A 56,476-nucleotide genomic window follows, 5' to 3' on the forward strand; every position below is an offset into this window, starting at 1 on the left:
GCAGGCTGGCCGGGTCTACTTGTCGGCGATATCGCGCAGCCGCGCGGCGGACCGATGTTCAATGGGCACGCCTCTCATCAGGTCGGCCTCGATGCCGATATCTGGCTCACCCCGATGCCATCGCAGCGCATGAGCGCGCAGCAGCGTGAAGATCTGCCGTTCACGACGATGCTGCAGAAGGGCAAGTTCCTGACCGTCGATCCGAAGATCTGGACGCAGTCGCACGCCGAACTTCTGATGCTTGCCGCCAGCTATCCGCAGGTCGAGCGGATTTTCGTCAATCCCGCGATCAAGAAGAAGATGTGCGACACCTGGACTGGCGACCGCGCCAATCTCGGCAAGCTGCGCCCGGAATATGGCCACGACTCGCATTTCCATATCCGTATCAAGTGCCCGCCGGGCGCCACCGCCTGCAAGCCGCAGGCGCCTGTTGCTGCCGGAGACGGCTGCGACAAGTCGCTCGCCTGGTGGTTTACCAAGGAACCGTGGGCAAAACCCGCACCGCCGAAGCCTGGTACTCCGCCACCGAAGCCGCCGCGCGAGGGCCAAGTTTCGGATCTACCGAAGGCCTGTGCGGCCGTGCTCGATACACCTTCCGTAGCCTCGGTGGCGGCAGCGACCTATGGCGGCCCTTCGGCGGCAAGCGCGCTGACGGCGACTCCAGCTGCGGCGCCTTCCGTTTCGGATCAGGGTCTGCCGCCCACCGGTCCGGTTCCCGCCGACAAGCCGATGCAATGATCGCAGCGCAGGCTTGTGTTTCAAATCGCACGCTTGGTATAGAAACGGCCAAATCGATTGAAACCCGTGATGGAGGTCCTTCTTGATGGCCGGCGGCAAATGCCTCGCATTGATTGCGCATGACCAGAAGAAAGACGACATGGCGGAATTTGCCCGCCGCAACCGCGACCTTCTCGCAAAATGGAAGATCGTCGCGACGGGCACCACCGGCGGCCGCGTTCTCGATGCCGTCCCCGATCTCGACGTGACGCGCCTGAAGAGCGGCCCGCTCGGCGGCGACCAGCAGATCGGCGCGCTGATATCGACGGGCGAGATCGGTGCGCTGATCTTCTTCGTCGATCCGCTGACGCCGATGCCGCATGATGTCGATGTGAAAGCGCTGATGCGGCTTGCGATTGTCTACGATATTCCGATGGCGCTGAACGAAGCGACCGCCGATAAACTCATTCCGACCCTTAAAGCTTGAGCGGAAAAGGCCATGTCCATGCTTGATGCCAGCGATGCCCAGATGCCCTTCCCGATCCTGATCGGCGACATTGGCGGTACCAATGCCCGCTTCTCGATCCTCGCCGACGCATCGGCCGAAGCGATCAATTTTCCGAATGTCCGGACGGCCGATTTCGAGACGATCGACGACGCTATCAAGGCTGGCGTTTTTGCAAAGACGGACCTGCGGCCGCGTTCGGCCATTCTTGCCGTTGCCGGTCCTATCAATGGCGACGAGATTCCGCTGACCAACTGTGACTGGGTCGTGCGGCCGCATACGATGATATCGGGCCTCGGCATCGAGGATGTTCTCGTCGTCAACGACTTCGAGGCACAGGCGCTGGCAATTTCGGCGCTCGCGCCGGATGAACGCGAACAGATCGGTCCAGCCTCGGGCGACCTGATCGCTTCACGTGCCGTTCTCGGGCCGGGTACGGGTCTTGGCGTTGGCGGCCTGGTTCATGCGCGCGGCTTGTGGATCCCGGTTCCTGGCGAAGGCGGCCATGTCGATCTCGGTCCGCGCTCGGAGCGCGACCTGCAGATTTTCCCCTATATCGAGCAGATCGAAGGGCGTGTTTCGGCAGAGCAGATTCTTTGCGGCCGCGGGATCGTGCATCTCTACCGCGCCATCTGCATTGCCGATGGCATCGAGCCGAAATACAGCGATCCGGCCGATGTGACGTCTCACGCGCTCGCTGGAACGGATCCCGTTGCCGCCGAAACCATTTCGCTGTTTTCGACCTATCTCGGCCGACTGGCCGGCGATATCGCGATGCTTTTCATGGCGAAAGGCGGCGTATATCTCTCCGGCGGTATTTCGCAGAAGATCCTGCCGGCGCTCCGCAAACCGGAATTCCGCGCCGCCTTCGAGGACAAAGCGCCGCACTCGCACTGGCTGCGCGACATCCCAACCTTCGTCGTCACGCACCCGCTGGCGGCACTGGCCGGACTTTCCTTCTACGCCCGTGCACCGGAGACCTTCGGCGTTTCGACGGATGGGCGGCGCTGGCGGAGCTAGCGCCAGTCTAGCCAAGCCGCTGGCAAATCTTTATAGAGCCCCGCGAGTGCGCGGGCTTGCCACGCACACGATCTGAAACGGGAAGCGCAATTTTTGGAATCGCCCGCAAACAAGAGCGTGAATAGCGATACGGTCGCGAGCGTACTGAAGCGCATCATCGCCGAGAACGGCCGTGAGCACGTCATGGGCTACGTCTTCGCGATCGTCTGCCTGATCATCGTCGCGCTCTCGACGGCCTATACCGCCTGGATCATGCGCGCGATCATCGACGAGGCTTTTGCCAACAGGCGGGCCGACATCGTGTGGGTCATCTGTCTGTCAATCTTCATCGCCTTCGTGGCGCGTGGTTTCGCCAGTTATGGCCAGGCGGTGGCGTTGTCGAAGGTTGGCAATAATATCGTCGCGCGTTACCAGCGGCGGATCTATGCGCACCTGATGACGCTGTCAGTCGGCTACTACAACGACACGCGCTCGGCGCAGATCGCCGCCCAGGTCAGCCAGAATGTCAGCGGTATCCGCGATGTAATGAACCTGACAATCACCTCGACGGCACGCGACCTGCTCTCCTTCGTCTCGCTGGTCGCGGTCATGGTCTATCAGGATCCAATCCTGAGCGTCATCATTTTCGTGATGGCGCCGCCGTTGCTTCTAGGACTTCGCTATCTTTCCAAGCGCCTTCGGGATGTCACAAAAGAATCGATCCACCTGAACAGCCGTGCTTTCGGGGCAATGCAGGAATCGATCCAGGGCATAGCGATCGTCAAGGCGTTCACCATGGAACGCGAGCTTGAGAAGCGGGTCAATCAGATCATCGGGGTCGCCGAGCAGCGCGCCAACAAGATCGCCCGCCTCTCCGAACGCAATGCGCCGATGACCGAGAGCTTTGCGGGTCTGGCCGTGGCCGGTGTCCTGGCCTACGCCGCTTACCGCTCGATCTATTACAACGTTCCTCCGGGCGCGTTCTTCTCGTTTATCACCGCGTTGCTGCTTGCCTACGATCCGCTGCGCCGCCTCGCCAAGCTTCAGGTGCAGATGGAGCGCGCCGCCGTCAACGCGCGGATGATCTATGAACTGCTCGACATGGAGCCGCGGCAGCGCGATCTGCCGGATGCGAAACCGCTGACGGCGACCGAGGCCCGCATCGAATTCCGCAATGTTTCCTTTGCCTATGGCAACGACCCGGTGCTGAGCGATGTGAGCTTTGTCGCAGAAGGCGGCAAGACCACGGCTCTTGTGGGGCCATCGGGTGCCGGCAAATCGACGATCATCAATCTGATCCCGCGCTTCTACGATCCGAAAAGCGGTGAGATCATCGTCGATGGGCAGGACATCGCCCATGTGACCAAGCAGTCGCTGCGCGAGCAGCTCGCCTATGTCTCGCAGCAGCCCTACCTGTTCGAAGGCTCGATCCGCGACAATATCCGCTATGGCCGCCCTGATGCCACGGATGCCGAAATCGAGGAAGCAGCCCGCCTCGCCTATGCCCACGACTTCATCATGGCCCAGCCCGACGGATACGACACAGCGGTCGGCGAGAATGGCGTGACGCTTTCCGGTGGTCAGCGGCAGCGCCTTTCGATCGCGCGTGCGCTGGTGCGCAATGCACCGATCCTGCTGCTCGACGAGGCGACTTCAGCGCTCGATACGGAATCGGAAGCGGCCGTGCAGAAGGCACTCGACGAGGCAATGACCGGCCGTACCGTCGTCGTCATCGCGCACCGGCTATCGACCGTGGTGCGCGCCGACAAGATCGTCGTCATGCAGCAGGGCCGTGTCGTCGAGGAAGGCAATCACGAGACGCTTGCGAAGCTCGAAGACGGACTTTACGCTCGCCTCAACAATCTCCAGAGGCCGGCGGCCTCGAATTCCATCTGATACGGGAATACGACTGATATGAGCGACGCTGCTATGAAACTGGTTGTGGTTGGAGCAGCAGGGCGCATGGGCCAGACGCTGATCCGGCTGATCGATTCCATCGACGGCGTGACATTGCATGCAGCGATCGAGCGCGCTGGATCGCCTTTCGTCGGCCGCGATGCCGGCGAACTGGCCGGGCTTGGACCGAACGGCGTGATCATCGGCGATGATCCGCTTTCCGCCTTCCTGCATGCCGAGGGCGTGCTCGATTTCACCTCGCCGGCCGCGAGCGTCGAATTTGCCGGACTGGCCGCACAGGCGCGCATCGTCCATGTCGTCGGCACGACGGGATGCTCGGATGCCGACGATGCCAAGATCCAGGCGGCCGGGCGCCATGCGCGCATCGTCAAGTCGGGCAATATGAGCCTCGGCGTCAATCTTCTCAGCGTTTTCATCGAACAGGCAGCGCGGGCACTTTCGCCAGAAGACTGGGATATCGAAGTTCTCGAAATGCATCACAAGCGCAAGGTCGATGCGCCCTCCGGCACTGCGCTGTTGCTCGGGGAAGCCGCTGCAAATGGCCGCGCTGTCGACCTGAAGACCCAGTCTGTTCGCGTTCGTGACGGTCATACCGGCGCCCGCGGAGCGGGTACGATCGGCTTTGCGACGTTGCGCGGCGGGTCCGTGATCGGCGAGCATTCGGTTCTCTTTGCCGGCGAAGGCGAGATCGTTTCGATGTCGCATAGCGCAGCGGACCGTTCGATCTTCGGACGCGGTGCCATCAAGGCGGCGCTCTGGGCGCGCGACAAGAAGCCGGGTTTCTATTCCATGCTCGATGTCCTCGGGCTCTCTTCACAATAATCCCCACGGAGGCAGACTTTTATGAGCGGCACACTCGTTCTCGTTCGGCATGGCCAGAGCGACTGGAACCTGAAGAACCTCTTCACCGGCTGGAAGGATCCCGACCTGACCGAGCTCGGCATTCAGGAAGCCACGACCGGCGGCCAGGCGCTGGCAGACTACGGCATCAAGTTCGACGTCGCCTACACCTCTGCGCTGACCCGCGCGCAGCACACGCTGAAGCTCATCCTCGACAAGGTTGGCCAGCCCGGCCTGCAGACGATCAAGGATCAGGCTCTCAACGAGCGTGACTACGGCGATCTGTCCGGCCTCAACAAGGACGATGCCCGCGCCAAGTGGGGCGAGGAGCAGGTTCATATATGGCGCCGCTCCTACGACGTCCCGCCTCCGGGCGGCGAAAGCCTGCGCGACACGGGCGCCCGCGTCTGGCCTTACTACCTGACGGAAATCCTGCCGCGCGTTCTTCGTGGCGAGAAGGTTCTCGTTGCGGCTCACGGCAACTCGCTGCGTTCGCTGGTCATGGTGCTCGACCACCTGACCCGTGAGCAGGTCCTCGACCTCAATCTCGCGACCGGCGTTCCGATGGTCTACAAACTGAAGGCCGATTCCACCGTCGCTTCCAAGGAAGTGCTGGGCGACATGTCCGCCGCACACTGAGCCGGATTCGCAATCAGTTGGAAAGCCGGGCCAAGCGCCCGGCTTTTGTTAGTTTTCGATGGTGAACTGCACCCGGTCGGCAGCAAAGCGGGTGATAGAATATTGAACGGGAGTGCCGTCGAGATCGGTATTCATCGCCTTGGTGATCAGCAGGATCGCGCCCGGTGTGAGCTCAAGATCGGCGATATCCCCGGCGTCGGCATGCGCGGCGGTAATCTCCGTCGTTGCGCGCACATAGTCCTGCAAGCCAAGCAGCGCGAAGGCCTTGGTGATCGATTCCGTCTTGCGATAGGTTTCTGCGATATCGCCGAAGCGCGTCGCCGGAAACCAGCTCGTCGCCCGTGACACCGGGCGCTTGTCGGCCTCCCTCGTCGTCTCCAGCCTGATGACAGCGTCGCCCACGCGCATCTTCAGCCACCGAGCGACCTCTGCATCAGCGGGTTCTGCGGCAGCCGCCAGCAGGAAACCGCGCGTTTCTCTTGCCTGACCGCTGATACCCGTCGTGAAACGGGTGCGCTTGCTGATCGGGAAGTTCAGGCGTTCCCGGCGCTCGATCAGCGTGCCACGACCCTGCACGGCGCGGACGATGCCTTCCTGCGCCAGCGCGGCAAGGGCACTTCGAACCGTATGCCGGTTGACGCCGAACTGCTCGGCGAGCATCGTTTCCGGTGGCACCATGCCCGTTTCATCATAGGCACCGCGGGTGATTGCCTCGCGGATTCGATCCGCTATCTGACGCCATAGCGCCACCCCCGTCTGCCTTTGCACCTGCTTCAGCCCAGCCATTTCACCCCTGCCGTGTCACACGCTTGTCACGTCCCCGATTTAAGCGTAACCATATCTTGTATGGTTGTCTATATCAATAGACCTTTCGAAGGATGTGGCGATGAGAGCAGCAGAGAAAATCGAGGCAGCCGACAGCAGGAAAAGAGTGGTCGATCTCCTCGCCCGCTCCGACCTTGCCGAATTGAATGACGCCTGGGAGGCGCTTGCGGACAAACCGGAAGTGCAGGCGGTGCGCGGCCCCGAGACAGGGCTGGTGATGGTTCGTGGCCGTATTGGCGGCGGCGGCTCGCCCTTCAATCTCGGCGAAGTGACGGTCACGCGTGCAACGATCCGGCTGGGAAGCGGGACCGTCGGCCACGGCCAGTCGCTCGGCACCGATCGGAAGAAGGCACGGCTTGCCGCTATCTTCGATGCTCTCTGGCAGGAAGAGGCAAGCAGGGCTTTCGTCGAGGAAAAGCTGCTTCAGCCGATCGCCCGCCACGTTGCCGCCGCAGCGCAGCAGAAGGCCGACGAGACGGCCGCGACCCGCGTCGATTTCTTCACCATGGTGCGGGGAGAAGACTGATGGAACTCAAGACCGATACGTTGACCGGCGGCTTTGCCGGGCCGGTTTTCCAGGCCCAGAGCGTCTTCAAGGCGATGATGGATGCGATGGCCCGCCCGGGCTCAGTCCAGACGCTGGCGCCCGATGCTGCGCCGCCGGCTCCCCTTGGCGTCGCGGCCGGTGCAATCGCACTGACGCTCTGCGATCACGACACGCCCGTCTGGCTTTCGCCTGCGCTCAACAAATCTGCGGTGCCGGGCTGGCTGAGCTTTCATACCGGTGCGACCGTCACGACCGAGAAGGCCGAGGCGCGCTTCGCGTTCGTCGACAGCGGCATGGCAGTTTCGTCTTTCGGACTCTTCGCGCCGGGCACGCAGGAATATCCCGACCGCTCGACGACTGTTGTTATCGAGATCGCTTCGCTCGAAGGCGGCAAGACGCTGGCGCTGATGGGACCGGGGATCAAGACCGTGACGGAAATCGCGCCGTCGGGATTGCCGGAGACGTTCATCCGCCTCTGGAACGAGAACCGCACCCTGTTCCCGCGTGGCATCGACATCGTTCTGACGGCGGGCAGCAGTTTCCTCTGCCTGCCGCGCACCACCAAAATTACCGCAACGGAGATGTGAGCCATGTATGTTGCAGTCAAAGGTGGCGAAGCCGCCATCGCCAATGCTCACCGCCTGCTCGCCGACCGGCGCCGCGGCGACCGCTCGCTTCCGGCCATCGGCATCGAGCAGATCGTTGCCCAGCTGGCTCTCGCGGTCGATCGCGTCATGGCCGAGGCCTCGCTCTACGACCGAACGCTGGCGGCTCTTGCGGTGCGCCAGTCGCGTGGTGACATGATCGAAGCGATCTTCCTGCTGCGCGCCTACCGTACGACGCTGCCGCGCTTCGGTTATTCACAGCCGCTCGACACGAGCCGCATGACTATCGAGCGCCGTATCTCGGCAACCTACAAGGACCTGCCAGGCGGCCAGCTGCTCGGCCCGACCTTCGACTACACGCACCGCCTGCTCGACCCATCGCTTTTGACCGACGAAGCCGTCGAGGAGCCGGCTCAGCGCCAGGCCGAAACCGGCCGTGTCATCCGCGTTTCCGAGATCCTCGGCCAGGAAGGCCTGATCGAGGGTGACGGCGATATGCCCGAGGATCACGAGATCGGTGACCTGACGCGCGAGCCGATGGAATTCCCGATGAGCCGGGATCTGCGGCTGCAGGCGCTGGCCCGCGGCGATGAAGGCTTCCTCTTGGCCCTCGGTTATTCGACGCAGCGCGGCTATGGCCGCAACCATCCCTTCACCGGCGAAATCCGCATCGGCGAGGTGGAAGTCGAATTCGATGTTCCGGAACTGGGCTTCGCCGTCTCGCTCGGCACCATCCAGGTGACAGAATGCCAGATGGTCAATCAGTTCAAGGGCTCGGCCAAGGCGCCGCCGCAGTTTACCCGCGGCTACGGTCTGGTCTTCGGCCAGAGCGAGCGCAAGGCGATGTCGATGTCGCTGGTCGATCGCGCGCTGCGCGCCGGCGAACTCGGTGAAGACGTCACTGCACCGGCGCAGGACGAGGAATTCGTCATCTCGCATGCTGACAACGTGCAATCGACCGGCTTCGTCGAGCATCTGAAACTGCCGCATTACGTCGACTTCCAGGCCGAACTCGATCTCGTACGCCGCATGCGTCGCGACTTCGAGGCAAGCCGCCGCAACGGCGAAGCAATGAAGGAAGCAGCCGAATGACTGATCTCGCCACCTACAACTTCGCCTATCTCGACGAACAGACGAAGCGGATGATCCGCCGCGCCATCCTGAAGGCGATCGCCATCCCAGGCTACCAGGTGCCCTTCGCCAGCCGCGAAATGCCGATGCCCTATGGCTGGGGCACCGGCGGCGTGCAGGTCACGGCTTCGATCATCGGCCCCGACGATGTACTCAAGGTCATCGACCAGGGCGCCGACGACACGACCAATGCCGTCTCGATCCGCGCCTTCTTCCAGAAGGTCGCCAATGTGGCGGTCACCACGCATACCAAGGACGCGACGATCATCCAGACGCGTCACCGCATTCCGGAAGAGAAACTCGCCGCCAACCAGGTGCTGGTCTATCAGGTGCCGATTCCTGAGCCTCTGCGTTTCCTCGAACCGCGCGAGACCGAGACGCGCAAGATGCATGCGCTTGAGGAATACGGCCTCATGCATGTGAAGCTCTACGAGGACATCGCCCATAACGGCCGGATCTCGAAGACCTACGCCTATCCGGTGAAGGTTGCCGGGCGCTATGTCATGGACCCGTCGCCGACGCCGAAATTCGACAATCCGAAGATGCACATGTCCGATGCGCTGCAGCTCTTCGGCGCCGGTCGCGAAAAGCGCATCTACGCCGTGCCGCCCTATACCGACGTCGTCAGCCTCGACTTTGAGGACTATCCCTTCGAGATCCAGCGCTTCGGCAAGCCTTGCGCGCTCTGCGGCGCCGAGGAAGTCTATCTCGACGAGGTCATCCTCGACGACAAGGGCGGGCGGATGTTCGTCTGCTCCGATACCGACCATTGCGAAGACCGCCGCGAGCACGGCCATGCCGGCGAAATGCTTGCGCCCAAGGAGGCTGCGGAATGACCGACACACCGCTTCTCAAAGTCAACGACGTCTCGAAATTCTACGGCAACCGCATCGGCTGCCGGAACGTGTCCTTCGATCTCTGGCCCGGTGAAGTGCTGGCCATCGTCGGCGAATCCGGTTCGGGCAAGACGACGCTGCTCAACTGCATCTCGACCCGCCTGATGCCGACCACCGGCAGCGTCGAATATCACATGCGCGACGGCAGCTACCGTGATCTCTACCGCATGAACGAGGCCGAGCGCCGCTTCCTGATGCGCACCGACTGGGGCTTCGTGCACCAAAACCCTGCCGATGGCCTGCGCATGACGGTTTCGGCCGGCGCCAATGTCGGCGAGCGGCTGATGGCGATCGGCGACCGGCACTACGGCAAGATCCGCTCGACGGCCATCGACTGGCTGGAGCGTGTCGAGATCAATGCAGAGCGCATCGACGATCAGCCCCGTGCCTTCTCCGGCGGCATGCGACAGCGCCTGCAGATCGCCCGTAATCTTGTGACCGGCCCTCGCCTCGTCTTCATGGACGAGCCGACCGGCGGCCTTGACGTCTCGGTGCAGGCCCGCCTGCTCGATCTGGTCCGCGGCCTGGTCAACGATCTCGGCCTTGCGGCAATCGTCGTCACCCACGATCTCGCGGTCGCGCGCCTGCTGTCTCACCGGATGATGGTGATGAAGGACGGCAATGTCATCGAGCATGGTCTCACCGACCGCGTGCTCGACGATCCGCGCGAGCCCTATACCCAGCTTCTCGTTTCCTCCATCCTGCAGGTGTGACCATGGCAACGCCACTCGTCGTTTCGGAAGTCGCAAAGAGCTTCACCATGCATCTGCGCGACGGCATCAAGCTGCCCGTCGTCTCGGATGTCTCCTTCTCGGTTGCCGCAGGCGAATGCGTCGTGCTCGGCGGCCCCTCGGGCATTGGCAAGAGCTCCCTCCTGAAGATGATCTACGGCAACTATGTTGTCGATACCGGCCAGATACTCGTCAATCACCAGGGCAAGGTCGTCGATCTCGCCTCAGCCGATCCGCGCACGATCATCGAGGTGCGCAAGCAGTCGCTCGGCTATGTCAGCCAGTTTCTGCGCACCGTGCCGCGCGTTGCAGCCCTCGACGTCGTTGCCGAGCCGTTGCTTGCCCGCGGCGTAGCGGCGAGCGAGGCGCGTGAGCGGGCTGCCGTCCTGCTGACAAAGCTCAACCTGCCGGAGGCACTCTGGCAGTTGCCGCCCGCGACCTTCTCGGGCGGCGAGCAGCAGCGCGTCAACATCGCCCGCGGCTTCATCACCGATCATACCATCCTGCTGCTCGACGAGCCCACGGCCTCTCTCGACGCCACAAATCGTGCTGTCGTCGTCGGCATGATCGCGGACAAGAAGAAGGCGGGCGTTGCCCTGCTTGGCATCTTCCACGACGAGGAAGTGCGCGAAGCCGCCGCCGACCGCATTCTCGACGTCCAGAAATTTTCTCCCAGAAAGGCCATAGCGGCATGACCCGGCAGATCGGCGAAAAGCCCTATATCCACGAGACAGCATCGGTCAGCGACACCACGCTCGGCCGCTATACCGAAGTCTCGGAACGGTGCCGGATCAGCGAAGTGGAGTTCGGCGATTATTCCTACATCATGCAGGACGGTTCGATCTGGTGCGCGACGATCGGCAAGTTCGTCAATATCGCCGCCGCGGTGCGCATCAACGCCACCAACCATCCGACATGGCGCGCGACGCTGCACCACTTCACCTATCGCGCCACCGACTACTGGCCGGATGCGGACATGGAGACCGACTTCTTCGAGTGGCGCCGGTCCAATCGCGTCACGATCGGCCATGACGTCTGGATCGGCCATGGCGCGACGATCCTTCCCGGCGTGACGGTCGGCAACGGCGCCGTGATCGGCGCGGGCGCCGTCGTCTCCAAGGATGTCGCCCCCTACACGATCGTCGGCGGCGTGCCGGCAAAGCTCATCCGCGAGCGGTTTGGCAAGGGTGTCGGCGATCGGATGGACAAGCTTGCCTGGTGGGATTGGGAGCATTCGAAGCTGCGTTCGGCACTCGACCATTTCCGCGCGCTTTCGGCGGAAGATTTCCTTAGCCGGCATGGCGCGTGAAGCGCCATCGCCTGGGCCGTTTGTGACAGTCATTACACAAAACTGACATTGGAGGTTCATCAAGCGGGACTAATGCACTGCGAGACGAAGGTCCCGGATTGCAAGGAAGAGCATGATGTTCGAGCTGAAGAATGTCACCCGCCGTTTTGGCAAAAAGCTGGCAGTGGATTCTGTAACGCTCGATATTCCGCAAGGACAGATGGTCGGCATCATTGGCCGTTCGGGCGCCGGCAAATCCACTCTTCTTCGGATGATCAACCGCCTGCAAGAGCCGACCTCCGGCTCCATCCGTTTCGGCGGCGTGGAAGTCTCGTCGCTTCGTGGCGAGGCGCTTCGCAACTGGCAGCGCGACTGCGCGATGATCTTCCAGCAGTTCAATCTGGTGCCGCGTCTCGATGTGCTGACCAACGTGATGCTCGGCCGCCTGAACCATCGTCCGACGATGCTCTCGCTGCTCAGCATCTTCAGCCGCGAAGAGCGCATCCATGCGATTGCCGCTCTGGAACGCCTTGGTATCGAGCAGACGGCGCTGCAGCTTGCGGGCACGCTTTCGGGTGGCCAGCAGCAGCGCGTGGCGATTGCCCGGGCGCTGATGCAGAAGCCGAAGATGGTTCTCGCCGATGAGCCGATTGCCTCGCTCGACCCGCTGAACGCCAAGATCGTCATGGACGCGCTGCGCGACATCAACGAGCGCGAAGGCATCACCGTCATCACCAACCTGCACACGCTCGACACCGCCCGCAGCTATTGCGAACGGATCGTCGGCATGGCCGGTGGCCGCGTGGTCTTCGACGGCAAGCCCGGCGACCTCGATGCGTCTGCTGTCAAGGAAATCTACGGCACCGACAAGGACGGCGCCGGTATCGACGAAACTATGACGTCGACATCGATCAACATTCCGGCGGCAGCTGCCGCCCATCCATCCGCCGGCCTGCAACCGCTGGCGCTGGCCGGTCTCTGAGCGAGACGGCTGCGATCGAGAGCCCGCGTCAAGGGCACAGTTCTTCGTATCAAGAGAGACCACCGGGGACACCGGTCAATCAGGAGAGTACCATGTTGAAGAAAGCACTCTTTGCCGCGACGGCGCTTTTCGCGCTTTCCGGCGTTTCGCATGCTGCAGACCTCAAGGAATTCCGCGTCGGCATTCTCGGTGGCGAAAACGAAACCGACCGCCTGCGCAACTACGCCTGCCTCGCCGACCACCTGAAGACCGAGTTCGGCTTCGAAAAGGTTTCGCTGTTCCCGGCCGCCGACTACGACGGCGTTATCCAGGGTCTCCTTGGCGGCACGCTCGACTTCGCAGAACTCGGCGCTTCCGGCTATGCAGCCGTCTACCTGAAGGACGCAAAGGCCGTTACCCCGATCCTGACCACGCAGCAGAAGGACGGCTCGACCGGCTACTACTCGATCGGTCTCGCACTGAAGTCCTCCGGCATCAAGACAATCGCCGACGCCAAGGGCAAGAAGCTCGGCTACGCCGATCCGGACTCCACCTCGGGCTACCTCGTTCCGCTGACGCAGATCCCGAAGGACACGGGCATGCCGAACGACCAGTTCTTCGCCTCCACGCAGTTCAACGGCGGTCACGAGAACAACCTTCTCGCTGCCTATGACGGCAAGGTCGACGTTGCTGTTGACGACTCCTCGGGCCTCGGCGATTTCAAGGACGGCTACACCTCCGGCACCTTCCGCAAGGAAGTCGACAAGGGCGCTGTCGACCCGAACAAGCTGGTCGAAGTCTGGCGCTCGCCGCTGATCCCGAACGGCCCGCTCGTCGTTCGCAACGAGCTCGGCGAAGAGTGGCAGAAGAAGCTGGCTGCATTCTTCACGGCTCTGCCGGAGAAGGACCACAAGTGCTTCACCGCTATCGAAGGCGGCGACTACAAGGGCTACGCGCCTGTCACGCACGAATTCTACAACGCCGTTGTAGACGTTCGTAAGGCTGCCATCGGCGGCTGATCGACTGGCATTCATTGGGGGCGGCCGTCATTGGCCGCCCTTTTTCCTGCGAAGAAGCGGACACGCCATGACCCTTGCCGATTCCCGGATCCACGCGCATGAAACCCAGCAGAGCAGCCGAGAGATTGGCGATGCCTGGGGCCGCATGGTGGCGCGCCGCCGTCTCTATACCGGCATCGGTCTGATCCTGCTTCTGATCGCCTTCGTAAGCTCGGTGCGCTTCGCCGACGAAAGCAATGCGGGTCACTTCTTCGACCGCCTTCCGCATCTCTTCGACTTCCTGAGCTGGCTGATCCCCAAGGACTGGCATGACGTCTGGCGCGCGCTGTTCGATCTGGCGAGCCCGAATGACAAGGGCGGCGAGGAGTTCAACTTCGCCAAGGGCCGGGTCTATGTTTTCGGCCACTATTACATTCCTGAATATTTCGAGCTGATGATCATCACGATCAACGTCGCGCTTGTTTCAACGATCATCGGTTTCATCTTCGCGGTGCCGCTAAGCTTCTTTGCCGCCCGCAATCTGACCAGGAACTGGCCGCTGCGGGTGTTTTCGAAGCGGGTAATGGAATTCCTGCGCGCCTTTCCGGAGATCGTCATCGCCGGCCTGTTTTCCGCGATCCTGTCGATCGGTCCGGTGGCCGCGATCATCGCCGTGTCGCTGCACACGATCGGCGCGCTCGGCAAGCTGTTCTACGAAGTCGTCGAGAATATCGACATGAAGCCGGATGAAGGCATGAAGGCGGTCGGCGCCAACTGGCTGGAGCGCGTCCGTTTCGCCGCCATGCCGCAGGTCATGCCGAACTTCGCCTCCTATGCGCTGCTGCGCCTTGAGATCAACGTGCGCGCCTCGACCATCATCGGCGCAGTCGGCGGCGGTGGCATCGGCGAGGAGCTGAAGCTTTCCATCTCGCGCGGCTTCGGCGCGAAGACGGTGGCTCTCGTGCTGTTGCTCTTCGCGACGATCGTTGCCGTCGATCAGTTCTCCGCATGGCTGCGCCGCCGTCTGGTCGGCGAGCACGCTTTCCTTCTGCAACATTGAGGCCTGCCATGACGGTGATCGACGCAAACCGGATGCACGAGATCGAGGCGCGCTATCCCGAATATTTCCACCGCTCGTTCCGCCAGCGGTTCGGCGCCCTGCTAATCGTGATCGCGACGCTGCTCTATGGTCTCTACGCCGTCTGGTTCTTCGACCTGCCGAAGCTACTCGCCGAAGCCCATTGGGAGCGCGTCGGCATCTATCTCAGCCAGTGGGTGAGCTATGACGTACAGCCCGAATTCCGCATTCAAGAGGACGGCTCGATCGAGACGCGCTACCCACGCTTCTCGCCGCTCGGCGACGACCCGCATCCTGATTGGGTGAAGAACGAGCCCGGCAGCGTCACCGTTTTCGTCAGCGGCACGAACCGCACGGTCGTGGTTACCAAGGCGATGACGACAGTCAATGCCCACGGCATCAGCGTTCCCGTCGATCTCTCATCGGGCGCCCCGAAGGTCGTCGGCGAAGTCCCTTCCTGGATGACCGTCTATGACGATAACGTGCTTGCCGATCTCGGCTTTGCCGGTGACGTCAGCATCGCCTCCGACCGCGTAAAGGTGCGCAAGCGTTTCCTCGGCTGGGCGAATTTCGTCTTCGACACGCATTCGCCCTTCTTCGATAAGCCGGCCGGCGAAGTTCTGAGCCTGATCGTTTCAGGCCCGCGCCTCGACCCCAGCCAGTCGAACATCTCGCTTGCCTTCGACAATATCTGGAACAATTCGGCCTGGCAGCACGGCGACGTCTGGACCAAGCTTTTCCAGACCATCGTCATGGCCTTCCTCGGCACGCTGCTTGGTTCGCTGGTGGCGTTCCCGCTGGCTTTCCTGGCGGCGCGCAACATCACGCCGAACCGCTTGCTGAACCAGGTTCTCAAGCGCTTTTTCGACTTCCTGCGCTCGGTCGACATGCTGATCTGGGCGCTGTTCCTGACGCGTGCTTTCGGCCCCGGGCCGCTTGCCGGTTCCGGCGCCATCTTCCTGACGGAGACGGGAACGCTCGGAAAGCTCTATTCGGAAGGCTTAGAGAATATCGACAACAAGCCGCGCGAAGGCATCAAGTCGACGGGTGCCTCAACGATGCTCGTGCATCGCTACGGCATCATCCCGCAGATCGTCCCAGTCATCGTCAGCCAGACGCTCTACCAGTGGGAATCGAATGTCCGCGGCGCTACGATCATCGGCGCCGTCGGTGCCGGCGGCATCGGCCTGAAGCTCTGGGAAGCGATGCGCACGAACTCCAACTGGGAGAACGTCGCTTATATGGTCATCCTGATCCTGATCGTCGTCTTCCTGTTCGACATGGCCTCTAACGCGCTTCGCCACCGGCTGATGGGCAGCAAGACACATTAAAAAGATGATGGCGCCACGGCGTCATCATCATTCTGTCACGGAAATCTTTTAGCCGGGAACGAGCTTGCAGTCCGCGGTCAAATCACTGACATTGCGACCCCTGTTTCTGACGTTTTCCCGGGACAAGACCTTTGCGATACGCTCTCTATTTCACGCCGCCGCAGGATGATTTCCTGACGCGGGCGGCTGCCGAATGGCTTGGCCGCGATGCGTTTTCCGATGAAACTTACCCGGCTCCCGAAGAGGCGAGGCTTCCTGCCGAAGAGCAGCTGACACTGACCGCAGATCCGCGCCGCTACGGCTTCCACGCGACAATCAAGGCGCCATTCGCGCTTGCTTCCTCGGTGACCGAGAGCGACCTGATGGCCGTGGTCGAGGACTTCGCGGCCCGCACTTCGGCCTTTGAAATTCCCGAACTGGTACTCGGCCAGCTTGGCCGGTTCTTCGCACTCGTGCCCGGCTCGCTGCATCCGCCGCTTCAGGATTTTGCCGCAAGCGTGGTAAAGTCCTTCGAGCCGCTGCGTGCCGCCCTGTCCGAGGCCGATATTGCCAGGCGCAAGCCGGAGAAGCTGACGGAAAGCCAGAGAGCCAATCTGATGCGCTGGGGCTACCCCTATGTCATGGACGATTTCGGCTTCCACATGACACTGACCGGCCAGGTTCCGGACGAGCGCTCGGCGCTGATGAAATCGATCCTGGAGCGGCGTTTTGGCGCTTTCACCGGACGTCCGCTTTCCATTTCCGGCATCGCCGTCTTCACCGAGGAGACACGCGGCGCCGATTTCAAGGTTCATAGCCTTTTGCCGTTTACCGGCACCAAACGCTGAAAGACGATGCAATGACAAAAGAGACCGTGCTTTCCAACGCCCGCATCATTCTCGAGGATGACATCCTTCACGGCTCGCTGCTGATCCGCGACGGCAAGATCGCCGACATTTCCGAGGGCAACTCGGCCCATGGCGAGGATTTCGAGGGCGACTACCTGCTCCCCGGCCTCGTCGAACTGCATACCGACCACCTCGAAGGCCACTATTCGCCACGCCCCGGCCTGCGCTGGCACAAGACGGCAGCGATTCAGGCGCACGATGCGCAGATCGTCACCTCCGGCATCACCACCGTCTTCGACTGCCTGCGCATGGGCGCGGACGAGGATGGCGGCTTCGATCGCGGCGAGATGCGTGACATGGCCGACGCCATCCAGAAGGCCGAACAGGAAGGCCGCCTGCGGGCCGAGCATCTGCTGCATCTGCGCTGCGAGGTCTCGGCCGACAACGTTATGGAGCATTTCGCCGACTTCGAGAACGACCCCTATGTCCGTCTTGTCTCGCTGATGGACCACGCTCCCGGCCAGCGGCAGTTCCAGACCATGGACCAGTACATCTTCTACTATCAGAAGAAGCGCGGCCTCTCCGACGAGGTGTTCGCCAAATTCATCGAGAAGCGGCTTGCCGAATCCGCCCGCAACTCTACTCCCCACCGCATCGCCATTTCCAAGATCTGCAAGGAACGCGGCATCACGATTGCCAGTCACGACGACGCAACGCTCGATCACGTGGACGAGGCGATCGAGAACGGCGTGCGCCTTGCCGAGTTCCCGACGAGCTTCGACGCCGCCAAGGCATCGCATGAACACGGCATGAGCGTGCTGATGGGTGCGCCGAACATCGTGCGCGGCAAGTCGCATTCCGGCAATATCGCCGCCCGCGATCTCGCCGAGCGCGGGGTGCTGGATGTGCTGTCTTCCGATTACGTGCCGCTCAGCATGCTCTATGCGCCCTTCATCATCGCCGATGAGGTCGAGTCCATTTCGCTGCCGAAGGCGATCGCCATGGTCACCTCGACGCCGGCCCGCACCGTCAGCCTCGACGATCGCGGCCGGATCGCCACGGGGCTGCGCGCCGATCTGGTGCGCGTCTTCCGTGACGAAGGCGTGCCGGTCACCCGTTCCGTCTGGCGCGAAGGACGCCGTGTCGCATGATCCCGTCGCACGAACCCCACGCCGTTCCCGGCAGCGAACGCGGCATCATGGTCGTCGTTGTCGGCCCGAGCGGCGCCGGCAAGGATACGCTGATCGCCGTCGCTGCCCAGCATTTCGGCAGCCGTCCCGACGTGCATTTCGTCCGCCGCGTCATCACCCGTGATGGCGATGCCGGCGGCGAAGACCATCTCTCGGTATCGGATGCCGGCTTTGCCTCGATGGAGCAATCCGGCAGCTTCGCCGTCTGGTGGGAAGCGCATGGCCTGAAATACGGCATTCCGGCTGAGGTGTCCGTGGCGCTCGGCAAGGGACACATGGTCATCGCCAACGGTTCACGCTCGGCCTTGCACCACTTCCAGGCCGCCTTCCCCCGTCTCAAGGTGATCAACGTCACGGCCCGGCCTGAGGTGCTCGCAGGCCGCCTCGAAGCCCGCGGCCGCGAAACCCATGAAGACATCATGGCCCGTCTTGCCCGCGGCTCGCTGACGGTTCGCGGCGACTACGACGTCACCAATCTCGACAATAGCGGGACACTGGCCGAGGCCGAACGCAAGATCGTCGACACGCTGAACGGCTTCCTCGCGGAAGTGGGCTGATCGAAGGAGATCCCATGGCCATCGTCGTTGTTCCCTACGATGACAGCTGGCCGAATCTCTTTGCGCAGGTGAGCGCCGAACTCGCGCCGGTGTTCGCCGGGTTGGCGCCGGTGTTCCACCATGTCGGCAGCACCTCCGTTCCTGGATTGGCGGCAAAGCCGAAGATCGATCTGCATGCGGCCTTTGCTGATCTGGAGATTGTCGCCACGGCCGTCGAGCGGATGCAGGCGGTGCCCGGCTACACTTATCACGGCGACAAATACGGCGATCAGAGCTGGACCTTCACCAGCGGCCGAGGCTCCTATGGGACGCGGCTCTATCTCTGCACGTTGGAGAACCACGTGCTGCGCGACCGCATCCTGTTTCGCGATTATCTCAAGACGCATTCTGACAGGGCAGCCGCCTATGCCGCGCTGAAGCTGCGGCTGATGGGCGAGGCGGATGACGACTGGGATTACTATACCGGCGGAAAGACGGAGTTTGTTCGCGAGACGGTGCGCCTAGCTGAATTGCAGCGCCGTTAAACCGGCGCTGCAGTCGCATACCTACTCGCCCTCGCCCCGCGCCGAGACGATTTCACGCTTGCCGACATGGTTTGCCGGGCCGACGAGACCTTCTTTTTCCATGCGTTCCACCAGCGATGCGGCGCGGTTGTAGCCGATGCCGAGGCGACGCTGGATGTAGGAGGTCGAGCACTTCTTATCGCGCAGCACGACCTTGACCGCCTGCTGATAGAGTTCGTCGCCATCCTCGGCGCCCATGGCGCTCTTGTCGAAGACGGCGCTGTCTTCGGCTTCCTCTTCTTCTTCGTCACCCGCCGTGACCGTATCCAGATATTCCGGACGGCCCTGCGTCTTCAGGTGTGCCACGACCTTTTCGACTTCGAGATCGGATACAAAGGGTCCGTGGACGCGGGCGATGCGGCCGCCGCCCTGCATGTGCAGCATATCACCCTGGCCGAGCAGCTGCTCAGCACCCTGCTCGCCGAGGATCGTGCGGCTGTCGATCTTCGACGTCACCTGGAAGGAGATACGGGTCGGGAAGTTGGCCTTGATCGTGCCGGTGATGACGTCAACAGAGGGACGCTGCGTTGCCATGATCAGGTGGATACCGGCCGCACGTGCCATCTGCGCCAGACGCTGGATCGCGCCTTCGATATCCTTGCCGGCGACCATCATCAGGTCGGCCATTTCGTCGACGATGACGACGATGTAAGGCATCGGCGTCAGGTCCAGCTCCTGCTGCTCCTCGATCGGCGCGCCAGTGCCCTTGTCGAAGCCGACGGGGACCATAATGTGGATGGTCTCGTCCTTTTCGCGGGCCTGTGCCACGCGGCCGTTATAGCCGTCGATATTGCGCACACCGAGACGCGACATCTTGCGATAGCGCTCTTCCATCTCGCGGACCGCCCATTTCAGCGCCATCACGGCCTTCTTGGGATCGGTGACGACGGGGGTCAGCAGGTGTGGAATGCCGTCATAGACGGACAGCTCCAGCATCTTCGGATCGACCATGATCAGGCGGCACTGTTCCGGCGACATGCGGTAGAGCAGCGACAGGATCATCGTGTTGATGGCAACGGACTTGCCGGAACCGGTGGTACCGGCCACGAGCAGATGCGGCATCTTCGCAAGCTCGGCGATCACTGGCTCGCCGCCGATCGTCTTGCCGAGGCCGAGTGCCAGCTTGTAGCTGCTCTTGGCGAAATCCTGGCTTTCGATCATCTCGCGGAAATAGACCGTTTCGCGCGTCTGGTTCGGCAGTTCGATACCGATGACGTTGCGCCCTGGCACCACTGCAACGCGAGCCGAAAGAGCCGACATCGAGCGGGCGATATCGTCGGCAAGGCCGATGACACGCGATGACTTCACGCCGGGCGCCGGTTCGAATTCATAGAGGGTGACGACCGGGCCGGGACGGACATGGATGATCTCGCCCTTGACGCCGAAATCTTCGAGCACGCTTTCGAGGAGGCCGGCGTTCTGCTCGAGCGCTTCCTGGGTCATAATTTCGCCCAGCCGCTCCGGCGGCTGCTGCAACAACTCGTTCGGCGGGAATTCGTAACCGGATGCATCGACCTTGGCGACAGCAGGCTTTGCAGCGGCCAGACGCGGCGCCGGCATCGTCACCGGGGCGACGGCGGGTGTGCGGACCGGGATCGGTGCGATCGGCTGCGTGCGGGCTTCTACCGGTGCCGGCTGTGGCACGGGTGCCGCCGCTTGAACTGGCTTTGCCTGGGGCGGGGCGGCCACGGGGGCTGGCGCAGCGGGCGCCGGTGCCGCGATCGGCGCCGGAGCGATTGCAGATGGAGCGGCGGCAGGCGCCGGTTCCATGCGCCGGTGCGGGTGCCATTCCATGACGCGGAAATTGGCGATGATCGACTCGGCGGATACCTCCACCTTCGACATCGGAATCGGGTGGAACTGCGGCGCGGCAGGTGCAGCGCCCTCTTCGAAGGCCATGACCTCCCAGAAGGCGAAGTCCGAAATCGAGGCAAGCTCACCGGCAGCATGATACGGCTCTGCCGTCAGAGGCGCTTCCGGCAAAGACGGGACGTGAACGGGTGCAGCGGGCGGGGCCGGTGTGCGGACGATGGGCAGTAACGGTGGCCTGACGACAGGCTGTGCCGCCACGCGCGTCACCGGCGGGACCGGGACGCGGACGGCTGGCGCGAGCTGCGGGGCATGCGCGTCGAAGGGGACATCGACGACGATCGGCGTACGGCTTTCCACGGCCTGAGCGGCTTCCGCGACGACGACCTCTACAGGCTCATCCAGCTGCGGGATTTCGGGCGGGGTGCGGCGCAGCAGGTTCTCCGGCGTACGGGTGAACCGGACATTCGGCGCCAGCGAAAAATTGCTCTGCCAGATCGGCGGCGCCGGGCGCTCGCCTGTGCCGTCTTCATCCTGATGCACGTCAACTTCCGCAGAAATCTCCGCGGCATCCGTCAAGTTCGTTCTGGGAAAACGCATGCGACCTGCTGCTCACTCAAATTACCGACCTGAACGGATTAGAAAAGGAAGGTTAATAAGTTCCTTCCTTCCGCGTTAAAATGCCGCGCGCATTTCACCGTAAATCAAACGGAATCAAAGACTTGGATCTTTAAGAAAAATCTTTGCAAATATCGGACGAAGCGCTTAGTGCGCTTCGTCCCAGTTGCTAGCCGCGCGCGCATCAACCTTGAGCGGAACGCGCATTTCCAGCGCCGGCATGGTGGCGTTCTCCATGACGGAGACGATGGTCGGCATGGCCTTCTCGACGTCGGCGTCCTCGACTTCGAAGATCAGTTCGTCGTGCACCTGCAGCAGCATGCGCACACGATCGGCCAGACCAGCCTCGGCAAGTGCCGGTTCCATCTTGATCATCGCGCGGCGGATAACATCGGCCGCCGAGCCCTGGATCGGCGCATTGATCGCAGCGCGCTCGTTGAAGGCGCGCACCGACGGATTGGACGAGCGGATTTCCGGATAGTTGATTCGCCGGCCGAAGATGGTTTCGACATAGCCCTTGTCGCGGGCCATCTGCTTGCGGCTGTCCATGTAGTCACGGATGCCGGGGAAGCGCTCGAAATACTTCTTGATGTAGTCGCCCGCCTCGGAACGCTCGATCGACAACTGATTGGCGAGGCCGAAGGCCGAGATGCCGTAGATGATGCCGAAATTGATCGCCTTGGCGCGGCGGCGGACATCGCTCGGCATGCCCTCGACAGGAACGCCGAACATCTCGGAGGCGGTCATGGCATGAATATCGACGCCGTCGGCGAAGGCCTGGGTCAGCTGCGGGATATCGGCGACATGGGCCAGCACGCGCAGTTCGATCTGGCTGTAGTCGGCCGAGATCAGCTTGTGTCCCGGCGTCGAGATGAAGGCCGTGCGGATCTTGCGACCTTCGGCAGTGCGGACCGGAATATTCTGAAGGTTCGGCTCCGACGACGAAAGGCGGCCGGTCGTGGTGGAGGCCAGCGAATAGGACGTATGAACCCGCTTGGTCTGCGGATGCACGTATCCCGGAAGCGCGTCGGTATACGTGGACTTCAGCTTGGTCAGCTGGCGCCAGTCGACGATCTTGCGCGGCAGCTCGAAGCCGGCCGCGGCCAAGTCTTCGAGAACGCTTGCCGATGTCGACCACTGGCCGGTCTTGGTCTTCGTGCCCCCTTCGAGGCCCATCTTGCCGAACAGGATATCGCCCAGCTGCTTCGGCGAACCGATGTTGAAGCGCTCGCCCGCCAGCGTATAAACTTCGTCCTCGAGGCGTGCAGCGCCCTGCGCCAGCTCGCCCGAGAGGCGCGAGAGAATCTGACGGTCGACGGTGATGCCGCGCTCTTCCATATGGGCGAGAACGGGCAGGAGCGGACGCTCCAGACGCTCGTAGATCGTCGTCAGCTTGGCGGCGGCGAGCCGCGGCTTCAGAACCATCCACAGGCGCAGGGTGACATCCGCGTCTTCGGCGGCATAATGCGTTGCCCTGGTGATATCGACGAGGTCGAAGGTGACGTTCGACTTGCCGCTTCCGGCGACGTCCTTGTAGGCGATCGGCTTGTGGCCGAGGAACTTCTCAGACAGCGGATCCATGCCGTGGGCCCCGGTGCCGGCGTCAAGGACGTAGGAAATCAGCATCGTGTCGTCGAAGTTCTTCGTCTCGACGCCGTAGCGCTTCATCAGCAGGTAATCGTATTTGAGGTTCTGAGCCACCTTCAGAACCGATTCGTCCTCCAGCAGCGCCTTCAGCCGCGGCAGCGCATCGCGCATCGGGATCTGGTTTTCAGCCAACCCGCCACCGAGCAGATCGCCGACGCCGGTCTTGTGTCCGATCGGCACATAGGCGGCACGAATCGACACGCCTGTCGGATCCTTGGCGTTGTCGGCAATCGCCAGCGAGAAGCCGACGAGCTCGGCCTGCATCGCATCAAGCGACGTCGTTTCGGTATCGAAGGCGACAAGGCCGGTATCGCGCGCAGCGGCGATCCACTGATCGAGCGTCGCGACATCACGGATCGTCACATAAGCCGAATGGTCGAACGGCAAGGCAGTGAAGGCTTCGGCGCGCTGCTTGGCAAGATCGGCAGCAACGAAGGCACCCTCGACCGCAGCGGCCCTGGCTTTCTCCGGCACCGGAACGGAGGCGCCGGCTACATCCGGAATACCGCCGGCAACCGGGGCGGGCTCCGCCACATCGAGATCCGGGCCGTGCGCTGCGGCACCCCATTCAACCGCCACTTCGGCAGGCTCGATGGCATTGGCATCGCAATCGCAGGCTTCGGCGACGCGGCGCGTCAGCGTCGTGAATTGCATGGTCTTCAGGAAGCCGATGAGCTTCGGACCGTTCTGCGGCTCAAGCACCAAATCCTCGACCTTGAGCTCCAGCGGAACGTCGAGACGCAGCCGCACGAGCTCTCTCGAAAGACGCGCCTTATCGGCGTTTTCCATGATCGTCTGGCGGCGCTTTTCCTGCTTGATCTCGTGGGCGCGCTCCAGAAGCGTATCGAGATCGCCATATTCGGCCAGCAGCTGCGCCGCAGTCTTCGGGCCGATGCCTGGAATACCGGGAACGTTGTCGACCGAATCGCCGGTCATCGCCTGCAGGTCGATCATCTTCTCCGGCGGCACGCCCCATTTCTCGACGACGTCGGGGATGCCGATCTGCTTGTCCTTCATGCTGTCGTACATGTGGACATTCGGCGTCACCAGCTGCATCAAGTCCTTGTCCGAAGAGACGATGGTGACGTCGGCGCCGGTGGCTTCGGCCTGGCGGGCATAGGTGGCGATGATGTCGTCAGCCTCGAAACCTTCGGTCTCGATGCAGGGCAGATTGAAGGCGCGGGTTGCCTGGCGGATCAAGCCGAATTGCGGGATCAGCTCCTCAGGCGGCGCCGAGCGGTTCGCCTTGTAGGCGTCGTAGAGATCCTTGCGGAAGGTCTTCGAGGAATAGTCGAAGATGACGGCCAGATGCGTCGGCGTCACCCCCACCGAGGTGTCGCGCGCGTCGGTCAGGAGCTTCCACAACATGTTGCAGAAGCCGGAGACGGCGCCAACCGGCAAACCGTCGGATTTGCGGGTCAGCGGCGGCAGCGCGTGGAATGCGCGAAAGATGAAGCCGGAGCCGTCTACGAGGAAGAGATGATCGCCTTTTTTCATGGCAGCATGGATAGCGTGGAGGCATCGCGAAATCCATATAAAGTTCTGTGGCATCCGGGATTCACCCCTTCACCGAACTGTTACCAATTTGTAATCGGCGGCTTATTCGCGTTCCCTTGAAAAACCACATTCCAGATCACAAATCAAAGTCACCGGCGTTTGATCGCGCCGCGGGTCTGATACCCGGCTTGTCCCCCGCCGCATCAGACTTGGACAAAGGCCTCATTCCCCTCTCCGGGCCTTTGTCCCCATTTTTGAGCCGCCATGGTCAACCTCCAGACCATGGCGGCTTTGTTTTCTGCATCAATGGATAAATCTGAAACAAAAAGGCATCTTTTGATCCATCGCATGCGATTTGTTGCATTGTTTCAGCCGCGCTTTTGGGCCTAACTACAATCATGGGATTTAATCGCATGGATTCGGGAGCCTACCTTGCCAGCCAGCTGGCGAAGGGTTTCGCCCGCTCGCTGCAACAGCGCGCGGGGCGTCTCGGCTTTTCTCCCGGCCAGTTTCCAATCCTGCTGGAACTGTGGGCCGAGGATGGCCTGACGCAGAAAAAGCTTCTTGAGCGGGTCGATATCGAGCAGGCAACGATGGCCAATACGCTGTCGCGCATGGTCCGCGACGGGCTGATCGAGCGCCGCCCGCATCCCTCCGACAAGCGGGCCCAGCTGATATTCCTGACGCCCAAAGCGCAGGCGATGCGGGACGAGGCGGTCGATACGGCCCGCGAAGCGGATCTGGCGCTGTTCGACGGCTTCAAGACCTTCGAGCGCGAGCTGATGCTCGAATATATCCGCCGGCTTCTGGAGAACGCGAAGAAGATCTGAGGGTCATCCTTGGCGCGTAGCCGTGCGGTGAATTTTCAGCACCTCGGTTCCCGTCTGGGCGGAGAGGAAGCTCTCGCGCGCCGCCGCCTTGATGCTGGGTTCGATATCCGGCTTGCCAAGCAACAGCCCCTGCACCTGCGCGCAGCCTTCATCCATGACGATCTGGCGCTGCACTTCGGTTTCGACGCCTTCCGTTACAACGGGCATTCCGAGGCTATGACCAAGGCCGATGATCGCACGGACGATCGAGCGCGCCGCGGCGTCATGTTCAAGCGCGCCGGTAAAGCTGCGATCGACCTTGATCTTGTCGAAGGGGAAAGTCCTGAGGTTGCTCAGCGACGAGAAGCCGGTTCCGAAATCGTCCATGACGATCCTGACGCCGAGTTCGCGCAACCTGACCAGCGTTGCCATGACCCGGGCGCGATCGCGCACCAGTGCGGCCTCGGTGATCTCCAGCTCCAGCCTGGCGGGGGCAAGCCCGGTTTCCGTTAGAATGCCGGCTATCTGATCGTAGAGATTGGGCAGCATGAACTGCACCGGCGAAACATTGACGGCTATGGATAGCGGATCTGGCCAGCGCGCCGCCTCCATGCAGGCCTGCCGCAGCACCCATTCGCCAAGCTGGACGATCGTGCCGCTCTCCTCGGCGATGGGGATGAAGATATTGGGTTCGCTCATGCCATGGCCAGGCCGGTTCCAGCGCATCAGCGCTTCGTAACCGTTGATTTCACCTGTCCTGGTGTCGAGGATCGGCTGGTAGCTCACATGGATCTGGTTGCGGATGATCGCGTGGCGCAGATCGTTCTCGATCTGGCGTCGGGCGCGCACCGCCTCGTCCATCTCCGCATCGAAGAAGCAGGCACTGCCGCGACCTGCATGCTTGACGCGGTAAAGCGCCGTATCTGCATTGTTGCAGAGATCCTCCGCAGTCGTTCCGTCGGAGGGGAAGAGCGCGATCCCGATGCTGACGCCGACTGCGGTCGGATCGCGCGTGGTGTCCATTCCGGCAGCGAATTCATCGAGGATGCGGGCCGCAAGCCGGCGGGCGGCCTCCGGCTGCTTTCCGGGCTGAATGATCGCGAATTCATCGCCGCCCAGGCGCGCCACCGTTTCGCCATCGGCGGCGCAACGCTTGAGGATCGCGGCGACCTTGCACAGGATGCGGTCACCCTCGGCATGGCCGAAGATATCGTTGACCGCCTTGAACCGGTCGAGGTCGAGGCAGAAGACAGCGACCTGGCTGCGTTTGCGGTGAGCGATCTGCAGCGCCTGGCGGATGCGGGTATCGAACAGCGAGCGGTTCGGCAAGTCCGTCAGCACGTCATGATGGGCGAGATGCTCGATCATCTCTTCGGCACGCTTGCGCTCCGTGAGATCGCGGATCACCAGCACCTCGCAGCCGCGTCCGCGATAGACGATCTTCTTGGCCACCACCTCGACGGATATTTCGGTTTCGTCGCGGGCGATCAGCAGCATCTCGCGATGCCCTTCGCCGTCCGCGCTATGGGAGATCAAGACCACATCGGGGACATTTCCCTGAAGCTCGGCGAATTTCCAGCCGGACATCTCCTGGAAGCGCTCATTGGCATCGATGATCCGGCCGTCGCGCAGGATCAGCAGGCCTTCAAGCGAGGCGTTGGCGAGGCCGCGCAGGTCGGTGAGGTGGCTTTCGAGGAAGACCGCGCCGAGCGCGACAAGGATCAGCCCGGTCGATACAGCCATGATGATGGCTGCCAGGACATCGGTTGCGATCGTCATTTGGGCAACGTCCTTGGCCGGATCGGGAACAAGGACAATGCCGCTCATCGAGGTGAAGTGCAGTGCGCAGATCGACAGCACGAAAATCAGTGACGAGATGACGATGCGCTTCGCGCCCGTCAGCTTGAAAAAGGTCAGGAAAGACAGTGTCGCCAGGCCGGCACCGGTAACGACGGCGGCGAGCGTGACATAGGGATCGTATTCGATCGTTGCCTGCGCTTCGATCGCCTGCATGCCCGTCAGGTGCATGGTGGCAATCGCCAGCGCCATCAGCACGCCGCCTGAGGCGAAGGAGTAGCCGCTTGTCCCTTCCGAAGCGACGAGGATCGCGCCCCAGGAGCCGGCGATCGCCAGCACGACCGAAAGACCGGTGAGACCAAGCCCGTAGCTGATCGGCAGGCCGCCGTCATAGGCGAGCATGGCAATGAAATGCGTTGCCCAGATGCCGATGCCGCAGGCAAAAGCTGAGGCGGCGATCCACAAACGCCGCTGCCCTGCGTCGCACTCCTGAGCGCGCGACAGCAGCAGCATGGTGGCCAGGCTGCCGACGAGGCAAACAATGGCGGCTGCCCCGACAAGGCGCCAATCGTGGTAATCCCTGACGCAAGCAATCACTGAAAACATTGGTCACCTCACCGCGTTTTCAGCCAAGCTATTTAGTGTTTGCTAAATAACCGTAAATTGCATTAGTGATTTCTTTCTCTCCATTTATTACACATTGCCAAAGTGGGACACTCGCCGGACCTGCGAGAAGCGACCACTGAACGACATAGGTTTTTCTCCTCGAAACCCGCTGGCCTTTGGTCTATCGTCCGGCCGGAATTTCAAGAGGAGTCGGAAATGACTGACGTCACCCCGGTGCTTTCGCGCGCCGACCAGAATCTCAATTCAAGCCTCGACAAGCTGTTTGAGCTGCTGCGCATCAAATCGATATCGACGGATCCGGCTTTCAAGGTCGATTGCCGCAAGGCGGCGGAATGGCTCGTCGCCTATCTCAAGACGCTGGGCTTCGAGGCTTCGGTGCGTGACACGCCCGGCCATCCGATGGTGGTAGCCCATCACGACGGCGCCACACCAAATGCGCCGCATGTACTTTTTTACGGTCACTATGACGTGCAGCCGGTCGATCCGATCGAGCTCTGGGAAAACGATCCCTTCGAACCCGCGATCAAGGATGCCGGCAACGGCCGCAAGATCCTGACTGGCCGCGGTACCGCCGACGACAAGGGTCAGCTGATGACCTTCGTCGAGGCCTGCCGCGCCTACAAGGAAATCAACGGTGCGCTGCCCTGCCGCGTCACCATCCTGTTCGAAGGCGAAGAAGAATCCGGTTCGCCGTCGCTGAAGCCGTTCCTGGAGGCCAATGCCGCGGAACTGAAGGCGGACTACGCGCTGGTCTGCGACACCAGTATGTGGGACCACGAGACACCGGCGATCGCGGCGGCACTTCGCGGCCTCGTCGGCGAGGAAGTCGTCATCACGGCTGCCGACCGCGACCTGCATTCGGGCCTGTTTGGCGGTGCGGCCGCCAACCCGATCCATATCCTGACGGAAGCGCTGGCGGGTCTGCATGACCAGACCGGCCGCATCACGCTCGAGAATTTCTACGAGGGCGTCGAGGAAACACCTGAGAACATCAAATCGTCATGGGACAAGCTCGGACAGACATCCGAGAGCTTCCTCGGCCAGGTGGGTCTTTCCGTACCATCGGGCGAAAAGGGCCGTTCGGTTCTGGAGCTCACCTGGGCGCGGCCGACAGCTGAAGTCAACGGCATCTGGGGCGGCTATACCGGCGAAGGCTTCAAGACCGTCATCGCTGCCAAGGCCTCGGCCAAGATCTCCTTCCGGCTTGTCGGCAAGCAGGATCCGGCCGCTATCCGCGAGACATTCCGCGCCTATATCCGCTCGAAGATCCCGGCCGACTGCTCGGTCGAGTTTCACCCGCACGGAGCCTCTCCGGCGATCCATCTGTCCTACGATTCACCTGTCATTACCAAGGCGAAAAACGCGCTCTCCGACGAGTGGCCGAAGCCGGCTGTTGTCATCGGCATGGGCGGGTCGATCCCGATCGTCGGCGATTTCCAGAAGATGCTCGGCATGGAATCGCTGCTGGTCGGCTTCGGCCTTGCCGATGACCGCATCCACTCGCCGAACGAGAAGTACGAGCTTGCCTCCTACCACAAGGGCATCCGCTCCTGGGTGCGCATCCTGGAAGCACTGGCTTAAGACAGAAAAGGCGCGCAGCTCGAAAGAGCGCGCGCCATCCAGACAGACAAAAAGGCCGGCAAAAACCGGCCTTTCGTCATCTGCTTCGCTTCGGTGCCAGTACATCCGTGGTCAAGGAGGAAGCAGATATTGCAGCCAGACTGATCCGGAAAGGTTAACAAACCATTAAGGCGTTTCGCCTCGGATCAGAACGCGTCAGGCATCTCGTGCCTTCGCCGCGTCCGGGCTGCGGTCTCTTGGACCCTATATCGGCATTCGCACGCCGCTTTTCAAGACGCCGCGATTTTGCCCCGCCGTTCAAGCTGCATTCATCGGAAACACATTACAAGCCTTTGAAAGACAACGTGAATGCACGCCGCCTCATAAAAGCCGGCAAGCGCTCTAGCTTTGTCTGATGCCGGCCCGAAGCCGGCTGGAGAACATATAGGCGTCGGCTTTGCCGCGCCCAATAGGGAGTTGAAACGTGCGAAACACGCTTCTCAGGATCGCGGCAACGGGGCTGCTTCTACTTGCCCCGGCGATCGCACAAGCCGCCGAAGGCTATGCGACTGCCAACGTCAACATGCGGGCCGGGCCGAGCACCGGCTATCCGGCAGTCGCCGTCATCCCGGCTGGCGAATCCGTTGAAATCCATGGCTGCCTTGCCGACGTCCCATGGTGTGACGTCGAGTTCTACGGCGGACGCGGCTGGGTCGCTGGCCGCTATGTCCAGGCGCTCTATCAGAGCCGCCGCGTCTATGTGGGGCCGGAATATTACCGACCGCTCGGCATTCCGACCGTGGTCTTCAGCGTCGGAAACTATTGGGACCGGTACTATCGCAACCGCGATTTCTACCGCGACCGTGACCGTTGGCGCCGCGGCCCGGAATTCTACCGCCCGCCACCGCCCCGCGACTTTGACCGCCGCCCGGATTTCGACAGGCGTACCGATTTCGATCGCCGTCCGGACTTTGACCGGCGCCCTGATTTTGATCGGAGGCCAGATTTCGATCGCCGCCCGGATTTTGATCGCGGCGGGGACCCGCGCCCGGATTTCAACCGCGGCCCCGACCGCAGACGGGATGACGGCGATCGGAACCGCCGCCCGCAATCCGACCGTCAACCGGACGCCCGCGAAAACAACAATGATGCCGCCCGCCAGCGTCTGCGCGACAATCTAAGGGGCATCATGCAGCACGGCGACGTCAATAACAATGACAACGACCGCCGCAGACCGCCGCGCGGCGCCTGCCAGCCCGACGATCCGAATTGTAACAATTGATCCCCAAGGGCGGCAGCGATGCCGCCCTTTCTGTTTGCCGAAGAGGCCGAACGAAAAAAGCCCGGCGCTCCGAAGGAGACACCGGGCCTGATTTCGATCGGCACGTATTGAGGGGGGACGGCCGACCTTAAGCGGAACGTGAGGGGCTGTCCCGCTGCAGAAGAAACAGCCGGGACGCCTAAAGGTTCCCAATTACCAGATGACGACACTCTTATGCGCCGCGACGAGATCCTGCATCGCTGCAAAAGGGCCGTGAAGCATCTTCAGCCGGCTCTCTTCCATCTTGGTGAGACGGTACTGCCGGGCAAAATCGTGGACGCTCCAGATTTCCCGCAGACGGGTTTCTTCAATTCTATTGAGATCGATGCTCATGACAAATGCCTATGCATTACGCTTATTGCTTTTTTCTTGGGCGCAACATGGCGGCATATATGTCAGTTTCATGACATTCGCAACGAATGGCAGCTATGCGCAAAAGCGAGAGCTCGAACCGCGTCAAATGGCTTCATCCAATAATGTTAACGCCCCCTTAAATCGCCGTATTTACAATTCAATCGGGTAGCTCCGCGTGACGAGTGAAATGCGGGCGGCAAAGGGTACGACCGGTCCGGAATGGCAGGCAAAAGCAGATCACGCGACAGAATTGAACCGTCCTTCAGCGGCCGCGACCGCCGTGAGGACGACGAAGACGATTTTGCGCTCGATGACGAAGACCGTATCGACGGCCGCCGCGGCGCAAAACGCAGCTCCGCTCCATCCCCCAAGCCATCGCGCAGCCGCACGCCTGAACGCAAGCGCCGCGAAAGGCGCGAGCCGCCTGAGCGTGAGGGCGGCGGGCTTTTCGCCTTGCTGCGCCGGCTGATCTACTGGTGCATCGTGCTCGGCATCTGGGTCAGTATCGGCGTGGCCGGACTGGTCTTCTATTACGGCTCACGCATGCCGAGCGCCAGCACATGGTCGATCCCGGACAGACCGCCAAACGTCAAGATCACTTCGGTGGACGGCAGCGTGATTGCCAATCGCGGTGCCACCGGCGGTGAGGCGCTGCCGCTGGAGCAGATGTCGCCTTACATTCCGCAGGCGATCGTGGCGATTGAGGACCGGCGCTTCTATTCGCATTTTGGCGTCGATCCGATGGGCCTTGCCCGCGCATTCGTCAACAACCTGACCGGACAGCCGATCCAGGGCGGCTCGACGCTGACGCAGCAGCTTGCCAAGAACCTCTTCCTGTCACCGGATAGAACGCTGGAACGCAAGGTGCAGGAGGTGCTGCTCTCCTTCTGGCTGGAGCAGAAATACACCAAGGACCAGATCCTTGCGATGTATCTGAACCGCGTCTATTTCGGCTCGAACGCCTATGGCGTCGAGGCCGCCGCCCGCCGCTACTTCAACAAGTCGGCCCGTGACGTCAATCTCGGCGAAGCAGCACTGCTCGCCGGCCTGGTGAAGGCGCCGACGCGGCTGTCGCCCGCACGCGATCCGGAAGCCGCCAATGCCCGCGCCCAGGTGGTGCTGCAGGCGATGCGCGACCAGGGCTATATTACCGACGACGAAGTCAAGACGGCGATGTCGCAGACCCCGGCGAAGGCCAAGAGCTACTGGTCGGGCGCCGGTCAGTATGTCGCCGACATGGTGATGGACGAGCTGCCCGGACTGATCGGCGGCGCGGTCAAGGAAGACGTGATCGTCGACACGACGATCGACAAGGGGCTGGAGAAGAAGGCAGATGAAGCGCTGAACGACATCCTGTCGAAGCAGGGCGTAAAGCTCGACGCCTCGCAGGCCGCCCTCGTTTCGATCGACGGCACCGGCGCAATCCGGGCGCTGGTCGGCGGCAAGGATTATGCCGAAAGCCAGTTCAACCGCGCGGTCAAGGCCAAGCGCCAGCCCGGCTCTTCCTTCAAGCCATTCGTTTATGCGGCGGCGCTCGAGAAGGGCCTGACACCAGCTTCCGTCTTCAACGACGCGCCGATCCGCATCGGCAACTGGACGCCCGAGAACTACGAGAAGAAGTATAACGGCGAAGTGACTCTGGCGACGGCGCTCGCGAAGTCGCTAAACACCGTTGCAGCCCAGCTGGTGATGTATGACGGCCCCGACCAGGTGATCAAGCTGGCACACCGGCTGGGCGTCGAAACCGAACTTCAGTCCAATGCGTCGATAGCGCTCGGAACATCCGAAGTGACACTGGAAGAACTGACCGCATCCTATGCCGCCTTCATGAACGGCGGTTACAAGGCGACGCCGCATGTGATCCGCCGGGTGACGACGGCCGAAGGCAAGGTGCTCTACGAAAACACCTACGACAATCCGCCGCGTGTGCTTTCCGAAGCCATCGCCGCCAATATGAACGCGATGATGATGGGCACAATCGAGTTCGGCACCGGCCGCAGCGCGAAAATTCCCGGCTGGCAGGCGGCCGGCAAAACGGGAACGACGCAGAATTCGCGCGACGCGCTGTTCGTCGGCTTTACCAGCAACCTGACGACGGGCGTCTGGTTCGGCAATGACGACGGCACGCCGATGAAGAAGGTGACGGGCGGCGGGCTCCCTGCCAAGGCCTGGCAGGAATTCATGATCGCGGCGCATAAGGGACTTTCGCCAGCACCATTGTTCGGCAGCGGCCAGTTCGTTGCCGACCCGAACGCGATCGCCAACCAGCCGATGGCGCAGGGCGAACCGCAGCCGATGCAGGAGCAGCCCTCGACGATCGGCGGCATCATTTCGGGTGTGTTCGGTGGTGGCTCGTCCGAGCAATATCCGCCGGCACCCGTGCAGCAGCAACAGGCCTCTGGCGGCCCTCTTCCTCCCGGCGATGTCGGGCCTGACGACGGCTATGACGGCACGGTTCCGCCCGGCGATATCGGCCAGGGGCAGCCGGTGCATCAGGCCCAGCCGCGGCGCACAACGCTGCTTGATCTGATCATGGGACAGTAGAAGCAGAAAGGGACGATCTGCAACGCGCAGTTACGCTGCCGTGCAGCCGAAAACCTTTGTTTTCCGGCTACTGTAAAAATTGAAGACAACACGCTCGTTTTGCTGGATTTCGGGCTATTTCTCGCCTTGCAGTCCCGAAAACCGCTCCTTATATACGCCGCATCACCGCAATCACGATTGCGTTAGTTCGAAGACCCCCATCCCCCAAGGGGCTGTCAGGGAAATGCCTTAACCAAGGGTTCCGACAGCTTGCTTCAAGGAGTAAATGACATGGCAAAAGTAATCGGTATCGACCTCGGAACGACAAATTCCTGCGTCGCTGTCATGGACGGCAAGGACGCGAAGGTCATTGAAAATGCGGAAGGCGCACGTACGACCCCTTCCATGGTGGCATTCTCCGATGATGGCGAGCGCCTCGTCGGCCAGCCGGCAAAGCGCCAGGCCGTCACCAACCCCACGAACACCCTTTTCGCAGTGAAGCGCCTGATCGGCCGCCGCTACGACGATCCTACCGTCGAAAAGGACAAGGGCCTCGTTCCGTTCAATATCGCCAAGGGCGATAACGGCGATGCCTGGGTCGAAGCTCAGGGCAAGGGCTATTCGCCCGCACAGATCTCCGCGATGATCCTTCAGAAAATGAAGGAAACCGCCGAATCCTACCTCGGTGAAAAGGTCGAGAAGGCCGTCATCACCGTTCCGGCCTACTTCAACGACGCCCAGCGCCAGGCAACCAAGGATGCCGGCCGCATCGCCGGTCTCGAAGTTCTGCGCATCATCAACGAGCCGACGGCGGCAGCGCTCGCCTACGGTCTCGACAAGAAGGACGGCAAGACGATCGCCGTTTACGACTTGGGTGGCGGTACCTTCGATATCTCGGTTCTCGAAATCGGCGACGGCGTCTTCGAAGTGAAGTCGACGAACGGCGACACCTTCCTCGGTGGTGAAGACTTCGACATGCGTCTCGTCGAATATCTTGCCAATGAGTTCAAGAAGGATCAGGGCATCGACCTGAAGAACGACAAGCTTGCCCTGCAGCGCCTCAAGGAAGCTGCGGAAAAGGCAAAGATTGAACTGTCGTCCTCGCAGCAGACCGAAATCAACTTGCCGTTCATCACGGCAGACGCTTCCGGTCCGAAGCACCTGACGCTGAAGCTGACCCGCGCCAAGTTCGAAAGCCTGGTCGACGATCTCGTTCAGCGCACGATCGCACCGTGCAAGGCCGCCCTCAAGGATGCTGGCGTCACCCCTGCCGAGATCGATGAAGTCGTCCTCGTCGGCGGCATGAGCCGCATGCCCAAGGTGCAGGAAGTCGTCAAGCAGCTGTTCGGCAAGGAGCCGCACAAGGGCGTCAACCCGGATGAAGTCGTCGCACTCGGCGCTGCCATCCAGGCCGGCGTTCTGCAGGGCGACGTCAAGGACGTTCTGCTTCTCGACGTGACCCCGCTGTCTCTCGGCATCGAAACCCTTGGCGGCGTCTTCACCCGTCTGATCGAGCGTAACACCACGATCCCGACCAAGAAGAGCCAGACCTTCTCGACCGCCGACGACAACCAGCAGGCCGTTACCATCCGCGTTTCGCAGGGCGAGCGCGAAATGGCGCAGGACAACAAGCTGCTCGGCCAGTTCGACCTCGTTGGCCTGCCGCCGGCACCGCGTGGCGTTCCGCAGATCGAAGTCACCTTCGACATCGACGCGAACGGCATCGTGCAGGTTTCGGCCAAGGACAAGGGCACCGGCAAGGAACAGCAGATCCGCATCCAGGCCTCTGGTGGTCTCTCCGACGCCGACATCGAGAAGATGGTCAAGGACGCTGAAGCCAATGCCGAAGCCGACAAGAAGCGCCGCGAAGCCGTAGAAGCGAAGAACCAGGCCGAAAGCCTCGTTCACTCCAGCGAGAAGTCGCTGAAGGATTACGGTGACAAGGTTTCGGAAGCCGACCGCACCGCGATCTCCGACGCGATCGCCGCGCTGAAGTCTTCGATCGAGGCAACCGAGCCGGATGCCGAAGACATCAAGGCGAAGACCCAGACGCTGATGGAAGTCTCCATGAAGCTCGGCCAGGCGATTTACGAATCGCAGCAGGCCGAAGCCGGCACGGCTGATGCTTCCGCGGGTGATGACAACGTCGTCGATGCCGACTACGAAGAAGTCAAAGACGACGACCGCAAGAAGTCCGCGTAATCCGCGGCAAAGCGGTTATGCTAAACACTGTGATCCGGCTGCCTGACGGCAGCCGGAAATCCATTTCCGGGGTTTAAATTGGCAAAAGCGGACTTTTACGAAACTCTGGGCGTCGCCAAAACGGCGGATGAGAAAGAGCTGAAAAGCGCCTTCCGCAAGCTGGCCATGAAGTATCATCCGGACAAGAACCCGGACGATAAGAGCGCCGAAGTCAAGTTCAAGGAAATCAACGAAGCCTACGAGACGCTCAAGGACCCGCAGAAACGCGCGGCCTACGATCGTTATGGCCATGCGGCCTTCGAACATGGCGGCATGGGACCAGGCGGCGGCGGTGGCGGTTTTGCCGGCGGCGGCGGTTTCTCCGATATCTTCGAGGATATTTTCGGCGAGATGATGGGTGGCGGCCGTGGGCGGCAGCGCTCTTCGGGTGGCCGCGAGCGTGGCGCCGACCTTCGCTACAACATGGAAATCACGCTGGAAGAATCCTTCTCCGGCAAGACGGCGCAGATCCGCGTTCCGACGTCGATCACCTGCGACGTCTGTTCGGGTTCCGGCGCCAAGCCGGGTACTCAGCCGAAGACCTGTGGCACTTGCCAGGGTTCAGGCCGTGTGCGCGCAGCTCAAGGCTTCTTCTCGATCGAGCGCACCTGCCCGACCTGTCATGGCCGCGGCACGATCATTCCCGATCCCTGCACCAAATGCCATGGCCAGGGCCGCGTGACGGAAGAGCGTTCGCTCTCGGTCAACATCCCGGCCGGTATCGAAGACGGCACCCGCATTCGCCTGCAGGGCGAAGGCGAGGCAGGCACGCGTGGCGGGCCTGCGGGCGACCTCTACATCTTCCTGTCGGTCAAGCCGCATGAGTTCTATCAGCGCGATGGAGCCGATCTCTATTGCGCCGTACCGATCTCGATGACGACGGCAGCACTTGGCGGCACTTTCGATGTGGCGACACTCGACGGCACCAAGTCGCGCGTCACCGTTCCTGAGGGAACGCAGGCGGGCAAACAGTTCCGCCTCAAGGCCAAGGGTATGCCGGTGCTGCGTTCCAGCCAGACGGGTGATCTCTACATCCAGATCCAGATCGAGACGCCGCAGAAGCTCTCCAAGCGCCAGCGTGAGCTGCTGCAGGAGTTCGAGCAGCTCTCCTCGAAGGAGAACAATCCTGAATCGACGGGCTTTTTTGCCCGGATGAAGGAATTTTTCGAGGGCTGAGCACGCACTTCGCGAAGATAAAGGAAAGCCGGCGGTAGCTCCACCGGCTTTTTCGTACTACGCAGGTTGTTTCGCCCTACCCTGATAGTGCTTCGGGGCGCAGCCCATGGCGCGCTTGAAAGCCGCGCTGAAGGCGCTTTCGGACTCATAGCCGACAGATAGCGCGATATCGGACAAGCGGTTGCGCTCCGGCGACAGCAGCGCGCGGGCAGCCAGCCGCATGCGCCAGCGCAACAGATAATCGAGCGGCGGCCAGCCGACCAGGGCCTTGAAATGCAGAGCGAAGGCCGTTCTCGACATCCCGGCCTCTTTTGCCAGAACCTCCAGCGTCCAGCGCCTTGCCGGTTCGGCGTGCACGGCCCGCAATGCCCTGCCGATCCGCGGATCGTTCAACCCCTTCAGCCAACCCGGCGCCACCTCACCCTCTGCCGCCATATGCACACGCAACGCATTGACGAAGAGGATATGGCCGAGATGCTCTGACATCAGCAGCCCGCCCGGCCGCAGTTCCGTCAGTTCCTTCGCCAATTGCTTCAGCGTCCAGCGCAGCACGGCGGCTTCATCAGCGGCTGCCGGAATATGCATCACCGTGGGAAGTGCGCCGGTCAGCAATATCTGATGAGTGGCGTCGAACATCAGGCGACCGCCAACCAAGAACGTATCATCGTGCGGGCCATACCGGGCAACACGCGTCTTCAGATCGATAAAGATCGTGCGGGCATCGATCCCCGCGAGCGAAAGATCGCTGCCCAGCCAATAGGGCTGCCCGGTCAGAAGGTAGCAATCGCCCTCCTCCAGCCTAAATGGTGCCGGTTCGCCGGAGACCCTTAGAAAACATCCGCCGCGGGCCACTGCGCCGAACTTTATGCCTTCATAGCTGCGCGGAAAGTCGAGCGCCCATTCGCCGCCGGACATGACGCCATAGGTCTCGACGCTTTTTGGCTGCAACAGCGCAAGGATATCGGAAAGGGGATCCATCTCTGAACGATCCAGCAAGAAATTGGAATTTTCTTACATGGATCATCCCATTTCGGCAATCTATACCGGGCTGTGTTTCAAAGGAGTCCGTCCATGACGACAGAACAAAAGCCCATCCATTCAGGTTTCGGCGGCAAGACGACGGCGCGGGATGCTTTGGCCGGGATCGACCTCGGCGGCAAGATCGCCATCGTCACCGGCGGCTATTCCGGCATCGGCGTCGAGACGACCCGGGCACTTAGCGAAGCCGGTGCGACAGTCGTCGTCCCGGTCAGGACGCCGTCCAAGGCCGAAGCCAACCTTGCCGGTATCGCAGGGGTCGAGCTCGCGCCGCTCGACCTGCTCGATCCGGCTTCGATCGACCGTTTCGCTGCTGGCTTCCTGGCGAGCGGCAGACCGCTGCATATGCTGATCAACAGCGCCGGCGTCATGGCCTCACCGCTGACGCGTGACAGCCGTGGTTACGAAGTCCAGTTCTCCGCCAACCATCTTGGACATTTCCAGCTCACCGCGCGCCTCTGGCCGGCGCTCGCGAAGGCGAACGGCGCACGGGTCGTGGCGGTCTCCTCGCGTGGGCACCGCTTTGCACCGGTCGATTTCACGGATCCGAACTTCGAAACCCGCGAATACGACAAGTGGAAAGCCTATGGGCAGTCGAAGACCGCCAACGCGCTCTTTGCCCTTGGCCTCGACAGGCGGGGCGAGGTGTCGGGCGTCCGTGCGTTCTCGCTCCACCCCGGCGCCATCATCACGGATCTCGTGCGCCATCTGACTGACGACGATTTCAAGGCTTTCGGCATAACCCGCCATGCCGATGGCGGGATGGACGTCAGCGAAGAGAGCCAGCGCAGTTTAAAGACTGTCGAAGAGGGTGCGGCCACCTCGGTATGGTGCGCAACCAGCCCGAAGCTCGCCGGTCTGGGCGGCGTCTATTGTGAGGACTGCGACATCTCTCCACTGGTCGGGGAAGGCCACACGGGACCTGTCGGGGTCTGGCCGTGGGCCTGCGATGCCGCGGCAGCCGAAAGGCTCTGGACGCTCAGCGAGCGGCTGACAAGCTGCAGCTTTTCGGCGTAGAGGCACGCTCGCTACACGTCCTATAATCGGCCAAAGGCGTTCCATAGCGGCACGGATGCCATTTCCGTGCCGTTTTGAGACGACGTGAAACGCCCATATGTCGAGCATTAACGCAGGCCCCCAAACGGACTTGCAAGTTCTCTAAATCACTTCAATCTTCTGCACAGAATTGGGGAACAAACCAAAGGGCATTTCACATGACCGCAGCACTTTCCATGTCCGCTCCGGCGGATGATGTCGATGTCCTCGCCGGCGCGCTTTACTCGTGGTGCGCAGAGCGAAACATCAAGCTCCGCAGCCAGCAGGGACTGTCGATCGCCAGCATCGCGATCGATCTCTATCACGCCGGCCACCATACGCAGGACGAGCTGCTGACAGCGCTGCATGAATGCGAGCGGCATTAGAAAAAAGAAAGCCCGCCATGAGGCGGGCTAAAGTACCGGGAAACGGTGTGACCCATATCCGCCGGTCGATTGGGGCGGATTACGCCGCCGTCTCATTGCTCATCAAAGTCAGGATAGTCTTCACCGCTTCCTTGCCTGCCGGCGAGTGAAGCTTGTCGTAATGCAGCGCCAGCTGGTAGGCCTCCGGGCTCAGCTCGATCTTCTCGGGCTGGCTGGTTTCGGCACCTTCGAAAAGGGCTGAGATTTCGACCCCCAGAAACTGGGCGATCTGATGCAGCTTACTCGCGGAAACGCGGTTCGTGCCTTTCTCATATTTCTGAATCTGCTGGAAGGTGAGGCCGAGGGCCTCACCCAATTCCAGCTGTGAAACGCGGCGTCTGGCACGCAATTGTCTTACGTTGCGACCGACTAGGATATCGACTGGATCCGGCACGTGAGCGATCCCTCATTTAGAAACGATTTGCTCACCATAATATGCCGGGTATTTCAAATATCGCAACCCGCGAGTTGCAAAATTCAACCGACTTTTTTTGGTCTTTACGTTGCGTCAGGCCAACCCAGAGTAAGGGCATAGATCGGCGCATGGGCCGGATTGGCAATTTCGAGCAATTCGCAGATCGCGCTATGGCTGAGTGCGGCTGTCGGGCAGGCCGTCATGCCATGCGCGGTAGCCGCGAGCATGATGTTCTGGCCGATATGTCCCGCTTCGATCATCACCACCCTGTAGGCGTTCGCATCGCTGTATTTCCACATGGTCCGGTCCATGTGCGCGACGAGAACGATCATGCAGGGCATGGTATCGGCCCATTCCTGGCCACCGACCAGATCCGACAATGCGGGCGTCGCGGCCGAGACGCGCGCGAGCGAATGCTCCAGCGCTGAATAGTGATAGATGCCGGGCTCGAGCCCTTCGACATTCCGGGCAAACACATAGGCTTCATAGGGATTGCGGGCGCCGCCTGACGGGGTCATGCCCAGAGGCAATTCGACGACGGCATTGCGCGCCTTGCCGGTAATGCCGAGACCGGCGAACAGCGCTTCGGAGAGCACACCGATACCGACAGCCTGCGGCAGGCCCCGACGTTGCGTCCGGCGGCGCGACATCAGCTGCAGCAAAGTGTTGCCACCAAGCGCTGGCGGCAGCGCGATGACGTCGCTCTTGTCTCCGTTCAGGCTGTAGAGCGCGATCTCGCCTTCAGTGGCAAGCGTCGTGCGCTGCAGATCCTCCGCCTCGTTCAGCGACATGTATTCAGGGTCCTGAACGCAGAAATGCAGCAGCGCCGACGGCACACCCCATTTCCAGTTTTCGGAGAAGGCCTCTTCACGCGCGTGGAGGGCGGAACCCTCCTCGATGAGTGCCGACATCTCGACCAGCGAGGCGAGCGTCTCGTGCAGTTCTTCGTCGCTGTAGCCGGGCGCCTGATCGCGGATTGCAGCGCGATCGCTCCAGGAGGCGAGCGCGCGCAGAAACTCCAGGAGATCAGGGCTGCATTCGAACACAGCCTTGGTGAGAAAGTTGCAGGCGACGAAGGCGTCGCCATCGTTGTGAAAAACGAGAGTGCGGGAAGAGCGATAGCGCATCGAATCAGATGCGCCTGCCGCGAGGCTCGCAGCAGGCGCTTATGAACTTAATCAATACGGAACATCATGCCGCGGCTGACAAACGTCGGCTTAGCCTTAACAGGCGTTACCTTGAGGTTCGGCTTCGTCTTGTTCTGCATGATCCATCTCCACGGTTGTATGAACGATCCCCTTGATCGCGGCCGGAGGATGAAACAGCAACCAGAAATATTCAATTAATGCGGAAATATTGTTTTGATACATCAAAGTGATGTATTGCTTCAATTGAAGTCAAAAACAGACAATTACTGAATTAAATTTGTTATTTTTGTCTTTACGTAGAATTATGTAGCCCAAAAAAGAGAACTATGACAATCATGGTGTGAGAATAATTCGGTAGGACCGCCGGAGAAGCAGAATGGGCCTTAAGAAGACTGTACAGACCGAAGAAGAGCTGACTTTGGACGATGCCCTCGGTGGATACACCATCGACATGTTGAACACGCTGATCGCGCAGAGCAGGAGCGCGAAGCAGCCGATGCTGACCTATCTCTTGTCGATGGCATTGATCGAGGCGCACCGGGTCAGCGTAGAACCGGCTGCGGCGACCCACGATATGGGACTGTCGCTGAACTAAGTGAGGTCGCGCGTGACTGCGGAGATGAAGTCGGCGCGCTGCTGAACGATCATATCCCGGACGATCCGGGGCACGGCCTCATCGGTCGTGCGATAGACCTTGGCGAGCCGCAGTGCGGTTCGCAAGTTGATGCGGCTGTTGAGCGGTACCATGACCACGGCGCTGAATGATGGCCCGGCCGGAGTAAAGATCATCGAGTGGCCGCCGAGCAGCTTGTCGGAGAAGGGCAGCCAGCGCAAACGCATCAGCGTCGGCTCCTGCGTGCCGATCTGGTTTGCGGCAGCAAAGGACAGGCAGTTCAACCGCTCGACGACGATGCCCTTGTGATCGCCGGTGAACCGTGACCAGTATTCGCCCTTCTTGACGGCCCGATTGGTCAGCCGGCGGAAGGTGGTGGCATTGCCCTGTTTGGCAATAACGACGACCGCGCAGAGCAGGCTGTCCGGCGTACTCGGTATCGTCATATAGGCATGGTAGAGGCCCGGGGCGATCCCGGCCGCAGGATCGGCAAAGAGCAGCGGCTCCAGCGCGTCACGCGCAGCAGAGAGCACGCGCGTGCCTGAAGGACGGCCGTGATCGAGATCGACGGCAATCGGCCGCTGATACATTTCTTCCTCGGTGACATCGAGGTACTGACAGATTTTCTTGACCGAAGCGCGTCCCGGCGCCCGGCGAGCCTGAAGATAGGATTCGATCTGCGAGCGGCCAATTTCCATGCCGCGCGCGGCAGCGCTGATGCTGCCCGCCTTTGCCAGGCAGAGCCGCCGTAAATTTTCGGCAAAATTCTCAAGTGCAGACATGTCCGCAATGGCTTTCAGGAGATGAGTCGCGCTCAAACTAGCCGCAAGCCAAGCGGAACACAAAGGGGGATAGGCCACAATTTAAGGGCTGATCCGATTGACAGACGGCTGCGTAACGATAGGTAATTTTCGCCGGAAACAAAAAGAGTTTGCCGCCCGATGGAGGCACGATCGCCGCAATGAAATTCGACATTGAATTGCCTGACGCCTTGCCCAGCATCGCAGCCGATGAAACGCAGCGAAATCTTTCCTCGATACTTGATGGGCTCGCGGCGCTCCGCTTAAATATTAATCATCAGCCCGAAATTCTTTACTGGATTGAGCGCGCCGTCGTAGAGACAGAGAAACAGCTGCGGATGATCTCTCCTCCTTTCCACTAAATAATTGAATGGACATTGATTTTTCCGCTTACCGCGGTGACGCGCCAGTCCCGGTAACGGCGGTCGTTTCCCCGGAAGCCGAATCGCATAGGATGCTGCCCAGTTCGATACCGGGAGCATTTCGTGTTTATCTTCTCCAAGCTTGTCTGGGTTTTCGGCCAGCCGCTGTCCGTTGCCTTCTTCCTTATCGTTCTCGGGCTCCTGGCCCTGGCGCTCCGGCTGCGCAAAAGCGCACTGTTGCTCTCCGGGCTTAGCGCCGTCGTGCTGTTCGTGACGCTTTATACGACGGCCGGCAATTATCTGCTGCAAGGCTTGGAAAACCGGTTCCCCAAACCCGCACAGGACCCGGAAAGCCTGCAATGCATGATCGTGCTTGGCGGTGCCTTCGAGAGCGAAGTCAACACCGCCCGCCACGGGATCGAATTCAGTGCCGCGGCAGACCGCTTTATAGAAGCGCTGAGACTGGCACAGAAATTCCCGCAGTCGCGGATCCTGATTTCGGGCGGAGATGGCTCGATTTCAGGCACCTACGAAGGTGATGCCGCCGCCTCGACGCGCTTTTTCCCGTTGTTCGGCGTACCGCGCGAGCGGCTGGTGGAGGAGACAGCTTCGCGCACGACCTTCGAGAACGCGATGAACACCAAGGATCTGCTTGCACAGAACGGACTTTCGAACTGCCTGCTGATCACCTCCGGATATCACATGCCACGGTCCGTCGGCATTTTCCGCAAGCTCGGCATCGACGTCACGCCCTGGCCCACCGATTTCCGGACGGACGGCGAGGTCCGCCCCGGCATCGACTTTACCCAGCCGAGCCTCAACGCCCAGAACACTTCGACCGCGGTGCGCGAATGGTTTGGTCTCGTGGGCTATTACCTCGCGGGGCGAACATCGGAACTCTATCCTCGATAACCGCTATTTCTTGGAGATGGTGACGAACTTGGTGCCGCGGACGCGGGCCGTGACGATGCAGGGGTCACCCTCAGTGCGGTCGCAGAAGCGTGGATGCATCTTCATGGCCAGTACCATGTTGCCGAAGCGCTGGACGAAATCGTAGCCATAGATCTGCGCCGTGGCGATCATGAAGTAGCCGCCTTCGGCGACCTGGAGATAGAAATTGTAGGGGCAGCCGTCGTCGTTGCACTGCGGGCCCTTCTCGCCGTCGCAGGTCAGCTCGCCTTCGTTGACGACCGCGTCGATGAGGCCATCGTTGTTGATATCGAGGCGCTTGACGTAGCCCTCGCCGAATTCGGCTTTGGTGCACTGCTCGGTGAAGTGCTTCTTCTCGTAGATCTCCGGATCGGAGAGCAGCGACTGCTGGGCGAAGGCGGCGGCCGGGACCACGAGCAGCGCAACGAGATTGACGGCGATGAGAAGCGCTTTCACGGCTTTCCTCTTTCTGGCGGATAAGGGCACTGACAGTCGCGCATTCTGAACGCCCCGCCTTGCGCCGCCCTTGCCGCCGTGATTCAGTCTCGGCACGATCTGCCGCTCCAAGGACCTCTGATGTCGCTGCTCGTCTATCTCGATTATGCAGGCATTGCGCTTTTTGCGGCAACTGGCGCGCTTGCCGCCTCACGTAAGCAGCTTGATCTCATCGGCTTCTTGTTCTTCGCGACCGTGACCGGCATCGGCGGCGGTACGGTGCGCGATATCGTGCTCGGCCGCGTTCCGGTGTTCTGGGTGCTGAACCCGGCCTATATCGTCATCTGCTGCGTCACCGGCGTGGTGGTGTTTTTCACTGCCCATCTGGTGGAATCGCGTTACCGGCTGCTGATCTGGCTCGATGCCATCGGGCTGTCTGCCTATTGCGTCATGGGCGCTGCGAAAGGATTGGCGGCGACAGGATCCCCAACCATCGCGATCGTGACGGGAACACTGACGGCGACCTTCGGCGGCGTGCTGCGCGATCTGATGGCAAACGAGCCTTCCGTACTGCTGAGGCCGGAAATCTACATCACTGCGGCGCTGATCGGTGCCGGCGTCTTTACCGGTGCGACGGAATTCGGTTTGCCACTCTATGCGGCATCAGCGCTCGGCGCAGCGGCGGCCTTCGCAATCCGCGGCGGCGCACTGTGGTTCGGATGGACCTTCCCGACCTACAAGCACAGGCCCGGCCGCCATCCCGATGATGTGATGTGACGTTTAGCGGCTCTTCGGGCGCAGGCGGATCACCACGTCGACATGGGCGATTTCCATGCCCTCAGGCGGCTCCGGCAGATTGCCGATGGTGAGATTGCTGACCGGGATATCCAGAACGTCGTTTTCACCCTCGACAAAGAAATGATGGTGATCGGAGACGTTTGTATCGAAATAGGTCTTGGCGCTTTCGACCGCGAGAACGCGGATCATGCCGGCCTCGGTAAACTGGTGCAGCGTGTTGTAGACGGTCGCCAGCGATACCGGCACGCCTGCCACCACGGCTTCCTCGTGCAGTTCTTCGACGGTCAGGTGACGATCGCCCTTGGCGAACAGCAGATCACCGAGGGCAACGCGCTGGCGCGTCGGGCGAAGGCCGGCGCTGCGCAGTCTCGCTTCGATACCGATCGGGGCTTCAGCCGCCATGAAGGAAGAACTCCGTTTAATTCTAGCATCAACTAATCAAGTTTCCTAAGCCATATAACTTTTGCGCAAAAGCCTTTCAATAGTTTCAATGGGGACAACAGGGGCGGAAATGCCTTAAAATCCGGCCTTTGGCGCATTTAGGTCTGGCCGCGGCCTTGGCCTTCCTGTATGCGACCACCAAATAAGGCAGATCGCTGGTCCGGCGCGGAATGGGAGGCAGCCATGCTTATGCTTCATTTTCCGAAGAACTTGGACTAACACTCAATCCATCAGCACGTTGCGGGGGACCCAGACTTTTCATGACGACGAGACAATCCAGCTTCAACTATGAGGAAATCCTGTCCTGCGGCCGTGGCGAGCTGTTTGGCCCCGGCAATGCGCAGCTTCCCTTGCCGCCGATGCTGATGGTCCACCGCATTACCGATATCTCCGAAACCGGCGGAGCGTTCGACAAGGGTTACATTCGCGCCGAATATGACGTGCGCCCCGACGACTGGTATTTCCCCTGCCACTTCCAGGGTAACCCGATCATGCCGGGTTGCCTCGGCCTTGACGGCATGTGGCAGCTGACGGGCTTCTTCCTCGGATGGCTCGGCGAGCCCGGCCGCGGCATGGCGCTCTCCACTGGCGAAGTAAAGTTCAAGGGCATGGTCCGTCCGGAAACCAAGCTTCTCGAATACGGCATCGACTTCAAGCGCGTCATGCGCGGCCGCCTCGTCCTCGGCACTGCCGATGGCTGGCTGAAGGCCGACGGCGAAGTGATCTACCAGGCGAGCGACCTGCGCGTCGGCCTGTCGAAAGCCTGAACCGCGGCAAGACCGCTCCAAATACAAAGACGTTTTAGAAGAGGTCATCGACATGAGACGGGTTGTTGTCACAGGTCTGGGTATCGTTTCTTCCATCGGGAATGACGCACAGGAAGTCACGGCGTCGCTGCGCGAAGCCAAGTCCGGCATTTCGTTTTCCAACGATTTTGCCGAGCATGGCTTCAAGTGCCAGGTTTGGGGTTCGCCCAAGATCGACGTGACTGAACTCGTCGATCGCCGCGCGGCTCGCTTCCTGTCGCAGGGCGGCATGTGGAACCACGTCGCCATGAAGCAGGCGATCGCCGATTCCGGCCTCGAAGACGCCGATATCGGTGGCAACGAGCGCACCGGCATCATCATGGGTTCGGGCGGCCCTTCCACCCGCACGCTCATCGAAGCGGCCGACATCACCATCAAGAACAACAGCCCGAAGCGCATCGGCCCGTTTGCCGTTCCGAAGGCGATGTCCTCGACGGCATCGGCGACGCTCGCCACCTGGTTCAAGATCCACGGCGTCAACTACTCGATCTCGTCGGCCTGCTCGACCTCGGCACATTGCATCGGCAATGCCGCAGAGATGATCCAGTGGGGCAAGCAGGACATCATGTTCGCCGGCGGTCACGAAGACCTCGACTGGACGATGTCGAACCTCTTCGACGCCATGGGCGCGATGTCCTCCAAGTACAACGACACGCCGGATACCGCTTCGCGTGCCTATGACGTCAGCCGTGACGGCTTCGTCATCGCCGGTGGCGCAGGCGTCCTGGTTCTCGAAGAACTCGAGCATGCCAAGGCCCGCGGCGCCAAGATCTACGCCGAAATCGTCGGCTACGGCGCGACTTCCGACGGCTACGACATGGTCGCTCCGTCGGGCGAAGGCGCGATCCGCTGCATGCGCCAGGCACTGGCGACGGTGAAGGGCAGCGTCGATTACGTCAACACGCACGGCACTTCGACGCCGGTGGGCGACAGCAAGGAAATCGGCGCGATCCGCGAAGTCTTCGGCGATAAGATTCCGCACATCCAGTCGACCAAGTCGCTGACAGGTCACTCGCTGGGTGCTGCTGGCGTTCAGGAATCGATCTACTCGCTACTGATGATGCAGGCGGGCTTCATCGGCGAAAGCGCTCATATCAGGGAACTCGACCCCGAGTTCGACGGTGTGCCGATCGTTCGCAAGCGCATCGACGACGCCAAGATCGACATTGCCCTTTCCAACTCCTTCGGCTTCGGCGGCACCAACGCTACGCTCGTCTTCCAGCGCTACAACGGATAATACCATGACGGGAATCATGCAGGGTAAGCGCGGCCTCATCATGGGCGTCGCAAACAACCATTCGATTGCATGGGGCATTTCGAAGGCGCTGTCGGCGCAGGGCGCGGAGCTCGCCTTCACCTTCCAGGGTGAGGCGCTCGGCAAGCGGGTTAAGCCGCTCGCAGCCGAAGCCGGCTCGGATTTCGTGCTGCCTTGCGATGTCGAGGATACCGCGTCGGTCGATGCCGTGGTGGACTCGATCAAGGAGCGCTGGGGCAAGCTGGACTTCATCGTTCACGCCATCGGTTTCTCGGACAAGAACGAGCTGAAGGGCCTCTACGCCGACACCACGCGCGACAATTTCAGCCGCACGATGGTGATCTCCTGTTTCTCCTTCACCGAGATCGCCAAGCGCTGTGCGCCGCTGATGACCGATGGCGGCTCGATGCTGACGCTGACCTATAACGGCTCGACACGCGTCATCCCGAACTACAATGTCATGGGTGTCGCCAAGGCGGCGCTGGAAGCCTCCGTACGCTACCTGGCGGCCGATTACGGCCCGCGCGGCATCCGCGTCAACGCCATTTCCGCAGGCCCGATCCGCACGCTCGCCGGCGCCGGCATTTCCGACGCCCGCGCGATCCTGTCGTGGAACCAGCAGAATGCACCGCTGCGCAAGACTGTCAGCATCGACCATGTCGGCAATTCGGCACTTTACCTGCTGTCTGACATGTCGGCCGGCGTCACCGGCGAAATCCACTTCGTCGACGCAGGCTTCAACATCACCTCGATGCCGACGCTGGACGCGCTGCGGACGGCCGACGTCGAGTAAGATCAGCTACAAATCATCCGGATATGAAAAAGGCGGCCAATGGCCGCCTTTTTCATTTCTTCGCCCAGAGAACCTTAAAGCGAGCGTTGCGGCAGGTTTCGCCGCTTTCGCGGAAATTGGCTGCCAGCACCGGCTCATAAGGCAGGCCGCGATTGGCGACGATGAGCAGGCGACCGCCGCCGCGGAGCGCCGAAGCTGCGGTCTTGATCATCGCCTGGCCGAGCGAAGGCTCGGCGGCATGGCCCTCATGGAAGGGCGGGTTCATGATGACGAGGTCGTACTTGTCCTTGACCGGTTCGCCTGCCAGATCGTGCCAGAAGAAGCGCGCCGGTGCGTTCGGGCAATTCTCTGCCAGATTGTCCTTGGCGGCCTCCAGCGAGGCGTGGTTGGCCTCGTAGAGGTCGATACGTGCGAGCTTCGGTGAATGCGCGATGAGTTCGGCGGAGAGATAGCCCCAGCCGGCGCCGAAATCGGCGGCATCGCCGGTGAAATCGGTCGGCAGGCGCGAGGCGAGCAGCTCGGAACCATCGTCGATCCGGTCATGCGAGAACATTCCCGGCGAGGCGATGAAGCGGCCGTCGACGCGAACCGGCGCTTTGGCGAATTTTGACACGGCTTCGCTGACATCGTCAGGACGGACGAACCAGAAGGCGACGCCGTGATATTTCGGCATGTGCTCGATATCGAAACCGAAGCCGTCCATGCGCTTGCGCAGCGGCTGGATGCCGTCTTCCTTGCCACCGGCAACGACAATCAGGCCGCCTGATTTCACGCGCGACAGGGCGGCGGCGATATTCGCCTCGTTCTCACCCTTGTGCTTGGTGCAGAGGACCAGGGCCGCGTCATAGTCCTCGCCTTCGATCTCAGGCGTTGTTTCGATGCGCTGTGCCTGCAGCTGCCGATATAGCGGACGGAAGCCCTGTACGGCGCTCAGCGAGGCGGCAAAGCCCTCCGGCAGGGCAAAGCCTGCCTCAGCGCCCAGGAACAGCACGCGCTGCCCCTCGCCCGGCGCATCGACGGTGCCGCTGGCAAAGGGGTGGAACAAGGTTTTCAGCGTTTCGCGGCTCATGGGCTCATCTCGTCTTCGAATACAAAAAGGGCGCGGAAACAGTCCCGCGCCCATGAAGTTCTGGAAAGGCGCAGCTTATTCGGCTGCTTCTTCCTTCTTCTTGTCGGCAGGGATTTCCTGGCCGGTTTCCTGATCGACGACCTTCATCGACAGGCGGACCTTGCCGCGCTCGTCGAAGCCGAGGAGCTTGACCCAGACCTTCTGGCCTTCCTTGACAACGTCCTGCGTCTTGGCAACGCGCTCGGAAGCGAGCTGCGAGATGTGGACGAGACCGTCGCGAGCGCCGAAGAAGTTGACGAAAGCGCCGAAGTCGGCGGTCTTGACGACCGTGCCTTCGTAGATGACGCCGATTTCCGGCTCGGCAACGATCGAGTGGATCCACTTGCGGGCCGCTTCGATTTCCTTGCCCGACGAGGAAGCGATCTTCACCGTGCCGTCGTCTTCGATGTTGATCTTCGCGCCGGTCTTTTCGACGATTTCGCGGATGACCTTGCCGCCGGAGCCGATGACTTCACGGATCTTGTCGACCGGGATGTTCATGACTTCGATGCGCGGTGCGAATTCGCCGAGCTGGCCGCGGCTCTCGGTGATGGCCTTGGCCATTTCGCCGAGGATGTGCGTACGGCCGCCCTGTGCCTGGCCGAGAGCGACCTTCATGATCTCTTCGGTGATACCGGCGATCTTGATGTCCATCTGCAGCGAGGTGATGCCGTCGGCGGTACCTGCGACCTTGAAGTCCATGTCGCCGAGATGATCTTCGTCACCGAGAATGTCGGAGAGAACGGCGAAACGATCGCCTTCGAGGATCAGGCCCATGGCGATACCGGCAACCGGCTTGGCCAGCGGAACACCGGCGTCCATCAGAGCGAGCGACGTGCCGCAAACGGTTGCCATCGAGGACGAGCCGTTGGACTCGGTGATCTCGGAGACGACGCGCAGCGTGTAGGGGAACTGCTCGGCAGACGGCAGCATCGGACGGATAGCGCGCCATGCGAGCTTGCCGTGACCGATTTCGCGGCGGCCCGGGGAGCCCATGCGGCCGGTTTCGCCAACCGAGTAGGGAGGGAAGTTGTAATGGAGCAGGAAGCGCTCCTTGTACATACCGGTCAGGCTGTCGACATACTGTTCGTCTTCACCGGTGCCGAGCGTGGCAACGACGATCGCCTGCGTTTCACCGCGGGTGAAGAGAGCCGAACCGTGGGTGCGCGGCAGCAGGCCGACTTCCGAGACGATCGCACGAACGGTCGACAGATCGCGACCATCGATACGGCTCTTGGTGTCGAGAATGTTCCAGCGAACGATCTTCGCCTGCAGATGCTTGAAGGTCGCGCCGATGACTTCGGCAGTGTACTTCGGCTCGACGCCTTCAGGGAAGAAGTGAGCCTTGACCTTTGCCTTCACGGCATCGACGGCTGCGTAGCGTTCAGCCTTCTGGGTGTTCTTGTAGGCGACGCGCAGTTCGGCTTCGAAATGCTTCAGCATTTCGGCTTCGAGCTCGGAATGATCTTCCGGCTGGAAATCGCGCGGTTCCTTGGCAGCAACTTCGGCGAGCTTGATGATCGCGTCGAGAACCGGCTGGAAGCCGCGGTGGCCGAACATGACGGCGCCGAGCATGACTTCTTCGTTGAGTTCCTTGGCTTCCGATTCAACCATCAGAACGGCATCGTGCGTACCGGCAACGACGAGGTCGAGAACGGACTCTTCCATTTCGTCAAGATGCGGGTTGAGGACGTATTCGCCGTTGATATAGCCGACGCGTGCGCCGCCGACCGGGCCCATGAACGGAACGCCAGACAGCGTCAGGGCTGCCGAGGTGGCAACCATCGACAGAATGTCGGGGTTGTTTTCAAGGTCGTGCTGGATGACGGTGACGACGACCTGGGTGTCGTTCTTGTAGCCTTCAGGGAAGAGCGGGCGGATCGGGCGGTCGATCAGGCGGGAAACGAGCGTTTCGTTTTCCGACGGACGACCTTCGCGCTTGAAGTAGCCGCCGGGGATCTTGCCGGCTGCGTAGGTCTTTTCCTGGTAGTTGACGGTGAGCGGGAAGAAATCCTGGCCCGGCTTCGGCGACTTGGCGGAAACAACGGTCGCGAGAACGACGGTTTCACCGTAGGTCGCGAGAACGGCGCCATCAGCCTGACGGGCGATCTTGCCGGTTTCGAGCTTCAGCGGGCGGCCTGCCCACTCGATTTCCACGCTATGGGTATCGAACATATGTCTTGTCCTTCAATGCGGGAACAGGCGCCACGACCCTTTCAAGGCACAGCGCGCGATCGACCGCAATTATGTGACACATCATGGGCAAGACAACGGGAGGCTTTGCGGCGGCGGCTTTCAAGAAAGCCGGGCCAAGGTTCCGTACCTTGGCCGGAAAGCATCCGGCAATCCTGCCCCATGACAGGTCAACGGTTGTTCTGGCAAAACCGGCCCATCCGGGTCTGCCTCAGTTCCACCCCATGAAAACATCAAATGCGGTGGTCAATCTCTGGGGCTTTCCAAGCCCTGATAAGCAACCGGCGAGCGCCCGAAGAGCGCCCGCCGGAAAACCTTAGCGACGGATACCCAGGCTGGTGATCAGCTTGGTGTAACGGCCTTCGTTCTTCTTCTTGAGGTAGTCGAGAAGCGAACGGCGGCTCGAAACCATCGTCAGCAGGCCACGGCGGGAATGGTTATCCTTCTTGTGGCCCTTGAAGTGTTCCGTGAGGTTGTTGATCCGCTCGGTCAGGATCGCAACCTGGACTTCCGGAGAACCGGTGTCGCCTTCGAACGTTGCGTATTCCTTGATGAGGGCGGTCTTGCGCTCAGCAGTAATCGACATCGGATGTTCCTTTCGATGAGAGGAGATAAGGTCGCCAAAAGCCGGGATGTCGTCCAGCTTTGGCCGCGAAAGCATTCAGGCCTGCCTGATGCTGGCGCTGCCTATAGACCATTCAGACGGCAAAGGGAAGAGGCATGACCGGCAGGCCTGCGGCGCGCCGGTCGCGTCGTCAGACGAAGACGCGCTTCGGGCGGAATTCGCCCTCGCCGATCTCGCCGATGGCGATCAGCTTGCCGCGCGCCGTCGCATAGGCTTCGCTCTCGGTGATCGGCGCGTCACGGCCACGCACGAGGATCGGGTTGCCCATCTTCAGACGGTGCGCCTGATCATCGTTGACGGCCAGATGCGGCAGGGAAGACAGCGCTTCGCTGGTGTCGATCAGCAGCGCGTCGAGGGCTGCCAGCCGCTCGTCCTGATCMTCGATCGCTTCAAGGGCGACGAGTTCGGAAAGCGGGATCATGCTGTCTTCGGGGAACGGTGCGACGAAGGTCCGGCGCAGGCCGGAGACGTGGCCGTAGCAGCCAAGATCGCGGCCGAAATCGCGGGCCAAGGCGCGAACATAGGTACCTTTGCCGCATTCGACTTCGAAATGCGCCGTGCTTGCATCCGGGCAGGAGAGCAGCGTCAGGCGGAAGATCTCGACCTCGCGCGACGGAATCTCGACGGCTTCGCCCTCGCGGGCCAGATCATAGGCGCGCTCGCCGGCGATCTTGATTGCTGAGAACTGCGGCGGGACCTGGCTGATGACGCCGGTATAATTCGGCAGAAGCGCCAGGATATCACCCTCGGCCGGACGCTTGTCCGAGCTCTGCGTGACCTCGCCCTCGAGATCGTCGGTGGCGCGTTCTTCGCCCCAGGTGACCGAGAATTCGTAGACCTTGCGGCCATCCATGACGTAGGGGACTGTCTTCGTCGCATCGCCGAGCGCGATCGGCAGCATGCCGGAGGCCAACGGGTCAAGCGTACCGGCGTGGCCGCATTTCTGCGCCTTGAACAGCCACTTGATCTTGGAAACGGCTTCCGTCGAGCCGAAATCCACCGGCTTGTCGAGGATCAGCCAGCCGGAAACCGGGCGGCCTTTGGGTTTGCGTGGTTTGGACATTCTTTTCTTCTGTTATTCGCCGTCTTTGCCGTCATCGAGATCGCGCACGACCTCGGGAGAACGCAGGAGCTCATCGATCTTCTTGTAATTGTCGAAGCTCGTGTCGTCGCGGAAGCGGACTTCAGGCATGTATTTCATCTGGCGCAGCTGTGCGCCGAGGCGGCCACGGATGTATTTCGCATTCTTGTTCAGCGCTGCGATGACCGTGTCGTGATCGGCGACGCCAAGCGGCGTGACGAAAGCGGTCGCAATCTTCAGATCGGGCGACATACGCACTTCGGAGATCGAGATGACGGTCTTTTCGATCACGTCGTCACGCACTTCGCCTCGCTGCAGAACCTGTGTGATCGCTGCACGCACCTGTTCGCCGACGCGCAGCATGCGCTGCGAAGGTGCGGAGGTTGTCGGTCTTGTTGCCATTTTTCTTTGCCTCAAAAGGTTCGGGCGCCGGCCTTAAATGATCCGGCGCCCGTCCAAGATACAGATCCGCGCGATCAGAGCGAGCGGGTGATATGCTCGACGCGGAAGCATTCGATGACATCGCCTGCGCGAATGTCTTCGTAGTTCTCGAAGGCCATACCGCATTCCTGACCGACCGGCACTTCGGAGACTTCGTCCTTGAAGCGCTTGAGCGTCTTGAGCTTGCCTTCGTGGATGACGACGTTGTCGCGGATAAGGCGCACGCCTGCACCACGCTCGACCTTGCCTTCGGTGACGCGGCAACCCGCGACCTTGCCTGTTTTGGTGATGTTGAACACCTCGAGGATCTCGGCATTGCCGAGGAAGGTCTCGCGGCGCTCCGGCGACAGCAGGCCCGACATCGCTGCCTTCACGTCATCCACGAGATCGTAGATGATGTTGTAGTAGCGGATCTCGATGCCGCCACGCTCGGCAGCGGTACGTGCCTGTGCATTGGCGCGAACGTTGAAGCCGATGATCGCCGCGTCGGAGGATTCTGCGAGCGCGATATCAGACTCGGTGATGGCACCAGCACCGGAATGAACGATGCGAGCCCGCACTTCGTCGGTACCGAGCTTGTCAAGGGCACCGATGATGGCTTCGATGGAACCCTGCACGTCACCCTTGATGACAAGCGGGAATTCCTTGTAGCCGGTATTCTGCAGCTTGCTCATCATCTGTTCGAGCGAACCGCGCTGGCCGGACTGGCGGGCAGCTGCCTTGTCGCGCGCCAGACGCTGGCGGTACTCGGAAATTTCGCGAGCACGGGCTTCGTTCTCGACGACGGCAAACTTGTCGCCGGCAGCAGGCGTGCCGGAAAGACCGAGCACTTCGACCGGGGTTGCCGGACCGGCCTCCTTGACATGGTCGCCCTTGTCGGTGACGAGCGCGCGGACGCGGCCCCACTGATCGCCGGCAACGATGATCTGGCCCGGCTTCAGCGTGCCCTTCTGGACGAGAACGGTCGCAACCGCGCCGCGGCCACGGTCAAGCTGAGCTTCGATGACGGTACCTTCGGCGGTCCGGGTCGGATCGGCCTTGAGGTCGAGAATTTCGGCCTGCAGCAGGACGGCTTCGAGCAGCTTGTCGAGGTTGGTCTTGTTCTTGGCCGAAACTTCGACGTCGAGAACTTCACCGCCCAGCGATTCCACGAAGACTTCGTGCTGCAGAAGCTGCTGGCGGACCTTGTCCGGCTTGGCTTCGTGCTTGTCGATCTTGTTGATCGCCACGATGATCGGAACACCGGCCGCCTTGGCGTGATTGATGGATTCGATCGTCTGCGGCATGACGCTGTCGTCGGCCGCAACCACCAGGATCGCGATGTCCGTTGCCTGCGCACCACGCGCACGCATGGCCGTGAAGGCGGCGTGACCGGGCGTGTCGATGAAGGTGATCTTCTGGCCGTTCTGTTCGACCTGATAGGCACCGATATGCTGGGTGATGCCACCGGCTTCGCCAGAGACGACGTTCGCCTGACGGATGGCGTCGAGCAGCGAGGTCTTGCCGTGGTCGACGTGACCCATGATGGTGACGACAGGCGGACGCGAAACCATTTCACCAGCATCGTCGGCCTTGTCGAAGATACCTTCTTCAACGTCGGATTCCGAAACGCGCTTGACGGTGTGGCCGAATTCGCCGGCGATCAGTTCAGCGAGGTCGGCGTCGATGACGTCGCCCGGCTTCATCATCTGGCCTTCCTTCATCAGGTACTTGATAACGTCGACGGCGCGTTCAGACATACGCTGCGACAGTTCCTGAATGGTGATGGTCTCGGGCAGAATGACCTCGCGCATAACCTTTTCGCGGGTTTCCTGCATCTGGCTGCGGCGGAACTTTTCCTGACGGCGGCGCATGGCAGCCATAGAACGGCCGCGCGCACCTTCGTCGTCGACGCCTGCTGTGCCGATGGTCAGCTTGCCGCGACGCCGGTCTTCCTCGCCCTTCGGACGGGTGGTGACCGGCTTTGCCGGCTCCGGACGCACGACGCGCCCACGAACCGGGCCACCGCGTGCAGCACCGCCGCGATCATCTTCTTCGCCTTCACGGCGGCCGCGAGCCGCTGCCGGAGCAGCAGATCCGGGACGCGCAGCGCCAGGTGCCGGAGCGGCATCGGGGCGGCGGGCAGCCGGTGCGGACGGCTGAGCCGAACGGGCTTGAACGGGCGCTGCAGCCGGTGCCGGAGCAGGGGCTTCAACAACCGGAGGCGCCGGCGGACGGGCAGCTTCTTCGGCGGCGCGGCGCGCAGCCTCTTCGGCTTCCGCAGCCTGACGGGCCGCTTCTTCTACAGCGCGGCGCTTGTCTTCCTCGACGCGGCGGGCCGCATCTTCGGCTTCGCGAACCTGCGCCATGGCAAGTGCACGGCGGCGCGCATCCATTTCTTCCGGCGACAGATGGTTCAGTACCACCGGACGCGGACGGTCCTGCTGGCGCGGAGAATGCTGCGACGGCTGAGAGTTGCCACCTGGCTGCTGGATACGCGGTGCCGGTGTCTGCTGCTGCGGACGTGCCTGGACTGGTGCTGGTGCAGGCTCGGCAGCGCGGGGCGCCACCGGAGCAGGTGCGACCGGACGTTCGTCTTCGGGGCGCATCGGACGCCGCTTACGGGTCTCG

At 61.6% G+C, this 56,476-nt stretch carries 53 protein-coding genes (2 of these 53 cut by a window edge); 36 read left to right on the forward strand and 17 right to left on the reverse strand.

Going from position 1 to position 56,476, the window contains the following annotated elements; genetic code table 11:
* The 6 genes from mepA to AC1DIJ_RS11470 form a co-directional block, all read left to right on the forward strand.
* Positions 1–738 carry the 3' portion of a penicillin-insensitive murein endopeptidase gene (gene mepA, locus AC1DIJ_RS11445; protein ID WP_477831395.1) on the forward strand. The gene continues 330 nt to the left of window position 1, outside the view, so only the last 738 of its 1,068 coding nucleotides appear in the window; its start codon lies beyond the left edge, outside the window; the stop codon is at positions 736–738.
* Between the two features lie 85 nt (positions 739–823).
* Positions 824–1,204 carry a methylglyoxal synthase gene (locus AC1DIJ_RS11450; protein ID WP_112385066.1) on the forward strand — a complete coding sequence of 127 codons (381 nt, stop codon included), beginning with the start codon at positions 824–826 and terminating at the stop codon, positions 1,202–1,204.
* Between the two features lie 12 nt (positions 1,205–1,216).
* Entirely contained in the window at positions 1,217–2,242 is a 1,026-nt protein-coding gene (locus tag AC1DIJ_RS11455) for a glucokinase (protein WP_112385065.1), read from the forward strand.
* Positions 2,243–2,335: 93 nt separating this feature from the next.
* Complete coding sequence (locus AC1DIJ_RS11460) at positions 2,336–4,117, forward strand: ABC transporter ATP-binding protein (protein WP_112385064.1); 1,782 nt, start codon at positions 2,336–2,338, stop codon at positions 4,115–4,117.
* An 18-nt stretch (positions 4,118–4,135) separates the two neighbouring features.
* Positions 4,136–4,960, forward strand: coding sequence for a 4-hydroxy-tetrahydrodipicolinate reductase (gene dapB / locus AC1DIJ_RS11465; RefSeq protein WP_112385063.1), 825 nt, complete (start codon positions 4,136–4,138; stop codon positions 4,958–4,960).
* Between the two features lie 21 nt (positions 4,961–4,981).
* Positions 4,982–5,617: a 2,3-bisphosphoglycerate-dependent phosphoglycerate mutase gene (locus tag AC1DIJ_RS11470; RefSeq protein ID WP_112385062.1), complete on the forward strand. Its 636-nt coding sequence runs from the start codon at positions 4,982–4,984 to the stop codon at positions 5,615–5,617.
* A 48-nt stretch (positions 5,618–5,665) separates the two neighbouring features.
* Here the strand turns inward: AC1DIJ_RS11470 and phnF are convergent, their stop codons facing one another.
* Positions 5,666–6,403, reverse strand: coding sequence for a phosphonate metabolism transcriptional regulator PhnF (gene phnF / locus AC1DIJ_RS11475; protein ID WP_112385061.1), 738 nt, complete (start codon positions 6,401–6,403; stop codon positions 5,666–5,668).
* A gap of 100 nt (positions 6,404–6,503) precedes the next feature.
* Between phnF and phnG the strand changes: the two genes are divergently transcribed.
* The 15 genes from phnG to AC1DIJ_RS11550 all read left to right on the forward strand — a co-directional run bounded on the left by phnG (position 6,504) and on the right by AC1DIJ_RS11550 (position 19,106).
* Positions 6,504–6,968, forward strand: coding sequence for a phosphonate C-P lyase system protein PhnG (gene phnG / locus AC1DIJ_RS11480; RefSeq protein ID WP_112385060.1), 465 nt, complete (start codon positions 6,504–6,506; stop codon positions 6,966–6,968).
* Positions 6,968–7,576 carry a phosphonate C-P lyase system protein PhnH gene (gene phnH, locus AC1DIJ_RS11485; RefSeq protein ID WP_112385059.1) on the forward strand — a complete coding sequence of 203 codons (609 nt, stop codon included), beginning with the start codon at positions 6,968–6,970 and terminating at the stop codon, positions 7,574–7,576. The genes phnG and phnH overlap by 1 nt, the downstream gene beginning before the upstream one ends.
* 3 nt (positions 7,577–7,579) lie before the next feature.
* Positions 7,580–8,686: a carbon-phosphorus lyase complex subunit gene (locus tag AC1DIJ_RS11490; protein WP_112385058.1), complete on the forward strand. Its 1,107-nt coding sequence runs from the start codon at positions 7,580–7,582 to the stop codon at positions 8,684–8,686.
* Positions 8,683–9,561 carry an alpha-D-ribose 1-methylphosphonate 5-phosphate C-P-lyase PhnJ gene (locus tag AC1DIJ_RS11495; RefSeq protein WP_112385057.1) on the forward strand — a complete coding sequence of 293 codons (879 nt, stop codon included), beginning with the start codon at positions 8,683–8,685 and terminating at the stop codon, positions 9,559–9,561. Before AC1DIJ_RS11490 ends, AC1DIJ_RS11495 begins: the two co-directional genes overlap by 4 nt.
* A complete protein-coding gene (gene phnK / locus AC1DIJ_RS11500) occupies positions 9,558–10,334 on the forward strand; it encodes a phosphonate C-P lyase system protein PhnK (protein ID WP_112385056.1) in 777 nt (258 codons plus the stop codon). The genes AC1DIJ_RS11495 and phnK overlap by 4 nt, the downstream gene beginning before the upstream one ends.
* A gap of 2 nt (positions 10,335–10,336) precedes the next feature.
* Positions 10,337–11,047, forward strand: a complete 711-nt coding sequence (gene phnL / locus AC1DIJ_RS11505; protein ID WP_112385055.1) for a phosphonate C-P lyase system protein PhnL — start codon at positions 10,337–10,339, stop codon at positions 11,045–11,047.
* A complete protein-coding gene (locus AC1DIJ_RS11510) occupies positions 11,044–11,661 on the forward strand; it encodes a DapH/DapD/GlmU-related protein (RefSeq protein ID WP_112385054.1) in 618 nt (205 codons plus the stop codon). The genes phnL and AC1DIJ_RS11510 overlap by 4 nt, the downstream gene beginning before the upstream one ends.
* A 115-nt stretch (positions 11,662–11,776) precedes the next feature.
* Entirely contained in the window at positions 11,777–12,622 is an 846-nt protein-coding gene (phnC, locus tag AC1DIJ_RS11515) for a phosphonate ABC transporter ATP-binding protein (RefSeq protein ID WP_477831396.1), read from the forward strand.
* 92 nt (positions 12,623–12,714) lie between these two features.
* Positions 12,715–13,620, forward strand: a complete 906-nt coding sequence (phnD, locus tag AC1DIJ_RS11520) for a phosphonate ABC transporter substrate-binding protein (RefSeq protein ID WP_112385052.1) — start codon at positions 12,715–12,717, stop codon at positions 13,618–13,620.
* Positions 13,621–13,687: 67 nt separating this feature from the next.
* Positions 13,688–14,659 (forward strand): phosphonate ABC transporter, permease protein PhnE, encoded by a 972-nt coding sequence (phnE, locus tag AC1DIJ_RS11525; RefSeq protein WP_112385051.1) that lies wholly within the window; start codon positions 13,688–13,690, stop codon positions 14,657–14,659.
* An 8-nt stretch (positions 14,660–14,667) separates the two neighbouring features.
* Complete coding sequence (gene phnE, locus AC1DIJ_RS11530; RefSeq protein WP_112385050.1) at positions 14,668–16,008, forward strand: phosphonate ABC transporter, permease protein PhnE; 1,341 nt, start codon at positions 14,668–14,670, stop codon at positions 16,006–16,008.
* A gap of 131 nt (positions 16,009–16,139) precedes the next feature.
* Positions 16,140–16,835 (forward strand): DUF1045 domain-containing protein, encoded by a 696-nt coding sequence (locus AC1DIJ_RS11535; RefSeq protein ID WP_112385049.1) that lies wholly within the window; start codon positions 16,140–16,142, stop codon positions 16,833–16,835.
* An 11-nt stretch (positions 16,836–16,846) separates the two neighbouring features.
* Complete coding sequence (locus AC1DIJ_RS11540; protein WP_112385048.1) at positions 16,847–17,986, forward strand: alpha-D-ribose 1-methylphosphonate 5-triphosphate diphosphatase; 1,140 nt, start codon at positions 16,847–16,849, stop codon at positions 17,984–17,986.
* Positions 17,983–18,582 carry a phosphonate metabolism protein/1,5-bisphosphokinase (PRPP-forming) PhnN gene (gene phnN, locus AC1DIJ_RS11545; protein ID WP_112385047.1) on the forward strand — a complete coding sequence of 200 codons (600 nt, stop codon included), beginning with the start codon at positions 17,983–17,985 and terminating at the stop codon, positions 18,580–18,582. The genes AC1DIJ_RS11540 and phnN overlap by 4 nt, the downstream gene beginning before the upstream one ends.
* 14 nt (positions 18,583–18,596) lie before the next feature.
* Complete coding sequence (locus AC1DIJ_RS11550) at positions 18,597–19,106, forward strand: GrpB family protein (protein ID WP_112385046.1); 510 nt, start codon at positions 18,597–18,599, stop codon at positions 19,104–19,106.
* Positions 19,107–19,127: 21 nt separating this feature from the next.
* On the opposite strand, the gene AC1DIJ_RS11555 is transcribed toward AC1DIJ_RS11550, so the two are convergent.
* Both AC1DIJ_RS11555 and polA read right to left on the reverse strand, forming a co-directional pair.
* Positions 19,128–21,554, reverse strand: a complete 2,427-nt coding sequence (locus AC1DIJ_RS11555; protein WP_112385045.1) for a DNA translocase FtsK — start codon at positions 21,552–21,554, stop codon at positions 19,128–19,130.
* Between the two features lie 165 nt (positions 21,555–21,719).
* A complete protein-coding gene (gene polA / locus AC1DIJ_RS11560) occupies positions 21,720–24,716 on the reverse strand; it encodes a DNA polymerase I (RefSeq protein ID WP_112385044.1) in 2,997 nt (998 codons plus the stop codon).
* Between the two features lie 413 nt (positions 24,717–25,129).
* Here polA and AC1DIJ_RS11565 point away from each other — a divergent pair, with 413 nt between their 5' ends.
* Entirely contained in the window at positions 25,130–25,546 is a 417-nt protein-coding gene (locus AC1DIJ_RS11565) for a MarR family winged helix-turn-helix transcriptional regulator (protein ID WP_112385043.1), read from the forward strand.
* A gap of 3 nt (positions 25,547–25,549) precedes the next feature.
* Here the strand turns inward: AC1DIJ_RS11565 and AC1DIJ_RS11570 are convergent, their stop codons facing one another.
* A complete protein-coding gene (locus AC1DIJ_RS11570; RefSeq protein WP_112385042.1) occupies positions 25,550–27,928 on the reverse strand; it encodes a sensor domain-containing diguanylate cyclase in 2,379 nt (792 codons plus the stop codon).
* A 216-nt stretch (positions 27,929–28,144) separates the two neighbouring features.
* Here AC1DIJ_RS11570 and AC1DIJ_RS11575 point away from each other — a divergent pair, with 216 nt between their 5' ends.
* Positions 28,145–29,530 carry a dipeptidase gene (locus AC1DIJ_RS11575; protein WP_112385041.1) on the forward strand — a complete coding sequence of 462 codons (1,386 nt, stop codon included), beginning with the start codon at positions 28,145–28,147 and terminating at the stop codon, positions 29,528–29,530.
* A 463-nt stretch (positions 29,531–29,993) separates the two neighbouring features.
* On the forward strand, positions 29,994–30,791 hold the full coding sequence (locus tag AC1DIJ_RS11580; protein ID WP_112385040.1) for an SH3 domain-containing protein: 798 nt from the start codon (positions 29,994–29,996) through the stop codon (positions 30,789–30,791).
* Between the two features lie 192 nt (positions 30,792–30,983).
* Here the strand turns inward: AC1DIJ_RS11580 and AC1DIJ_RS11585 are convergent, their stop codons facing one another.
* Entirely contained in the window at positions 30,984–31,163 is a 180-nt protein-coding gene (locus AC1DIJ_RS11585) for a hypothetical protein (RefSeq protein WP_112385039.1), read from the reverse strand.
* A gap of 240 nt (positions 31,164–31,403) precedes the next feature.
* On the opposite strand from AC1DIJ_RS11585, the gene AC1DIJ_RS11590 reads away from it, so the two are divergent.
* The 3 genes from AC1DIJ_RS11590 (at position 31,404) to dnaJ (ending at position 37,124) form a co-directional block, all read left to right on the forward strand.
* Positions 31,404–33,728 (forward strand): transglycosylase domain-containing protein, encoded by a 2,325-nt coding sequence (locus AC1DIJ_RS11590; protein WP_112385038.1) that lies wholly within the window; start codon positions 31,404–31,406, stop codon positions 33,726–33,728.
* A 270-nt stretch (positions 33,729–33,998) separates the two neighbouring features.
* Positions 33,999–35,909, forward strand: a complete 1,911-nt coding sequence (dnaK, locus tag AC1DIJ_RS11595) for a molecular chaperone DnaK (protein WP_112385037.1) — start codon at positions 33,999–34,001, stop codon at positions 35,907–35,909.
* A 78-nt stretch (positions 35,910–35,987) separates the two neighbouring features.
* On the forward strand, positions 35,988–37,124 hold the full coding sequence (gene dnaJ / locus AC1DIJ_RS11600; RefSeq protein WP_112385036.1) for a molecular chaperone DnaJ: 1,137 nt from the start codon (positions 35,988–35,990) through the stop codon (positions 37,122–37,124).
* Positions 37,125–37,181: 57 nt separating this feature from the next.
* Here dnaJ and AC1DIJ_RS11605 read toward each other — a convergent pair whose 3' ends face one another.
* A complete protein-coding gene (locus tag AC1DIJ_RS11605; protein ID WP_112385035.1) occupies positions 37,182–38,102 on the reverse strand; it encodes an AraC family transcriptional regulator in 921 nt (306 codons plus the stop codon).
* Between the two features lie 93 nt (positions 38,103–38,195).
* On the opposite strand from AC1DIJ_RS11605, the gene AC1DIJ_RS11610 reads away from it, so the two are divergent.
* The gene (locus AC1DIJ_RS11610) at positions 38,196–39,179 is read left to right on the forward strand and encodes an oxidoreductase (protein ID WP_112385034.1); all 984 of its coding nucleotides are present in this window, start codon (positions 38,196–38,198) and stop codon (positions 39,177–39,179) included.
* Between the two features lie 197 nt (positions 39,180–39,376).
* Positions 39,377–39,583: a hypothetical protein gene (locus tag AC1DIJ_RS11615; protein ID WP_112385033.1), complete on the forward strand. Its 207-nt coding sequence runs from the start codon at positions 39,377–39,379 to the stop codon at positions 39,581–39,583.
* Between the two features lie 79 nt (positions 39,584–39,662).
* Here the strand turns inward: AC1DIJ_RS11615 and AC1DIJ_RS11620 are convergent, their stop codons facing one another.
* Positions 39,663–40,016, reverse strand: coding sequence for a helix-turn-helix domain-containing protein (locus AC1DIJ_RS11620; RefSeq protein WP_112385032.1), 354 nt, complete (start codon positions 40,014–40,016; stop codon positions 39,663–39,665).
* A 104-nt stretch (positions 40,017–40,120) separates the two neighbouring features.
* Positions 40,121–41,164 carry a SagB/ThcOx family dehydrogenase gene (locus AC1DIJ_RS11625; protein ID WP_112385031.1) on the reverse strand — a complete coding sequence of 348 codons (1,044 nt, stop codon included), beginning with the start codon at positions 41,162–41,164 and terminating at the stop codon, positions 40,121–40,123.
* Between the two features lie 397 nt (positions 41,165–41,561).
* Here AC1DIJ_RS11625 and AC1DIJ_RS11630 point away from each other — a divergent pair, with 397 nt between their 5' ends.
* Positions 41,562–41,780, forward strand: coding sequence for a hypothetical protein (locus AC1DIJ_RS11630; protein WP_112385030.1), 219 nt, complete (start codon positions 41,562–41,564; stop codon positions 41,778–41,780).
* Here AC1DIJ_RS11630 and AC1DIJ_RS11635 read toward each other — a convergent pair.
* Positions 41,777–42,580 carry a helix-turn-helix domain-containing protein gene (locus tag AC1DIJ_RS11635; RefSeq protein ID WP_112385029.1) on the reverse strand — a complete coding sequence of 268 codons (804 nt, stop codon included), beginning with the start codon at positions 42,578–42,580 and terminating at the stop codon, positions 41,777–41,779. The genes AC1DIJ_RS11630 and AC1DIJ_RS11635 overlap by 4 nt on opposite strands.
* A 179-nt stretch (positions 42,581–42,759) precedes the next feature.
* On the opposite strand from AC1DIJ_RS11635, the gene AC1DIJ_RS11640 reads away from it, so the two are divergent.
* The gene (locus AC1DIJ_RS11640) at positions 42,760–42,960 is read left to right on the forward strand and encodes a hypothetical protein (protein WP_112385028.1); all 201 of its coding nucleotides are present in this window, start codon (positions 42,760–42,762) and stop codon (positions 42,958–42,960) included.
* Between the two features lie 123 nt (positions 42,961–43,083).
* The gene (locus AC1DIJ_RS11645) at positions 43,084–43,872 is read left to right on the forward strand and encodes a YdcF family protein (protein WP_112385027.1); all 789 of its coding nucleotides are present in this window, start codon (positions 43,084–43,086) and stop codon (positions 43,870–43,872) included.
* Between the two features lie 3 nt (positions 43,873–43,875).
* Here AC1DIJ_RS11645 and AC1DIJ_RS11650 read toward each other — a convergent pair whose 3' ends face one another.
* Positions 43,876–44,346, reverse strand: a complete 471-nt coding sequence (locus AC1DIJ_RS11650; RefSeq protein WP_112385026.1) for a hypothetical protein — start codon at positions 44,344–44,346, stop codon at positions 43,876–43,878.
* A gap of 120 nt (positions 44,347–44,466) precedes the next feature.
* Between AC1DIJ_RS11650 and AC1DIJ_RS11655 the strand changes: the two genes are divergently transcribed.
* Positions 44,467–45,102 carry a trimeric intracellular cation channel family protein gene (locus AC1DIJ_RS11655; protein WP_112385025.1) on the forward strand — a complete coding sequence of 212 codons (636 nt, stop codon included), beginning with the start codon at positions 44,467–44,469 and terminating at the stop codon, positions 45,100–45,102.
* Positions 45,103–45,105: 3 nt separating this feature from the next.
* Here AC1DIJ_RS11655 and irrA read toward each other — a convergent pair whose 3' ends face one another.
* Complete coding sequence (irrA, locus tag AC1DIJ_RS11660; protein ID WP_112385024.1) at positions 45,106–45,525, reverse strand: iron response transcriptional regulator IrrA; 420 nt, start codon at positions 45,523–45,525, stop codon at positions 45,106–45,108.
* A gap of 299 nt (positions 45,526–45,824) precedes the next feature.
* Between irrA and fabA the strand changes: the two genes are divergently transcribed.
* The 3 genes from fabA to fabI are packed head-to-tail and all read left to right on the forward strand — an operon-like array spanning position 45,825 to position 48,418.
* Entirely contained in the window at positions 45,825–46,331 is a 507-nt protein-coding gene (gene fabA, locus AC1DIJ_RS11665) for a 3-hydroxyacyl-[acyl-carrier-protein] dehydratase FabA (protein ID WP_112385023.1), read from the forward strand.
* A gap of 52 nt (positions 46,332–46,383) precedes the next feature.
* The gene (fabB, locus tag AC1DIJ_RS11670; RefSeq protein ID WP_112385022.1) at positions 46,384–47,607 is read left to right on the forward strand and encodes a beta-ketoacyl-ACP synthase I; all 1,224 of its coding nucleotides are present in this window, start codon (positions 46,384–46,386) and stop codon (positions 47,605–47,607) included.
* Between the two features lie 4 nt (positions 47,608–47,611).
* Complete coding sequence (gene fabI, locus AC1DIJ_RS11675) at positions 47,612–48,418, forward strand: enoyl-ACP reductase FabI (RefSeq protein ID WP_112385021.1); 807 nt, start codon at positions 47,612–47,614, stop codon at positions 48,416–48,418.
* Between the two features lie 52 nt (positions 48,419–48,470).
* Here fabI and AC1DIJ_RS11680 read toward each other — a convergent pair whose 3' ends face one another.
* The 6 genes from AC1DIJ_RS11680 to infB form a co-directional block, all read right to left on the reverse strand.
* Positions 48,471–49,487: a class I SAM-dependent methyltransferase gene (locus AC1DIJ_RS11680; protein WP_112385020.1), complete on the reverse strand. Its 1,017-nt coding sequence runs from the start codon at positions 49,485–49,487 to the stop codon at positions 48,471–48,473.
* A gap of 75 nt (positions 49,488–49,562) precedes the next feature.
* On the reverse strand, positions 49,563–51,701 hold the full coding sequence (gene pnp, locus AC1DIJ_RS11685; RefSeq protein ID WP_112385019.1) for a polyribonucleotide nucleotidyltransferase: 2,139 nt from the start codon (positions 51,699–51,701) through the stop codon (positions 49,563–49,565).
* Positions 51,702–52,035: 334 nt separating this feature from the next.
* Positions 52,036–52,305: a 30S ribosomal protein S15 gene (rpsO, locus tag AC1DIJ_RS11690; protein ID WP_026283114.1), complete on the reverse strand. Its 270-nt coding sequence runs from the start codon at positions 52,303–52,305 to the stop codon at positions 52,036–52,038.
* Positions 52,306–52,474: 169 nt separating this feature from the next.
* Complete coding sequence (gene truB, locus AC1DIJ_RS11695) at positions 52,475–53,407, reverse strand: tRNA pseudouridine(55) synthase TruB (protein ID WP_477831397.1); 933 nt, start codon at positions 53,405–53,407, stop codon at positions 52,475–52,477.
* A 12-nt stretch (positions 53,408–53,419) separates the two neighbouring features.
* Positions 53,420–53,827: a 30S ribosome-binding factor RbfA gene (gene rbfA / locus AC1DIJ_RS11700; protein ID WP_112385017.1), complete on the reverse strand. Its 408-nt coding sequence runs from the start codon at positions 53,825–53,827 to the stop codon at positions 53,420–53,422.
* Positions 53,828–53,901: 74 nt separating this feature from the next.
* A protein-coding gene (gene infB, locus AC1DIJ_RS11705; protein ID WP_112385016.1) for a translation initiation factor IF-2 crosses the window boundary here: on the reverse strand, positions 53,902–56,476 show its 3' portion. 131 nt of this gene lie beyond the right edge of the window; 2,575 of the gene's 2,706 nt are visible here — the last part of the coding sequence; its start codon lies off the right edge, out of view; its stop codon occupies positions 53,902–53,904.

Source organism: Rhizobium sp. 10N427 (assembly GCF_056394605.1).

What these genes read in the sequence shown, in the direction of transcription:
- AC1DIJ_RS11450 (WP_112385066.1), top strand. Translation starts at nt 824, where the DNA reads ATGGCCGGCGGCAAATGCCTCGCATTGATTGCGCATGACCAGAAGAAA.
- AC1DIJ_RS11455 (WP_112385065.1), top strand. Translation starts at nt 1,217, where the DNA reads ATGTCCATGCTTGATGCCAGCGATGCCCAGATGCCCTTCCCGATCCTG.
- dapB (WP_112385063.1), top strand. Translation starts at nt 4,136, where the DNA reads ATGAGCGACGCTGCTATGAAACTGGTTGTGGTTGGAGCAGCAGGGCGC.
- AC1DIJ_RS11470 (WP_112385062.1), top strand. Translation starts at nt 4,982, where the DNA reads ATGAGCGGCACACTCGTTCTCGTTCGGCATGGCCAGAGCGACTGGAAC.
- phnF (WP_112385061.1), bottom strand. Translation starts at nt 6,403, where the DNA reads ATGGCTGGGCTGAAGCAGGTGCAAAGGCAGACGGGGGTGGCGCTATGG.
- phnG (WP_112385060.1), top strand. Translation starts at nt 6,504, where the DNA reads ATGAGAGCAGCAGAGAAAATCGAGGCAGCCGACAGCAGGAAAAGAGTG.
- phnH (WP_112385059.1), top strand. Translation starts at nt 6,968, where the DNA reads ATGGAACTCAAGACCGATACGTTGACCGGCGGCTTTGCCGGGCCGGTT.
- AC1DIJ_RS11490 (WP_112385058.1), top strand. Translation starts at nt 7,580, where the DNA reads ATGTATGTTGCAGTCAAAGGTGGCGAAGCCGCCATCGCCAATGCTCAC.
- AC1DIJ_RS11495 (WP_112385057.1), top strand. Translation starts at nt 8,683, where the DNA reads ATGACTGATCTCGCCACCTACAACTTCGCCTATCTCGACGAACAGACG.
- phnK (WP_112385056.1), top strand. Translation starts at nt 9,558, where the DNA reads ATGACCGACACACCGCTTCTCAAAGTCAACGACGTCTCGAAATTCTAC.
- phnL (WP_112385055.1), top strand. Translation starts at nt 10,337, where the DNA reads ATGGCAACGCCACTCGTCGTTTCGGAAGTCGCAAAGAGCTTCACCATG.
- AC1DIJ_RS11510 (WP_112385054.1), top strand. Translation starts at nt 11,044, where the DNA reads ATGACCCGGCAGATCGGCGAAAAGCCCTATATCCACGAGACAGCATCG.
- phnC (WP_477831396.1), top strand. Translation starts at nt 11,777, where the DNA reads ATGTTCGAGCTGAAGAATGTCACCCGCCGTTTTGGCAAAAAGCTGGCA.
- phnD (WP_112385052.1), top strand. Translation starts at nt 12,715, where the DNA reads ATGTTGAAGAAAGCACTCTTTGCCGCGACGGCGCTTTTCGCGCTTTCC.
- phnE (WP_112385051.1), top strand. Translation starts at nt 13,688, where the DNA reads ATGACCCTTGCCGATTCCCGGATCCACGCGCATGAAACCCAGCAGAGC.
- phnE (WP_112385050.1), top strand. Translation starts at nt 14,668, where the DNA reads ATGACGGTGATCGACGCAAACCGGATGCACGAGATCGAGGCGCGCTAT.
- AC1DIJ_RS11540 (WP_112385048.1), top strand. Translation starts at nt 16,847, where the DNA reads ATGACAAAAGAGACCGTGCTTTCCAACGCCCGCATCATTCTCGAGGAT.
- phnN (WP_112385047.1), top strand. Translation starts at nt 17,983, where the DNA reads ATGATCCCGTCGCACGAACCCCACGCCGTTCCCGGCAGCGAACGCGGC.
- AC1DIJ_RS11550 (WP_112385046.1), top strand. Translation starts at nt 18,597, where the DNA reads ATGGCCATCGTCGTTGTTCCCTACGATGACAGCTGGCCGAATCTCTTT.
- AC1DIJ_RS11555 (WP_112385045.1), bottom strand. Translation starts at nt 21,554, where the DNA reads ATGCGTTTTCCCAGAACGAACTTGACGGATGCCGCGGAGATTTCTGCG.
- polA (WP_112385044.1), bottom strand. Translation starts at nt 24,716, where the DNA reads ATGAAAAAAGGCGATCATCTCTTCCTCGTAGACGGCTCCGGCTTCATC.
- AC1DIJ_RS11565 (WP_112385043.1), top strand. Translation starts at nt 25,130, where the DNA reads ATGGATTCGGGAGCCTACCTTGCCAGCCAGCTGGCGAAGGGTTTCGCC.
- AC1DIJ_RS11570 (WP_112385042.1), bottom strand. Translation starts at nt 27,928, where the DNA reads ATGTTTTCAGTGATTGCTTGCGTCAGGGATTACCACGATTGGCGCCTT.
- AC1DIJ_RS11575 (WP_112385041.1), top strand. Translation starts at nt 28,145, where the DNA reads ATGACTGACGTCACCCCGGTGCTTTCGCGCGCCGACCAGAATCTCAAT.
- AC1DIJ_RS11585 (WP_112385039.1), bottom strand. Translation starts at nt 31,163, where the DNA reads ATGAGCATCGATCTCAATAGAATTGAAGAAACCCGTCTGCGGGAAATC.
- AC1DIJ_RS11590 (WP_112385038.1), top strand. Translation starts at nt 31,404, where the DNA reads ATGGCAGGCAAAAGCAGATCACGCGACAGAATTGAACCGTCCTTCAGC.
- dnaK (WP_112385037.1), top strand. Translation starts at nt 33,999, where the DNA reads ATGGCAAAAGTAATCGGTATCGACCTCGGAACGACAAATTCCTGCGTC.
- AC1DIJ_RS11605 (WP_112385035.1), bottom strand. Translation starts at nt 38,102, where the DNA reads ATGGATCCCCTTTCCGATATCCTTGCGCTGTTGCAGCCAAAAAGCGTC.
- AC1DIJ_RS11610 (WP_112385034.1), top strand. Translation starts at nt 38,196, where the DNA reads ATGACGACAGAACAAAAGCCCATCCATTCAGGTTTCGGCGGCAAGACG.
- AC1DIJ_RS11615 (WP_112385033.1), top strand. Translation starts at nt 39,377, where the DNA reads ATGACCGCAGCACTTTCCATGTCCGCTCCGGCGGATGATGTCGATGTC.
- AC1DIJ_RS11625 (WP_112385031.1), bottom strand. Translation starts at nt 41,164, where the DNA reads ATGCGCTATCGCTCTTCCCGCACTCTCGTTTTTCACAACGATGGCGAC.
- AC1DIJ_RS11630 (WP_112385030.1), top strand. Translation starts at nt 41,562, where the DNA reads ATGGGCCTTAAGAAGACTGTACAGACCGAAGAAGAGCTGACTTTGGAC.
- AC1DIJ_RS11635 (WP_112385029.1), bottom strand. Translation starts at nt 42,580, where the DNA reads ATGTCTGCACTTGAGAATTTTGCCGAAAATTTACGGCGGCTCTGCCTG.
- AC1DIJ_RS11640 (WP_112385028.1), top strand. Translation starts at nt 42,760, where the DNA reads ATGAAATTCGACATTGAATTGCCTGACGCCTTGCCCAGCATCGCAGCC.
- AC1DIJ_RS11655 (WP_112385025.1), top strand. Translation starts at nt 44,467, where the DNA reads ATGTCGCTGCTCGTCTATCTCGATTATGCAGGCATTGCGCTTTTTGCG.
- irrA (WP_112385024.1), bottom strand. Translation starts at nt 45,525, where the DNA reads ATGGCGGCTGAAGCCCCGATCGGTATCGAAGCGAGACTGCGCAGCGCC.
- fabA (WP_112385023.1), top strand. Translation starts at nt 45,825, where the DNA reads ATGACGACGAGACAATCCAGCTTCAACTATGAGGAAATCCTGTCCTGC.
- fabB (WP_112385022.1), top strand. Translation starts at nt 46,384, where the DNA reads ATGAGACGGGTTGTTGTCACAGGTCTGGGTATCGTTTCTTCCATCGGG.
- fabI (WP_112385021.1), top strand. Translation starts at nt 47,612, where the DNA reads ATGACGGGAATCATGCAGGGTAAGCGCGGCCTCATCATGGGCGTCGCA.
- AC1DIJ_RS11680 (WP_112385020.1), bottom strand. Translation starts at nt 49,487, where the DNA reads ATGAGCCGCGAAACGCTGAAAACCTTGTTCCACCCCTTTGCCAGCGGC.
- pnp (WP_112385019.1), bottom strand. Translation starts at nt 51,701, where the DNA reads ATGTTCGATACCCATAGCGTGGAAATCGAGTGGGCAGGCCGCCCGCTG.
- rpsO (WP_026283114.1), bottom strand. Translation starts at nt 52,305, where the DNA reads ATGTCGATTACTGCTGAGCGCAAGACCGCCCTCATCAAGGAATACGCA.
- rbfA (WP_112385017.1), bottom strand. Translation starts at nt 53,827, where the DNA reads ATGGCAACAAGACCGACAACCTCCGCACCTTCGCAGCGCATGCTGCGC.